40 protein-coding genes and 1 pseudogene are annotated in these 57,671 nt (G+C 60.4%); 23 read left to right on the plus strand and 18 right to left on the minus strand.

Features of this window, described 5'->3' with window-relative positions:
* Positions 1–79: pseudogene (locus ACIF4X_RS18875) on the minus strand (type VI secretion system tube protein Hcp); the annotation flags it as partial.
* A 477-nt stretch (positions 80–556) separates the two neighbouring features.
* Between ACIF4X_RS18875 and ACIF4X_RS18880 the strand changes: the two are divergent.
* Together ACIF4X_RS18880 and ACIF4X_RS18885 are read left to right on the plus strand one after the other, a co-directional pair.
* Positions 557–1,378: an aldo/keto reductase gene (locus tag ACIF4X_RS18880; protein WP_397483284.1), complete on the plus strand. Its 822-nt coding sequence runs from the start codon at positions 557–559 to the stop codon at positions 1,376–1,378.
* Between the two features lie 25 nt (positions 1,379–1,403).
* The gene (locus ACIF4X_RS18885; RefSeq protein ID WP_397483285.1) at positions 1,404–1,874 is read left to right on the plus strand and encodes a DUF1810 domain-containing protein; all 471 of its coding nucleotides are present in this window, start codon (positions 1,404–1,406) and stop codon (positions 1,872–1,874) included.
* On the opposite strand, the gene ACIF4X_RS18890 is transcribed toward ACIF4X_RS18885, so the two are convergent.
* Positions 1,839–4,199, minus strand: coding sequence for a DNA polymerase II (locus tag ACIF4X_RS18890; RefSeq protein ID WP_397483286.1), 2,361 nt, complete (start codon positions 4,197–4,199; stop codon positions 1,839–1,841). The two genes, ACIF4X_RS18885 and ACIF4X_RS18890, sit on opposite strands and share 36 nt — an antisense overlap.
* Positions 4,200–4,397: 198 nt before the next feature.
* On the opposite strand from ACIF4X_RS18890, the gene ACIF4X_RS18895 reads away from it, so the two are divergent.
* Positions 4,398–4,838, plus strand: coding sequence for a CBS domain-containing protein (locus ACIF4X_RS18895; RefSeq protein ID WP_008084932.1), 441 nt, complete (start codon positions 4,398–4,400; stop codon positions 4,836–4,838).
* A gap of 129 nt (positions 4,839–4,967) precedes the next feature.
* Here ACIF4X_RS18895 and ACIF4X_RS18900 read toward each other — a convergent pair whose 3' ends face one another.
* Entirely contained in the window at positions 4,968–5,591 is a 624-nt protein-coding gene (locus ACIF4X_RS18900; protein WP_397483287.1) for a glutathione S-transferase N-terminal domain-containing protein, read from the minus strand.
* Between the two features lie 1,183 nt (positions 5,592–6,774).
* Here ACIF4X_RS18900 and ACIF4X_RS18905 point away from each other — a divergent pair.
* The 12 genes from ACIF4X_RS18905 (at position 6,775) to ACIF4X_RS18960 (ending at position 20,014) form a co-directional block, all read left to right on the plus strand.
* The gene (locus ACIF4X_RS18905; RefSeq protein WP_397483288.1) at positions 6,775–7,593 is read left to right on the plus strand and encodes an energy transducer TonB; all 819 of its coding nucleotides are present in this window, start codon (positions 6,775–6,777) and stop codon (positions 7,591–7,593) included.
* 67 nt (positions 7,594–7,660) lie between these two features.
* The gene (locus ACIF4X_RS18910; protein WP_371857975.1) at positions 7,661–8,347 is read left to right on the plus strand and encodes a MotA/TolQ/ExbB proton channel family protein; all 687 of its coding nucleotides are present in this window, start codon (positions 7,661–7,663) and stop codon (positions 8,345–8,347) included.
* Positions 8,347–8,748 carry a biopolymer transporter ExbD gene (locus tag ACIF4X_RS18915; protein ID WP_007918272.1) on the plus strand — a complete coding sequence of 134 codons (402 nt, stop codon included), beginning with the start codon at positions 8,347–8,349 and terminating at the stop codon, positions 8,746–8,748. The genes ACIF4X_RS18910 and ACIF4X_RS18915 overlap by 1 nt, the downstream gene beginning before the upstream one ends.
* Before the next feature lie 208 nt (positions 8,749–8,956).
* The gene (locus ACIF4X_RS18920; RefSeq protein ID WP_397483289.1) at positions 8,957–11,668 is read left to right on the plus strand and encodes a TonB-dependent receptor; all 2,712 of its coding nucleotides are present in this window, start codon (positions 8,957–8,959) and stop codon (positions 11,666–11,668) included.
* A 150-nt stretch (positions 11,669–11,818) separates the two neighbouring features.
* The gene (locus ACIF4X_RS18925) at positions 11,819–13,684 is read left to right on the plus strand and encodes an extracellular solute-binding protein (RefSeq protein ID WP_397483290.1); all 1,866 of its coding nucleotides are present in this window, start codon (positions 11,819–11,821) and stop codon (positions 13,682–13,684) included.
* Between the two features lies 1 nt (position 13,685).
* Positions 13,686–14,750 (plus strand): microcin C ABC transporter permease YejB, encoded by a 1,065-nt coding sequence (locus ACIF4X_RS18930; protein ID WP_397483291.1) that lies wholly within the window; start codon positions 13,686–13,688, stop codon positions 14,748–14,750.
* The gene (locus ACIF4X_RS18935; RefSeq protein WP_397483292.1) at positions 14,750–15,772 is read left to right on the plus strand and encodes an ABC transporter permease; all 1,023 of its coding nucleotides are present in this window, start codon (positions 14,750–14,752) and stop codon (positions 15,770–15,772) included. The genes ACIF4X_RS18930 and ACIF4X_RS18935 overlap by 1 nt, the downstream gene beginning before the upstream one ends.
* Before the next feature lies 1 nt (position 15,773).
* Positions 15,774–17,459 carry an ABC transporter ATP-binding protein gene (locus ACIF4X_RS18940; RefSeq protein ID WP_397483293.1) on the plus strand — a complete coding sequence of 562 codons (1,686 nt, stop codon included), beginning with the start codon at positions 15,774–15,776 and terminating at the stop codon, positions 17,457–17,459.
* A 114-nt stretch (positions 17,460–17,573) separates the two neighbouring features.
* On the plus strand, positions 17,574–18,095 hold the full coding sequence (locus tag ACIF4X_RS18945) for a DUF3455 domain-containing protein (protein WP_397483294.1): 522 nt from the start codon (positions 17,574–17,576) through the stop codon (positions 18,093–18,095).
* Positions 18,096–18,257: 162 nt separating this feature from the next.
* Complete coding sequence (locus tag ACIF4X_RS18950; protein WP_397483295.1) at positions 18,258–18,791, plus strand: sigma-70 family RNA polymerase sigma factor; 534 nt, start codon at positions 18,258–18,260, stop codon at positions 18,789–18,791.
* A complete protein-coding gene (locus tag ACIF4X_RS18955; RefSeq protein WP_397483296.1) occupies positions 18,788–19,480 on the plus strand; it encodes an anti-sigma factor domain-containing protein in 693 nt (230 codons plus the stop codon). The genes ACIF4X_RS18950 and ACIF4X_RS18955 overlap by 4 nt, the downstream gene beginning before the upstream one ends.
* A 132-nt stretch (positions 19,481–19,612) precedes the next feature.
* Positions 19,613–20,014 (plus strand): hypothetical protein, encoded by a 402-nt coding sequence (locus ACIF4X_RS18960; RefSeq protein WP_397483297.1) that lies wholly within the window; start codon positions 19,613–19,615, stop codon positions 20,012–20,014.
* Between the two features lie 70 nt (positions 20,015–20,084).
* Here the strand turns inward: ACIF4X_RS18960 and ACIF4X_RS18965 are convergent, their stop codons facing one another.
* On the minus strand, positions 20,085–21,176 hold the full coding sequence (locus ACIF4X_RS18965) for a DUF1615 domain-containing protein (protein ID WP_397483298.1): 1,092 nt from the start codon (positions 21,174–21,176) through the stop codon (positions 20,085–20,087).
* 274 nt (positions 21,177–21,450) lie between these two features.
* Here ACIF4X_RS18965 and ACIF4X_RS18970 point away from each other — a divergent pair, with 274 nt between their 5' ends.
* From ACIF4X_RS18970 to ACIF4X_RS18980, 3 genes are all read left to right on the plus strand, one after another.
* Positions 21,451–23,655, plus strand: a complete 2,205-nt coding sequence (locus tag ACIF4X_RS18970) for a TonB-dependent receptor (RefSeq protein ID WP_397483299.1) — start codon at positions 21,451–21,453, stop codon at positions 23,653–23,655.
* Between the two features lie 284 nt (positions 23,656–23,939).
* Entirely contained in the window at positions 23,940–25,466 is a 1,527-nt protein-coding gene (locus tag ACIF4X_RS18975) for an FAD-dependent oxidoreductase (RefSeq protein WP_397483300.1), read from the plus strand.
* Between the two features lie 122 nt (positions 25,467–25,588).
* Positions 25,589–26,032 (plus strand): hypothetical protein, encoded by a 444-nt coding sequence (locus tag ACIF4X_RS18980; RefSeq protein WP_397483301.1) that lies wholly within the window; start codon positions 25,589–25,591, stop codon positions 26,030–26,032.
* Between the two features lie 96 nt (positions 26,033–26,128).
* Here the strand turns inward: ACIF4X_RS18980 and hemB are convergent, their stop codons facing one another.
* From hemB to ACIF4X_RS18995, 3 genes are all read right to left on the minus strand, one after another.
* A complete protein-coding gene (hemB, locus tag ACIF4X_RS18985; RefSeq protein ID WP_397483302.1) occupies positions 26,129–27,103 on the minus strand; it encodes a porphobilinogen synthase in 975 nt (324 codons plus the stop codon).
* A gap of 255 nt (positions 27,104–27,358) precedes the next feature.
* Positions 27,359–28,057, minus strand: a complete 699-nt coding sequence (locus ACIF4X_RS18990; RefSeq protein WP_397483303.1) for a glutathione binding-like protein — start codon at positions 28,055–28,057, stop codon at positions 27,359–27,361.
* Between the two features lie 84 nt (positions 28,058–28,141).
* Positions 28,142–29,551, minus strand: a complete 1,410-nt coding sequence (locus ACIF4X_RS18995; protein ID WP_397483304.1) for a hypothetical protein — start codon at positions 29,549–29,551, stop codon at positions 28,142–28,144.
* A 405-nt stretch (positions 29,552–29,956) separates the two neighbouring features.
* Between ACIF4X_RS18995 and ACIF4X_RS19000 the strand changes: the two genes are divergently transcribed.
* Entirely contained in the window at positions 29,957–30,631 is a 675-nt protein-coding gene (locus ACIF4X_RS19000) for a histidine phosphatase family protein (protein WP_099756731.1), read from the plus strand.
* A 132-nt stretch (positions 30,632–30,763) separates the two neighbouring features.
* Here ACIF4X_RS19000 and mnmH read toward each other — a convergent pair whose 3' ends face one another.
* From mnmH to ACIF4X_RS19035, 7 genes are all read right to left on the minus strand, one after another.
* Entirely contained in the window at positions 30,764–31,870 is a 1,107-nt protein-coding gene (gene mnmH, locus ACIF4X_RS19005) for a tRNA 2-selenouridine(34) synthase MnmH (RefSeq protein ID WP_397483305.1), read from the minus strand.
* Positions 31,870–32,904 carry a selenide, water dikinase SelD gene (gene selD / locus ACIF4X_RS19010; RefSeq protein ID WP_397483306.1) on the minus strand — a complete coding sequence of 345 codons (1,035 nt, stop codon included), beginning with the start codon at positions 32,902–32,904 and terminating at the stop codon, positions 31,870–31,872. The genes mnmH and selD overlap by 1 nt, the downstream gene beginning before the upstream one ends.
* Positions 32,905–33,126: 222 nt before the next feature.
* Positions 33,127–34,227, minus strand: coding sequence for a hypothetical protein (locus ACIF4X_RS19015; protein WP_397483307.1), 1,101 nt, complete (start codon positions 34,225–34,227; stop codon positions 33,127–33,129).
* On the minus strand, positions 34,217–37,807 hold the full coding sequence (locus ACIF4X_RS19020; RefSeq protein ID WP_397483308.1) for a toxin VasX: 3,591 nt from the start codon (positions 37,805–37,807) through the stop codon (positions 34,217–34,219). Before ACIF4X_RS19020 ends, ACIF4X_RS19015 begins: the two co-directional genes overlap by 11 nt.
* Entirely contained in the window at positions 37,804–38,670 is an 867-nt protein-coding gene (locus ACIF4X_RS19025; RefSeq protein WP_397483309.1) for a DUF4123 domain-containing protein, read from the minus strand. Before ACIF4X_RS19025 ends, ACIF4X_RS19020 begins: the two co-directional genes overlap by 4 nt.
* A complete protein-coding gene (locus ACIF4X_RS19030; RefSeq protein ID WP_397483310.1) occupies positions 38,667–40,670 on the minus strand; it encodes a type VI secretion system tip protein VgrG in 2,004 nt (667 codons plus the stop codon). The genes ACIF4X_RS19025 and ACIF4X_RS19030 overlap by 4 nt, the downstream gene beginning before the upstream one ends.
* 210 nt (positions 40,671–40,880) lie before the next feature.
* Positions 40,881–51,398 (minus strand): autotransporter-associated beta strand repeat-containing protein, encoded by a 10,518-nt coding sequence (locus ACIF4X_RS19035; protein WP_397483311.1) that lies wholly within the window; start codon positions 51,396–51,398, stop codon positions 40,881–40,883.
* A 510-nt stretch (positions 51,399–51,908) separates the two neighbouring features.
* On the opposite strand from ACIF4X_RS19035, the gene ACIF4X_RS19040 reads away from it, so the two are divergent.
* Both ACIF4X_RS19040 and ACIF4X_RS19045 read left to right on the plus strand, forming a co-directional pair.
* Positions 51,909–52,868, plus strand: a complete 960-nt coding sequence (locus ACIF4X_RS19040) for a nucleoside-specific channel-forming protein Tsx (protein ID WP_397483312.1) — start codon at positions 51,909–51,911, stop codon at positions 52,866–52,868.
* A gap of 15 nt (positions 52,869–52,883) precedes the next feature.
* Positions 52,884–53,906 (plus strand): purine-nucleoside phosphorylase, encoded by a 1,023-nt coding sequence (locus ACIF4X_RS19045; protein WP_397483313.1) that lies wholly within the window; start codon positions 52,884–52,886, stop codon positions 53,904–53,906.
* Between the two features lie 138 nt (positions 53,907–54,044).
* Here ACIF4X_RS19045 and ACIF4X_RS19050 read toward each other — a convergent pair whose 3' ends face one another.
* From ACIF4X_RS19050 to ACIF4X_RS19060, 3 genes are all read right to left on the minus strand, one after another.
* The gene (locus tag ACIF4X_RS19050) at positions 54,045–55,001 is read right to left on the minus strand and encodes a zinc-binding alcohol dehydrogenase family protein (RefSeq protein WP_397483314.1); all 957 of its coding nucleotides are present in this window, start codon (positions 54,999–55,001) and stop codon (positions 54,045–54,047) included.
* Between the two features lie 30 nt (positions 55,002–55,031).
* A complete protein-coding gene (locus ACIF4X_RS19055; RefSeq protein ID WP_007969534.1) occupies positions 55,032–55,205 on the minus strand; it encodes a DUF1427 family protein in 174 nt (57 codons plus the stop codon).
* A gap of 234 nt (positions 55,206–55,439) precedes the next feature.
* Entirely contained in the window at positions 55,440–56,213 is a 774-nt protein-coding gene (locus tag ACIF4X_RS19060) for an AraC family transcriptional regulator (RefSeq protein WP_397483315.1), read from the minus strand.
* Between the two features lie 136 nt (positions 56,214–56,349).
* Here ACIF4X_RS19060 and ACIF4X_RS19065 point away from each other — a divergent pair, with 136 nt between their 5' ends.
* Together ACIF4X_RS19065 and ACIF4X_RS19070 are read left to right on the plus strand one after the other, a co-directional pair.
* Entirely contained in the window at positions 56,350–56,577 is a 228-nt protein-coding gene (locus ACIF4X_RS19065) for a DUF6555 family protein (protein WP_007919026.1), read from the plus strand.
* A gap of 38 nt (positions 56,578–56,615) precedes the next feature.
* A complete protein-coding gene (locus ACIF4X_RS19070) occupies positions 56,616–56,888 on the plus strand; it encodes a hypothetical protein (RefSeq protein ID WP_397483316.1) in 273 nt (90 codons plus the stop codon).
* Positions 56,889–56,913: 25 nt separating this feature from the next.
* On the opposite strand, the gene ACIF4X_RS19075 is transcribed toward ACIF4X_RS19070, so the two are convergent.
* Entirely contained in the window at positions 56,914–57,078 is a 165-nt protein-coding gene (locus ACIF4X_RS19075) for a metallothionein (RefSeq protein ID WP_007919030.1), read from the minus strand.
* Between the last annotated feature and the right edge of the window lie 593 nt (positions 57,079–57,671).

Genomic DNA, 57,671 nt, shown 5'->3' on the forward strand with positions numbered 1-57,671 from the left:
CGGAGTCAGCGGTGAAAGCGCCTGCAGTGATCAGGCCTTGTTTTTCGCCGGTAACCGACATGTACGCTGGTGTTGCCATGGGGTGCTCTCCTTGCTTGAAAGACATACCTCACAGGCACCATTGCCTGAAAGGATGGCTATGCGCCATCAAACTTCATGCCAGCTTTTATGCAACCCATACAGATCAAGGCCTTGAGCGCATCAGCTCGTTCTTTCCTGTCGCTAAGCCAATGAAAAACAAGGGAAAGTGCGCAATTTCTTGCGCAGTGGTGTGCAAGAAGTTGCGCACTTGGCTGGAGGCCACGAGCTACGCGGCCTGCAGAGACCTACCCGGGTAAAAACAGGCAAGGCACTGCGCAACTTCTTGCGCACTTGCCCGTGGATGGATAAAGAAGAGCGCTAGATCAAAAGATCGCAGCCTTCGGCAGCTCCTACATGGGAAACCGCTACCCATAAGGAAAGCGCCGCCGAAGGCCGCGATCTCTTTGCTTTTTGAACCCCTGAGCTATCCTGCTGCCCACTAAAAGGTACCGACACATTCAGCAAGGAGGTTTGCATGCGTACCCTCGAACTGGCCGGCGTTCAGGTTCCGATCATTGGCCAAGGCACCTGGCGCATGGGCGAAGACCGCTCGGCGCACAAGCGTGAAGTGGCGGCGTTGCGCACGGGGATCGAGCTGGGCATGAGCCTGATCGACACGGCGGAAATGTACGCCGAGGGCGGCGCCGAATCGGTCGTTGGCGAAGCCATTGCCGGCCTGCGCGATCAGGTATTTCTGGTGAGCAAGGTCTACCCGCACAACGCCAGCCGCAAAGGTATCCCGCAAGCCTGCGAACGCAGTTTGCGGCGGCTCGATACCGATTACATCGACCTCTACCTGTTGCATTGGCGCGGTCAGTATCCGCTGGAAGAAACCGTCGAGGCGTTCGAACGCCTGCGCGAGGACGGCAAGATCGGCCGTTGGGGCGTGTCGAATTTCGATGTCGACGACCTCGAAGAACTCTCAAGCTCGGCCTGTGCGACCAATCAGGTGCTGTACAACCTGGAAGAGCGCGGCATCGAGTTCGATCTGCTGCCGTGGTGCCAACAGCAGCGAATGCCACTGATCGCCTACTGTCCGATTGGCCAGGGCGGCGCGATGCTGGCTGAACCGCTGCTGAATGAAATTGCCGCTCGTCATGGTGTAACCCCCGCGCAGGTTTCGCTGGCGTGGATTCTGCGTCAGGATGGCGTGATTGCGATTCCCAAGGCTGTACGGCCGGAACACGTGCAACTCAATGCACAAGCCGCGCAACTGCAACTGGAAGCCGGGGATCTGGCGGCGCTGGACCAGGCGTTTCAAGCGCCACAACGCAAGCAGCGGCTGGCCATGGTTTGAGCCAGCGGCTGGCGAGGGCTTCGCGATGAGAAGCACTGATCAGTACGACCCGTTCAACCTGCAACGTTTTGTCCTGGCCCAGGATCCAGTGTTCGAGCGCGTGCAACGCGAACTCGATGAGGGCCGCAAACGCAGCCACTGGATGTGGTTTGTCTTTCCGCAGTTTGCCGGGCTTGGCGGCAGTGAAATGTCCCGGCGCTTCGCCATCGGCTCAGCCGAGGAAGCCCGGGCTTATCTGGCCCATGAGTTGCTCGGCGCACGGCTGCGCACCTGCACGCAGCTTGTGCTTAATGTGCCACAGCGCTCGATCGCGGAGATTTTCGGCCATCCCGATGACCTGAAATTTCATTCCTCGATGACGCTGTTCGCTCAATTTGCCGCTGAAGACAGCGTGTTCAATCAGGCGCTGGAGCGCTACTTCCACGGCATTCTTGATGAGTGGACGCTGCAACTGCTCGACTCAAAACAGGCCCAGTTGCCCCCCGATCAGGGTTGAGAAGTCGTCGTCGACAAACGGCAGAATCGCATCCGCGACGGGTTGCAGTTGCCGGGTGATGTAGTGGTCGTAGTCGATGGCCGCACGGCGCACTTCCAGCGGTTCCGGGCCGGCCAGGGTGATGACATAGCTGATCCAACCACCGTTCTGGTATTGCCGTGGCCGCCCGTGTTGCGCGTTGTAGTCGTCGGCCAACCGCGCCGCGCGCACGTGCGGCGGGACATTGCGTTCGTAGTCGTCAAGGGTGCGGCGCAGGCGTTTGCGGTAGATCAGGCGATCATCGAATTCACCGGCGAGGGTTTTGCGCACGTAGTCGCGCACGTAATCCTGATAGGGCTTGCGCTGGAAGATCCGCTCGTAGAGTTCCTGCTGGAATTGCCGGGCCAGCAGCGACCAGTCGGTACGCACGGTTTCCAGACCTTTGTAGACCATTTCATCGCTGCCGTCGGCACGGGTGACGAGGCCGGCATAACGTTTTTTGCTGCCCTCCTCCGCGCCGCGAATGGTCGGCATCAGAAAGCGTTTGTAGTGAATTTCGAATTGCAGTTCGAGGGCGCTTTCCAGGCCGTATTCATCTCGCACATGCGCGCGCCACCAGTCGTTGACGTGCTTGACCAGCGCTTGACCGATGGCCGCCGCCTCTTCCTGTCCGTGCGGGCGACGCAGCCAGACGAACGTCGAGTCGGTGTCGCCATAGATCACCGCGTGGCCCTGCTCTTCGATCAGCTTGCGCGTGCGCAGCATGATCTCGTGGCCGCGCAGTGTGATCGATGAGGCCAGCCGCGTATCGAAGAAGCGGCAGCCGCTGGAGCCGAGCACGCCGTAGAAGGCGTTCATGATGATCTTCAGTGCCTGCGACAGCGGCGCGTTGTGCTCGCGCTTGGCGGTCTCGCGGCCCTCGGCAACGCGCGAGACAATCGACGGCAGGCAATGCCGGGTGCGCGAGAAACGCGCGCCACGGAAGCCCGGCACCGAGTCGGCGTCGTCCGGGTGTTGCAACCCTTCGATCAGGCCGACCGGGTCGATCAGAAAGGTACGAATGATTGATGGATAAAGGCTCTTGTAATCGAGCACCAGCACCGACTCATACAGGCCCGGTTGCGAGTCCATGACGAAACCGCCGGGGCTGGCCTGCGGCGGATTGGTGCCCAGGTTCGGCGCGACGAAACCCTGGCGATGCATCAACGGCATATACAAGTGCGTGAACGCCGCCACCGAGCCGCCGCTGCGATCCGCCGGCAAACCGGTGACGCTGGCGCGTTCGAGCAAAAAGGTCAGAAGCTCGGTCTTGGCGAAGATCCGCGTGACCAGTTCGCAGTCCTTGAGGTTGTACTTGGCCAGCGCCGGTTTGTCCTCGGCGAACATGCGGTTGATTTCATCCATGCGCTGGTACGGGTTGTCGATGGCTTTGCCTTCGCCGAGCAACGTCTGGGCGACGTTTTCCAGGCTGAACGAAGGGAAACTCCAGGTCGCCGAACGCAGGGACTCGATACCGTCGATGATCAGCCGCCCCGCCGCTGAGGCGAAGTAGTGATTGCGGCTGCCGTGTTCGCGCCATTGCATCTCTTCGCCGCCACGACCGATCTTCAGCGGCACACCAAGGCGCCGCGCGTGTTCGTGGAGGATGCGCAAATCGAACTGCACGACGTTCCAGCCGATGATCGCGTCGGGGTCGTGGCGGGCGAACCAGTCGTTGAGTTTCTTCAGAATGATCGTGCGCGAGTCGCAGTATTCGAGGTCGAAATCGACAATGCTGTCATCGCCGTTCGGCGCACCGAGCATGTACACCTGACGTTCGCCGCAACCTTCCAGGGCAATCGAATACAACTCGCCGGTTTCGGTGGTTTCGATGTCCAGCGAGACCAGCCTTAGCGTCGGCCGATATTTGGGGTCGGGTTTGAGCTGGGCGTTGAGCAATACGCCGTCGGCATCGGGCGTGCCGCTGAACCGCACCGGTGCGGTGATAAAACGCTCCATCAGGTAGCGTTCCGGCGGGCGTACGTCGGCTTCGAAGACGTCGACCCCGTTGCGGTTGAGCGCGGTTTCCAGGCGCATCAACTGACCATGTTGCTGGCAATACAGACCGAGCACCTGGCGATGTTCGAAATCCTGCAGGGCCAAGGGTCGCAGTTCGACATTCTTTTCGTCGTGCAACAGGCGTTCGGCCGCTGCGCGCTGCTCGGCGGGAATAAACGCCACCGACGGCTGATGCGGCAAACGCACACGGCGCGGCCCGGCGTCGGTCGCCAGCCAGAACTCGACTTCGGTGCCGGCCGGTGTATCGCGCCAATGCCGGGTCAGGACGAAGCCCTGCGGTAAATCCACCACTGCAACCTCAGGAATTGAATCAGAAGGGCATTCTACGCGGCATTGCGTGGGATGACCCTGACGATAAATCGGCGCCAACCACGGAAAAACCCGGCAAATGACGTTTTTTGCGTGCTATCTGCCGCTTTGCCACCTTGCCCTGCGCGCTTGCGTCTACGATGCTTGGATAACAACGACAACACCTGAGTAACCGCCATGAAGACCGTCGCCCAACTGCTCAAGCTCAAAGATCAGAAAAATCAGGAAGTGCACCAGATCAAACCTGATCACATGGTGCTCGAAGCGCTGATGAAGATGGCCGAAAAAAACGTCGGCGCCTTGCTCGTGGTCGAAGACGACAAAGTGGTCGGCATCATCAGCGAACGCGACTACGCGCGCAAACTGGTGCTGCATGGCCGCTCATCCGTGGGCACGCCGGTGCGCGACATCATGGTGGCGAACGTGATCACCGTCGATACCCATCAAACCGTCGACACCTGTCTGGGCATCATGTCGGACAAACGCCTGCGCCACTTGCCGGTCGTGGAGAACGGCAAGTTGATTGGCTTGCTGTCGATCGGTGACCTGGTCAAGGAAGCGATTGCCGAACAGGCGGAGCTGATCAAGCAGCTGGAGCAGTACATTCGCGGGGAATAACTCTCCTTTACCGAGATCGTTCCCACGCTCTGCGTGGGAATGCCTCTTGTGACGCTCTGCGTCACGCTTTGGGACGCGGAGCGTCCCGGGCTGCATTACCACGCGGAGCGTGGGAACGATCATCGTCGGTCAGGACGGCCAATGCCGGGCGAAGACCGGCGCCAGCACCGGGTGCCGATCAATCCGCTGCAACCACGCATAAAACCCCGGTCGCGCCTGACGCAAATGCTCGCGGCTGCCCGCCCAGCGCGTCACCACCGCCGCCAACACATCCAGCGCCCCCGGTGTTTCGTCATCCAGATACAACTCGGCGGAAAACTGATCGGCAAACACCTCCCAACTCCAGTGCAATCGCTCACGCGCGCCGGCCACCAGATTCTGCCGCGAGGCTTCGTCGGGTATCAGCAGCCAGCGCTCCGGATAATCGATGACGCCGATCGCTGCGTAGCAATTGCTGACGATGTAGACCAGACCGCGAATCGCCTGATCGCGATCCTCCGCTTTGGCTGGCAGCAGGCCGGACTTGGGAAACGTCAGGCCCAGATGAATCAGGATCGCCGCACTCTCGGTGATGGCGCTGCCATCGGGCAGTTGCAAAGTGGGTATCTGCTTCAGTGGATTGAGCTGCGCCAGCGCCTCGGCGGCTTCGGTGCTGGCTTCGATATCAATGAAGCGGTAAGCGATCTGGCACAGTTCCAGCGCCGCTTCGATGGCGGCTGCGCCTGAGTTTCTGTGCCCGTAGAGCTGGTACATATCCAATCCCCCCCGAAAAGGCCATTGCCACAGGGTAGATGGCTGTAGCGTGGGCGTAGAAATAATCTGCCTGTGTATCGGTTTTGGCACGGTTTTCCCATGCACTCGCGACTTGCGAATTCAAACCTCGCAAAACAGCGCTGGCGGTGCCCATCCCGCACCAAGAGCAATCATCGAACGCTATCCGCGTTCTTGTAAGGTGCGATACCGAACCAAAAGTTCGCGTATCCGAGCTGGCAACAAGGAGTTCACCGCGTGAATCTTCAAACGCTCTGCCGCATCACAGCCTCTTTGCATTTATCCGTTCGCTGCCGAGTTCATTCGAACAGTCCCGGCGACCAACGCCTTTACTTTATTACCTGACTCCACAACCACGCCTGTGATCGGCAATGATTTATTCGCCGACCATGGAGTGCTATTTATTTTTTAAATACAACTCACAAAGTTATTGCACAACCAATGCATCAAATGAACGCAAGCAGGATTGTCGAACAATAACTTTCAGCGATTTTACAAGCGCACCAAAACAGCTCCAGCGACTTGGACTAAACAGCACAGCAAACATTGAGTTCATTTAAACAAGAACAAGGAACATGCCCGTGACCCGCTAAAACATTGACCTGCACCAAATCGGTCCGCCGCGCACCAGCAAGTACCTGGGCCGCAAGTCACGACGCCGCTCTATCCCGCCATTCAGCGGGATACCGCGTACAGCCTGACTCGCCTCTGAAAAAGCTCCGCCAACAGGAGTAACGGGAGTCTGTGCGCCGGATAAAAACCACGGTACTGGCGAAACTTATATAAATGCGACATGAGTAACACTCATGAAATAACCACTCTACATTTCGGCAACATCTGGCACAGCCGTTGCAAAACAGAACTCGAGCAATCAATTGTAGGAGCTGCCGAAGGCTGCGATCTTTTGATCTTGATCTTGATCTTTAAAGGCAGAATCAAAAGATCGCAGCCTTCGGCAGCTCCTACATAGAACAACACCAGGGAACGGCTGATGAACAGACGAAGTCGATGGCGCTAAGCCAGTAAGTTTGCACAAGCCTTGTTAACCGGATAGTTCAACTATCGGCTTCTGCACACCTTGAAGAAAGTTGCACCCACCCACTCGAACATCCCCTGGATGTTCGGACGGCACCTTATTGCCCTTCATCAACCCGAGGGAGCTTTAATGAACGATGCGGTAAAGCACAGAACCCTGCCGGGGCCGTTGCGGGAAGCGCCAGTCCCGCCGCTACCGGGCAGGCCGGCGTTTAAAGCCAATACCTCGCAACCCGGTGGTTTGAATAAACAGCAGATGGTGTTGCTCGTGGCTGTGTCGGCGCTGATACATGGCGGCGCCTGGTGGTTTCTCCAGCAGTCCAGAACCGAGCCATTGCCAACGCCGCCGCAGATTCCGGAAATGACCGTCGAGCTGACCAGCCCGACGCCACCTGCTCCGCCGACCCCGGAACCGCCACCTCCTCCGCCACCGCCGCCGGAACCTGAACAACCGGTAGAAGACGAGGACGCGGTCAAGCCGCCACCGAAACCGGTGGAGAAGCCCAAGCCGATCGAAAAACCGAAACCGGTCGAGAAGCCGAAACCGGTGAAAAAGGTCGAGCCGCCGAAAGCCCCACCCGCCCCGGCACAACCGGCCGCTCCTGCTGCACCGGCGACACCTAGCGCACCGCCGGCCCCTGCCGCTGCGCCGGGTCCGGTCAAGGAATCGGCAGCGATCTCCGGCCTCGCCAGCCTCGGCAACCCGCCACCGGAATACCCCTCGCTGGCCCTGCGACGCAACTGGGAAGGCAGCGTGGTGCTGCGCATTCAGGTGCTCGCCAACGGTCGCGCCGGCTCGGTGACGGTGACCAAATCCAGCGGCAAGCCGCAACTGGATGACGCCGCCGTTGCCGCCGTGAAGAACTGGAAGTTTATTCCGGCCAAACGCGGTGACACGCCGATCGACGGCTTCGCCACGCAGACCATCGATTTCAAATTGCCGCAATAACCGAACGCTCAATCAACGCACAACCGAATAACGCAAGCGAGGTATCACCATGAACGATTTGTCTTCGATGATTGTCCCCGGCGTGCTCTGGGGTCTGGTGCTGTTTTCCGTGGTCAGCTGGGCGATCCTGCTGGTCAAGTCGGCGCAGTACCTGCGGCAGAAAGCGCAGAACAAACAATTCACCAAGGCTTTCTGGGGCGCACCGGATCTGCTTACCGCCGCCGAACACGCCAGCCAGTACCCGGGCTCACTGGCGCGCATCGCCAGCAGCGGTTTCGAGGCGCTGCTGGTGGAAGATTCGCCGCGCACTACGCAACAACTGGCGCACACCATCAACCGCTCGGATCGTCTGGAACGCAACCTGCGCCAGCAGATCCAGAAGGAACGCCGCTCACTGGAAAACGGCCAGGCGATCCTCGCCAGTATCGGCAGCACCGCGCCGTTCATTGGTTTGTTCGGCACCGTGTGGGGAATCATGGAAGCGCTGAAAAGCATCGGCGAAACCGGTTCCGCCAGCCTTGAAGCGGTCGCGGGGCCCATCGGTCACGCGCTGATCGCCACCGGCGTCGGCATCGCTGTCGCGGTGCCGGCGGTGCTGATTTACAACTTCTTCCTGCGCCGACTGAAACTGGCCTCGGCAGACATGGATGACTTCGCCCACGACTTCGACGCCCTCGCCTCGCGCAGCGCGTTTTCCATCAGCCGTCAGGCCATCGCCAGCAAAACCACGGCCGCCGTGCGGGAGGCCAGCTGATGTCGTTCTCCACTCAAGACAGCGATGAAGTACTCAGCGAAATGAACGTCACGCCACTGGTCGACGTGATGCTCGTGCTGCTGGTGGTGTTCATCGTTACCGCACCGCTGATGACCAACGCGATCAAGGTCAACCTGCCAAAAACCGACGCCGTCGCCCCCGCCGAAAAGAAAGACCCGGTGGTGGTCAGCGTCGATCAGGACGGCAAGTTCTATCTGGCGAAAACCGAGCTGGCCCCGGAATCGCTGGAAGCCAGCCTTAAAGAGGTCAAGGCCAAGGACGCCGAAGTCCGCGTGCAGCTGCAGGCCGACTCCGCCGTCAATTACGGCCAGGTCGCCAAAGCCATGGCGTCGATCGAACGCTCGGGCATTACCAAGATTTCGGTGATGACCACCCACTGAGTGCGGTGGCGGCCGCGTCTTGAGAGACGCGCCCGCCACCGCCCGCTGAATCCTGTCGCAAATCAGCCGACCGAAAAAACGCCACGCGTCTTCGGAGGGGATCGGCTTGCTTGAAGAAAGTGGTTTTCCGCACGCGGTATCACCGATAGCGGAGCAATGAGGGGCTCACAAGGCCAATTCGATAACGTCTAAAAAGTCGGAAATAACCATGCTGATGAACACTCCACGCTTCACGCTCAAACCCTTGGTGGCAACGATTTCTCGCCACCGTTTTGTTCCGTTGTATCTGGTGGCCATGGGGATGGGCGCCGGCACCGTGCAAGCGGCCGAGGACGACAACGCTGCCGTCCCGGCGGCTGCGGCGGTGGTTGCGCCGACCACGCAACTGCAACGGGTGGAAGTGACGGGCTCGGCGATTCGCCGGGTCGATGCGGAAACGGCGGTGCCGATCACCATTCTCAAGGCCGATGAGCTGCGCAAACAGGGCGTGACCACCACCGCCGAACTGGTGCAGCGCATCACCGGCAGCCAGTCGATCAACAACAGCGCAGGCTCCGTGGGCGCGGCGACTGGCGGCGCCTCGTTCGCCGACATGCGCGGCATCGGCGCGAACAAGACGCTGGTGCTGCTCAACGGTCGACGCCTGGCCAACAACGCCTTGTCCGGCACCAACTCGGCTGGCGGCGCGGTGGATCTGAACATGATCCCGTTTGCCGCCATCGAGCGCGTCGAAGTGCTGCGCGACGGCGCCTCGGCCCTGTACGGCACCGACGCCATCGGCGGCGTGATCAACTTCATCACCAAGAAATCCCTGACCGACGGCCAGTTGACCCTCGGCGGCGAAACCCCCACCCACAGCGGTGGCGGCGCGACCAAAGACATGAGCGCGAGTTGGGGCTACGGCGATCTGCAAGAGGACCGCTTCAACGTGCTCGGCGTGTTCAATTACAACAAGCAGCAGAACCTCGACGCCAACGACCGCTCCTTCGCCACCGATTTCGCCCCCGGTCGCGGTCTCGATCAGACATCCGGCACTGCGTTCCCCGGCAACTACAGCCAGAACGGCAACGCCACCAACCCGTTGGCCAACAGCAATTGCAACGGCCCCAACCTGATCGCCCGCGACGGCTTGTGCCGCTTCAGCACCCGTGAATTCATCGACCTGGTGCCACAGACCGAGAAGACCTCGTTCTTCGGCAAAACCACCGGCAAGCTCGGCGACGATCACAACGTCAATCTCGAATACTTCTGGTCGCGCAACAACAACGCCACGGCGGTTGGTCCTGCGCCACTGACCGGTCTGAGCCTGGACGGTTCATCGCCCTACTACCCCGGCAACGGCATCACCCCGGCGCCCACCGGTTTCGCCCTCGACCCGACCCAACCGGTGGACGTCAACTGGCGTGAAACCGCGGCCGGCCCGCGCGAATCGAAAGACCAGAACACCAGCCAACGCTTTTTGCTCAGCTTCGATGGTCTGGTCGGCGGTTGGGATTACAACGTCGGCGCCTCGTACAACCAGAACAAAATCGTTTCCAGTGTCACCAGCGGTTATGTCAGCGATCAGGCGATGATCAATGGTCTGGCCAGCGGTCTGCTCAACCCGTTCGGCCCGCAGTCCGCCGCCGGTCAGCAGTACATCGATAACGCGGCGTATCACGGCGCCTATTCCACTGCTGTGGGCCGTGTCGCCGGTTTCGACGGACGCATCAGCCGCGAGATCGGCGACTGGTTCGGTGCCGGCCCTTCCGGCCTGGCGCTGGGCGGCGAGTACCGCAAAGAGAAATTCCACCAGGATTTCGAATCGTTCGCCGGCGACATTCAGAGCCTCGGCATCGACCCGGCCGGCAGCGTCGAGGGCGACCGCAGCGTGAAAGCGGCGTACGCGGAAATCAACGTGCCGGTGCTCGACAGCCTCGAACTGTCCGCCGCCGTGCGCCACGACAAATACAGCGACTTCGGCAGCACCACCAACCCGAAATACTCGTTCCGTTATCAGCCTTTGAAAGAGCTGGTGGTGCGTGGCGCCTACAGTGAAGGTTTCCGTGCGCCGTCGCTGTACGAGCTGTATTCGCCGCGCAGCATCACCTACACCCAGGGCTACTACAACGACCCGGTGCTGTGTACCGGCGGTGTGGTGCAACCGGGCGGCAACGGTGGCCGCGATTGCGGTCAGCAGTTCCTCAACCAGATCGGCGGCAACGAAGATCTGGCCCCGGAAAAGGCACGCAACGTAACCCTGGGCTTCGTCTATCAGCCGATCAACAACCTCTCGGTGGGTCTGGATTTCTGGTGGATTCACATCTCCAACCAGATCCAGCCGTTCCCGGAATCCACCGTGTTTGATCAGGCCGGCTCCTACCCGGATCGCTTCGTGCGCAACGCCGACGGCACGCTCAACTACATCGTCACCGGTAACGCCAACCTCGGCATTGTCGAAACCAACGGTGTCGATGTGTCGCTGGATTACCGCTTCCCGAACACGCCGTACGGTCAGTTCGGTCTGGGCCTGCAAGGCACTTACGTTGACGAGTACGACTTCCAGAGCACCATCAAAGGCCCATTCACCGACAAGGTCGGCGACTTCGAGGGAGACGGCGTGATCGCGCGCTGGAAGCACAACCTCACCGGCAGCTGGACCTTCGGCGCGGCGCGGGCGGCGCTGACCAACCGCTTCACCACCGGCTACAACGATTACGACCGCGACACCCACGCGCGCGTGGCGTCGTATTCGGTGTGGGACCTGTCGGCCGGTTACACCTTCAACAAGGTGCTGGATGTCGATGCCGGGATGAAGAACGTGTTCGACCGCAACCCGCCGTTCTCCAACCAGGCCTACAACTTCCAGAGCGGCTATGACCCGCGTTACACCGACCCGCTGGGCCGTACCTTGTTTGCGCGCATGACTTACCACTTCTAAAGAACGAGCACCGCAAAACCCTGTGGGAGCTGGCTTGCCAGCGATAGCGGTGTGTCAGTGAAGTAGATATCGACTGACACGAGGCCATCGCTGGCAAGCCAGCTCCCACATGGGGACCGGGTTTCTTCAGGGATTTTCAGGAGTGATCTCATGAGTTTTTTGCGCAACATGGCGGGCCTGCTGTTGGGCAGTGCGCTGCTGTGCATCGGCACCTCTGCACTGGCCGGCGGCAGTTATGCGCTGACGGTGTACGGCGAGGCGCCGAAGTATCCGGCGGGCTTCCAGCACTTCGATTTCGTCGATCCCAAGGCGCCCAAGGGCGGTTCGCTCAGCCGTGCGTCGATGGAAATCGGCCAGTACAACTACATCAGCCCGTATGCCGATCAGGGCATTTCCGTGGTGCAGGTCAACGACTGGGTGTACTCGCCGCTCGCATTCCGCTCGCTCGACGAGCCCTACACCGTTTACGCACTGGTCGCGCAGCAGATCGAGCGCGACCCCGATGGACTCTGGGTGCGCTTCACCCTCAATCCAAAAGCACGTTTCGCCGACGGTACGCCAATTACCGCCGAAGACGTGCGCTACACCTTCAACCTGCTGATGACCAAGGGCAGTCTGAGTTATCGCCAGCAATACGCCGACGTGCAGGACGTGCTGATCGAAAGCCCACGGCAGGTGCGTTTCACCTTCAAGAACAACCTCAACCGCACCCTGGCGCTGGACCTGGCGACGATGCGCATCGTCCCCGAACATTGGTGGCAAACCCGCGACTTCGCCAATGGCGGCGGCTTCGAGCCACCGTTGGGCAGCGGTCCGTACCGGGTGAGCAAGGTCGACGCCGGGCGCAGCATCAGTTTCCAGCGCGATCCGGACTGGTGGGGCAAGGACCTGCCGGTCAGTCGCGGCATGTACAACTTCGACACGCTCACGGTGAATTTCTACGGCGACACCGACGTCGCCCGCCAGTTGTTGCAGGCCGGTGCGTTCGACTACAACCGCGAATTTTCCTCGTCCGGTTACGTGGTCGGCTACGACAGCCCGGCACTGCGTGACGGTCGCTTGCAGCAGTCGATTCTGGCGCCGAAAAAGCCGACGGCGGCACAAGGCTTTGTGTTCAACCTGCAGAACCCGAACTTCCAGGATCGCCGCGTGCGTCAGGCGATCAGCCTGTTGTGGGATTTCGAGTGGACCAACAAACAGATGATGCGCGGCTTCTACGTGCGTCAGAACAGCTTCTGGCCGAAGAGCGAAATGGCCGCCACCGCGCTACCTGATGCCGAAGAATTGAAGATCCTCGAACCACTGCGCGGACAGATTCCCGACGAAGTTTTCACGACCGTGTATGAGGCACCGAAAACCGATGGCAGCGGCTACATCCGCGACAAGCAACTGCAAGCGCTGAAGCTGCTCGCCGAGGCTGGCTGGACGCCGCAACACAATCGTTTGGTCAATGCTGCTGGCGAGCCGCTGGAGTTCACTTTTCTCGACGGTCAGGGCGGCTTCGATCGCATGCTGCTGCCGTTCAAACGCACCCTCGCGCAGATCGGCATCACGCTGAATTTGCGGCGCATCGATTCGGCGCAATACGTCAACCGTCTCAACGCCCGGGACTACGACATGATCGTCACCAGTTTCCCGCGCAGCGGCGATCCGATCGTCTCTCCCGGCCGCGAGTTGTACAGCCTGTACGCCTCGCAAAGTGCCACGCAAGTCGGCAGTTCCAACTCGATGGTACTGGCCAATCCGGCGGTCGATCAACTGATCGACGGGCTGGTTCAGGCCAACACTCGCGAGGCCATGGTGCATTACGCGCGCGCCCTCGACCGGGTGCTGCAATGGGGTTACTACATGATTCCCAACTACTACTCCAAAGGCACGCCGACGGTGTATCAGAACCGCTTCGGCATGCCGCCCGTGCAACCGGCGTACGACGAAGGCCTCAACACCTGGTGGGAGGTATCGGCCAAGGCGTTGACCACCCAGCAGATGCACACTCAGCTTGCGGGGGGCCAGTGACATGCTGCGCTATCTGAGTCGACGTTTGCTGCTGATCATCCCCACGCTGTTGTGCATTCTGGTGGTGAATTTTCTGATTGTGCAGGCCGCGCCCGGTGGCCCGGTGGAACAAGCCATTGCCCGTCTGCAAGGCTTCGGCGGGCACGGCATGGGCAGCGGTGGCGAGGTCGCCGCGATTGGCGGCGCCGGGCGCAGCAGCCGTGGTCTCGACCCGGCGCTGATCGAGGAGATCAAACACCATTATGGTTTCGACAAACCCATGCACGAACGCCTATGGCTGATGCTGAAAAACTACGCGCAGCTGGATCTGGGCAGCAGTTTCTTTCGCGGCGCCAAGGTCACCGATCTGATCGTGCAGAAGCTGCCGGTATCGCTGTCGCTGGGCTTGTGGGCAACATTGATCACCTACCTGATTTCGATACCGCTGGGCATCCGCAAAGCGATCAAGAACGGCAGCGCCTTCGATGTCTGGAGCAGCACGGCGATCATCATCGGCTATGCAATGCCGGCGTTCCTGTTCGCGATTCTGCTGATCGTGGTGTTCGCCGGCGGCAGCTACGTCAACTGGTTTCCGGTGCAAGGGCTGGTCTCGGACAACTTCGATAGCCTGAGCACGCTGGGCAAGGTCGGCGACTACCTCTGGCACTTGGTGTTGCCGGTGACGGCGCTGGTGATCGGCGGCTTCGCCACGCTGACGATTTTGACCAAGAACAGTTTCCTCAACGAGATCAGCCGCCAGTACGTGATCACCGCGCGGGCCAAGGGTCTGACCGAGAGGCGCGTGCTCTACGGCCATGTGTTTCGCAACGCCATGCTGTTGGTGGTGGCCGGTGTGCCGTCAGCGCTGATCGAGGTGTTTTTCGCCGGCTCCCTGCTGATCGAAACCATCTTCAACCTCGACGGCCTCGGGCGCATGAGCTACGAGGCGGCGGTGTCGCGCGACTACCCGGTGGTGTTCGGCGCGCTGTTTCTGTTCACCCTGTTCGGCCTGTTGATCAAGCTGATTGGCGACCTCTGCTACACCCTGCTCGACCCGCGCATCGACTTCTCGGCGAGGACTGCCTGATGTTCACTCTTTCTCCTCTCGGTCAGCGTCGCGTTGCGCAATTCAAAGCCAATCGGCGTGGGCGCTGGTCGCTGTGGCTGTTTATCGGCCTGTGCCTGATTTGTCTGGGCGGTGAGTTGATCGCCAACGACAAACCGCTGGTGATCCGTTATCACGACGCTTTCTACTTCCCGATTCTCAGCGATTACCAGGAAACCGATTTCGGCGGCGAGTTGCCGTTTCAGCCGGATTACGCCAGCAGTTACGTGCACAAGCTGATCGAGGATCAGGGCGGCTGGATGTTGTTTCCACCGATCCCGTTCAGCTATGACACGGTCAATTACGACCTCAGTGAACCGGCGCCGAGTCCGCCGTCGTCGAGCAATTGGCTGGGCACCGATGATCAGGCGCGCGACGTGTTGGCGCGGGTGATTTTCGGCACGCGGATTTCGATCCTTTTTGCGCTGATCCTCACCGGCATCAGTGCGCTGATCGGCATCGTTGCCGGGGCGTTGCAGGGTTATTACGGCGGTTGGGTCGACTTGCTCGGACAACGGGTGCTGGAGATCTGGTCGGGGTTGCCGGTGCTGTACCTGCTGATCATTTTGTCCGGCTTCGTCTCGCCGAGTTTCTGGTGGTTGCTGGGGATCATGGCGCTGTTTTCCTGGCTGGCACTGGTTGATGTGGTGCGCGCCGAATTTCTGCGGGGGCGCAATCTTGAATACGTGAAAGCCGCGCGAGCGTTGGGCCTGACCGACAACGAATTGATGTGTCGGCACATCCTGCCCAACGCGATGACGTCCACCCTCACCTACCTGCCGTTCATTCTGACGGGTGCTATCGCCACGCTGACTGCACTGGATTTTCTTGGCTTCGGCATGCCGGCGGGCACCGCGTCGCTGGGCGAATTGATCGGTCAGGCCAAACGCAATCTGCAAGCGCCATGGCTGGGGCTGACGGCGTTTTTCGCCTTGGCGCTGATTCTGTCGCTGTTGGTTTTCATCGGTGAAGCGTGCCGAGATGCCTTTGATCCGAGGAGCTGAGATGAACGACAACCTGATTGAAATTCGCGACCTGCGCGTGGCCTTCGCCGGGCAGGAAGTGGTGCACGGTTTAAACCTGGATATTCGCCGTGGCGAATGCCTGGCACTGGTCGGTGAATCCGGCTCAGGCAAGTCGGTGACCGCGCATTCGATCCTGCGTTTGTTGCCGGGCAAGAACGTCCGCAGCAGCGGCGCGATCCGCTACAAAGGCGTGGATTTATTGCACGCCAGCGAACAGCAGATGCGCGGTTTGCGCGGCAACCGCATTGCGATGATTTTTCAGGAGCCGATGACTTCGCTGAACCCGCTGCACACGGTGGAAAAGCAAGTCAGTGAAGTGCTGGAGATTCACAAAGGCCTGAAGGGCCGCGCTGCCCGTGAACGGACGTTGGAACTGCTGGAACTGGTCGGCATTCGCCAGCCTTTGCAGCGCTTGAAAGCCTATCCACACCAGCTCTCCGGCGGTCAGCGGCAACGGGTGATGATCGCCATGGCATTGGCCAACGAGCCGGAGTTGTTGATCGCCGATGAGCCGACCACGGCGCTGGATGTCACGGTGCAGCAGAAGATTCTCGAGTTGCTGATCGAGTTGCAGCAACGCCTTGGCATGTCGCTGTTGCTGATCAGCCATGACCTCAATCTGGTGCGGCGCATCGCGCAACGGGTGTGCGTGATGCGTCACGGTGAGATCGTCGAGCAGACAGATTGCGAAACGCTGTTTGGTGCGCCGCAGCATCCTTACAGCCGTTTGCTGATCGAGGCAGAACCCAGCGGTGCGCCGGTGCCCAGTGAATACGATCACAACCTGCTCGAAGTCGATGATTTGAAGGTGTGGTTTCCGTTGCCCAAAGCGTTGTTCAGCCGGCAGCAGGATTACATCAAAGCGGTGGACGGGGTCAGTTTGACCCTGCAACGGGGCAAGACCTTGGGGATTGTTGGCGAGTCGGGTTCGGGCAAATCAACGTTGGGCCAGGCGATCCTGCGACTGGTCGAATCCGAGGGCAATATCCGTTTCGGCAACAAGCAACTGAGCCTGCTCAATCAGCGTTTGATGCGGCCGTTGCGGCGGCAGATTCAGGTGGTCTTTCAGGACCCGTTCGGCAGCCTCAGCCCACGGATGTCGGTGCAGCAGATCATTGCCGAAGGCTTGCTGACCCATGGCATCGGCACCGAGGCCGAGCGTGAGGCGGCGGTGATCCGGGTACTGGAAGAAGTCGGCCTCGATCCGCAGAGCCGCCATCGTTATCCCCACGAGTTTTCCGGTGGGCAGCGCCAGCGCATCTCTATTGCCCGTGCGCTGGTGCTGGAACCGGCGCTGATTCTGCTGGATGAGCCGACCTCGGCACTGGATCGCACGGTGCAGAAGCAAGTGGTGGAGTTGCTGCGGCAATTGCAGATCAGGCATGGGCTGACGTATTTGTTCATCAGCCATGATCTGGCGGTGGTGCATGCGTTGGCGCATGACTTGATGGTGATCAAGGATGGCAAGGTGGTTGAGCAGGGTTCGTCACGTGAGATTTTCGCCGCGCCGCAACATCCCTACACCCAGGAACTCCTGAAAGCCTCCAGCCTCAAGCTCGCTGAAAAACCCTGTGGGAGCTGGCTTGCCAGCGATGGCGCCGGGTCAGTCGACATCCCCTTCTCTGACCCACCGCTATCGCTGGCAAGCCAGCTCCCACAGGTATAGAGGTGATCCAAAAAATATTTTTCAGCCACTGCATCCAAACGCCTCCGTCACGGGTAGTCCCTGTAACAGCCTCTTCGGCTGTCAGCGGTTTACCCTTTTCGGAGAAACATACTGATGAACATCACCCAGCTGATTGGCCTCACCGGTTTGCTCGCCGTCACCTCGACGACCTTTGCCCAAAGCAGCTACCCGGACGCGATCAAAGTGCCGGATGGCCACAAGATTGCGATGGAAACCACCGGCGTCGGCGAGATCACTTATGAATGTCGCGACAAGGCCAACGCGGCCGGGCAGACCGAGTGGACCTTCGTCGGCCCGAAAGCGGTGCTCAATGATCGCAGTGGCAAGCAGGTCGGCACCTACTTCGGCCCGCCAGCCACCTGGCAGGCCAAGGACGGTTCGAAAGTCACCGGCACGCAATTGGCCGTGGCGCCGTCGAGTCCGGGCAACCTGCCCTATCAATTGGTCAAGGCCAATCCGGCCGAGGGCAAAGGCGCGATGAGTGGCGTGAGTTACATCCAGCGTGTCGCACTCAAGGGCGGCGTGGCGCCGGGCAGTGAATGCACGACGGCGAACAAGGGCAAGCAGGAAGTGGTGAAGTACCAGGCCGATTACATTTTCTGGGCGGCGAACTGATTTCTGGCACCACTGATAAACCCTGTGGGAGCGAGCTTGCTCGCGAAGGCGGAGTGTCAGTCAACACAGCCTTCTCTGACCGGCCGCCTTCGCGAGCAAGCTCGCTCCCACAGTGGACAATGTGTTCTGGATGTTTGAGGAATGTAAGCTAGATTGCACGCCATGCCTTTAGCCGAATCCGCGTTTGATTACGAAGCCCGCCTCGCTGCCTGTGCCCGTGGCGAGCGCGCGGCCCTGCGCGATTTGTACGTGCAGGAAGGCCCGCGTCTGCTCGGCGTGGCCAAGCGGCTGGTGCGCGATACGGCGCTGGCGGAGGACATCGTTCATGAGGCGTTCATCAAGATCTGGAACGGTGCGGCGGGGTTTGACCCGGCGCGCGGTTCGGCGCGTGGCTGGATGTTCAGCGTGACCCGGCATCTGGCGCTCAACTTGCTGCGTGATCACGGCCGGGAAACGCCATTCGACGAAGTCCACGAGGTGGCTGTGGACGACAACGGGTATGACGCTCCCGCGCATTCCGCGCGCATCCACGGTTGTCTGGAACAACTGGAGCCGCAACGCCGCCGCTGCATCCTGCACGCTTACGTCGACGGTTACAGCCACGCGCAGATTGCCGCGCGCCTCGATACGCCGCTGGGCACCGTCAAGGCGTGGATCAAGCGCAGCCTCAATGCGTTGCGGGAGTGCATGGGATGACCAGCGAATCGGCGCAGGAACGTGATGAACTGGCTGGCGAATATGTGCTTGGGACGCTGCCTGCCGAGCAGCGCATCGAGGTGCAACGGCGCTTGCCGAATGAGCCCGATTTGCGTGCGGCGGTGGATGCTTGGGAACGGCGTCTGCTGGAGTTGACGGATATGGCTGAACCGCAACAACCGTCGGCGCAGTTATGGTCGAGGATCGAGCGCAGCCTCGTACGACTCACGCCGAAAGCGCCATCGACCTCATGGTGGGATCTGCTGCCGCTCTGGCGCGGTTTGAGCGCGGCCGGATTGGCCGCCACGTTGATCCTGGGTTCGATCCTGTTGACTCAGACCACGCCGAAACCGAGTTATCTGGTGGTGCTGGTCGCCCCGCAGGACAAGGCGCCGGGCTGGGTGATCCAGGCGAGCAATTCGCGGGAGATTCAGTTGATTCCGTTGGGCGTGGTTGAGGTGCCGGCGGACAAGGCACTGGAATTCTGGACCAAGGCTGATGGCTGGCAGGGGCCGGTGTCGCTGGGACTGGTCAAACCCGGGCAGGCCTTGTCGGTGCCGCTGGACAAGTTGCCGCCGCTGCAACCCAATCAGTTGTTCGAGCTGACACTTGAGGGCGCCAATGGCTCGCCGATCGGTAAACCGACCGGGCCGATTCAGGCGATCGGGCGGGCGGTGAAGGTGCTGTGAGGCTCTGATCTGCGGCTTCTGGCAACCATCATCGGCATCGATGTTCACCATCACGGCAATGAAGTTCTCATAAAAAATCTCCGGCGTAACATCAGCTCCATACCAACCAATAACACCCCGGAGCACACCCTCATGAAACGCCAAACCCTTCTCGGCATCGCTTTCTCGGTCTTCGCTATCAACGCTTTCGCCGCAACCCCGGCCCACACCATGATCGCTGAAGGCGGCTCGGACAAACTGATCGAAAGCCGTGTGGCTGAAGGTGGTTCGGATCGTCTGCTCGAACGCCGCGTTGCCGAAGGTGGCTCGGATCGTCTGCTCGAACGCCGCGTGGCTGAAGGTGGTTCGGATCGTCTGCTGGAACGCCGCGTTGCCGAAGGTGGCTCGGATCGTCTGGTGGAACGCCGCGTTGCCGAAGGTGGCTCGGATCGTCTGATGGAACGCCGTGTTGCCGAAGGTGGCTCGGATCGTCTGCTCGAACGCCGCGTTGCCGAAGGTGGTTCGGACCGTTTGATCGAACGCCGCGTTGCCTGAATGATGGCGGCAAGCGCAACACCCCAGAGAAACCCGGCTCCCTTGGCCGGGTTTTTTATGCCTGGGTGTTTTATCCGGCCTTGGCCATGCAGCGCTTGTAGCGCTCGTCCACGCGTTTGGCAAACCACGCCGTCGTGAGCTTGCGGGTTATCTTTGGACTCTGCAGCACGATCCCCGGCAACACTGCACGTGGCAGCTTTTTCCCCTCCGCTTGCTCCGCCAATTCGAATACCCGTTGATAGAGCTTGGTCTCTTCGAATTCCAGGGTTTTGCCCTTCTCCAGTTGATCGCGAATGGTCGGGTTGCGCATGCCCAGCGACTTGCCGAGGGTGCGTACCGCCAGTTCCGTGCCACCGGGCATGATCGAGTCGTAGCGGATCAGGTCGCCATCGAGTGCCAGTGGAATGCCCGAAGCACGGCTCACCGCATTCTGAAACGCGGCATTGCGACTGGCGTACCAACCAGCGTTGAAGTCGGCAAACCGATACAACGGCTCGCGATAACTCACCGGATAACCGAGCAAGTGCGCGATGCCGAAATACATGCCGCCACGGCGGCTGAACACTTCGTGACGGATCGTGCCGTCCACCGGATACGGATAATCCTTGGCATGCTGCTCGGCAAATTCAATGCTGACCTGCATCGGCCCGCCGGTGTGCACCGGGTTGAAGCCGCCGAACAGCGTGCGGCCCATCGGCACCCGACCGATGAAGTCGTCGAAAATGCCACTGAGTTCTTTCTCACTGCGTGCCGCATTCAGGCGTTCGCTGTAGGTTTTGCCGTTGGTTGAGCGCACTTGCAGCGCGCCGCTGACCAACAGGCTGGGGATGTGCACTTTGGCGGCACGGCGATCGATCTCGTCACGGGCGATTTTGCCCAGACCGGGTACGGTGGGGTCTGCTTGAAAGGTCGATTCCTGTTCAGCAACGGCCAGCACCGAGCAGAGGTTTTGCGTGGTCGGGCTGATGTTCTGCGCGGCAAATGCGGCGTAGATATCGCTGGCCCAACCTTGCCGATCTGCGGTCTTGGCCGGCATCAGCCGCACGATCTCGGCCTTCACTTCAGCGGGCGGACGTGGCACCGGTTCCTGGCTGCGCTGCCCCGCGCAACCGGCGAGCACCAGCAGTGCGGCGAGCGTGATCGGTAATCGTGGGTTGTGCATGTTGCTCCATCCAGTCCAGTAAGCCAGAACCACCATACACAATCCGTGTAGGAGCTGCCGCAGGCTGCGATCTTTTTACTTTAAAAAACAAGATCAAAAGATCGCAGCCTGCGGCAGCTCCTACACAGGAATGTGGGTTTTGAAGGGGTGATGACAAACTGATTGCAAAACGTTACTGAGAAAAACTATCATTTGCACCTGGAGTCGCATTTGCGCAAGGAGTTCCCGCGCCGCCCTTATCTTTCTCACCGGCCGTGCGCCTCCAGGTACATACATGCCCGCTCCAGCTCGACTCACCGCCCCGTTTCGCCCGACGCTTCTCGCCCTGCTGTGCTCCCTGACTGTCACCGCTTACGCCGCCGACGGCGACAACAAGGCGCTGGTGCTGGACGACGTCAACGTCAATGCCCAGGCCCCAACACCCAACGCCCTGCCCCCGGTTTACTCGGGTGGCCAGGTCGCACGCGGTGGTCAACTTGGCGTGCTGGGTAATCAGGACATGATGGACGTGCCGTTCAGCGCCGCGTCCTACACCGAACAATTGATTCAGGATCAGCAGGCCGAAAACGTCGCCGATGTGCTGCTCAACGATTCGTCGGTGCGTCAGGCCTCGGGTTTCTCCAACCAGGCGCAGGTCTTCATGATCCGCGGCCTGCCGCTGAACGGCGACGACATTTCCTATAACGGCCTGTACGGCGTGTTGCCACGGCAGATCATTTCCACTGACGCCCTGGAGCGCGTGGAAGTGTTCAAAGGCCCGAACGCCTTTATCAATGGCGTGACCCCGACCGGTTCCGGCATCGGCGGCGGCGTCAATCTGCAACCGAAACGTGCCGGTGACGTGCCGTTGCGTCGGTACACCACCGACATCAACAGCGAAGGCCGCATCGGTCATCACTTCGACATCGGCCAGCGCTTCGGTGAAGACAACCGCTTCGGCGCCCGGATCAACCTGTCCCAGCGCGAAGGTGACACCGGTATCGACCACGAGAACCAGCGCTCGAAACTGTTCGCCATCGGCCTCGATTATCGCGGCGACGCCCTGCGCCTCTCCGGCGACTTCGCCTACCAGAAAGAGCGCGTCAACGGTGGCCGCAACTCGGTCAACCTCGGCACCGCCACGCACATTCCGGACGCGCCATCGTCCGACACCAACTACGCGCCGAAGTGGGGCTACACCGACATCGAAGACACCTTCGGCATGCTCCGCGCCGAGTACGACCTGAACGACAACTGGACCGCCTACGCCGCCGCCGGCGCCAAGCACACCCGCGAAGTCGGGCGCTACAACTCGACCACGCTGGTCGGCAACAACGGCGCCTCGTTCACCACCGGCTCGTTCATTCCGCACGATGAAGACAACACCAGCGTGATGGCCGGCCTCAACGGTAAATTCAACACAGGCGCGGTCAGCCACAAGCTGAACTTTGGCCTGACCGGCATCTGGGCCGAACAGCGCAGCGCCTATGATTTCGACCTGACCAAGTACGCCAACAACATCTATCACCCGGTGCAGACACCGTCGCCGGTCGGTAACTTCTCCGGTGGCGACTTGAATGATCCCGGCATCGTCGGCAAGACCTTCAACCGCAGTGTGGCACTCTCCGACACCCTCGGTTTCTTCGATGATCGCCTGCTGGTCACCGCCGGCCTGCGTCGTCAGCAATTGGTGGTGCAAGGCTACAACTACGCCAGTTGGGGCAGTGGCGGTCGCAAGTCGAGCTACGACGAATCGATCACCACCCCGGTGTATGGCGTGGTGTTCAAGCCGTGGGAACACGTGTCGTTCTACGCCAACCACATCGAGGGTCTGGCCCAGGGCCCGACATCGCCGACCAGCACCGGCGGCTTCCGCGTGACCAACGGCAACGAAGTCTATGCACCCGCACGTTCCAAGCAGACCGAAGTCGGGGTGAAAGTCGACATGGGCACTTACGGCGCCAGCCTGGGTGTCTATCGCATCGAACAGCCAAGCGATGGTTACTGCGAAATCGACAGCGCCACCACCTGCACCTACGTACGTGAAGGCGAGCAGGTCAACAAAGGCGTGGAAATGAACGTGTTCGGCGAGCCGATCCAGGGCCTGCGTCTGATCAGCGGCCTGACCCTGATGGACACCGAACTGAAGAATACCCTCGACGGCGCCAACGACGGCAACCGTGCTATCGGCGTGCCGACCTTCCAGTTCAACGCTGGTGCGGATTGGGACGTGCCCGGCCTGCAAGGCGTAGCGCTGAATGCGCGGATGCTGCGCACCGGAGGTCAATACGCCGACGCGGCGAACAACCTCAGCCTGCCGACCTGGAACCGCTTCGATGCCGGCGCGCGTTATGCGTTCAAGGTCTCGGAGAAGGACGTGACCGTGCGTCTGGGCGTGGAAAATCTGGCGAACAAGAAGTATTGGGAATCGGCTCAGGGTGGTTATCTGACGCAGGGTGAGCCGCGGGTTGCCAAGTTGTCCGGGACTATTGATTTCTAAGGCTTAAAAGCCCCTCACCCTAGCCCTCTCCCAAAGGGAGAGGGGACTGACCGTGGTGTTCTTTCGAGTTACGCCGACGTGTGCCACCGAGTTGAACTCAGGCTTTGAAAGGCACCCAAATCGGCTCCCTCTCCCTCGGGAGAGGGCTGGGGTGAGGGGCCACTATTTACGTCACATAACAGCACCCCAGTCGAACACCATCAAAATATCCCCGTCTGGCCGATCCACTGGCCACCCTCGCCTGCTGATCCATACTTGCTGCACAGCAAACGGAGGACAGGCCCATGAACCGCAGCGACGTCCTGATCATCGGCGCCGGCCCGACCGGGCTGGTGCTAGCCCTGTGGCTGAGCAAATTCGGCGTACGCGTACGCATCATCGATAAAACCTCCGCGCCCGGCACCACTTCGCGAGCACTGGCGGTGCAGGCGCGCACCCTCGAGTTGTACCGGCAACTGGACCTCGCCGACACCGTGGTGCGCAACGGTCATCGAGTAGCGGCAGCGAATTTCTGGGTCAACGGCAAACCGGTCGCACAGTTGCCGCTGAACCGCATCGGCGAAGGCCTGACGCCCTACGCGTTCGTTGAAATATTCCCGCAGGACGAGCATGAACGGCTGCTGATCGAACGCCTTGAGGACTACGGCATCACGGTCGAACGCGACACCGCGCTGGAAAGCTTCGAAGAAACCGGCGACGGCCTCACCGCGCACTTGCGCCTGCCCGATGGCGAACAGGAAATCTGTCAGGCCTGTTATCTGGCCGGTTGTGATGGCGCCCGTTCAGTGGTGCGCAAAACCCTCGACACCGGTTTTCCCGGCGGCACTTATCAGCAGATTTTCTACGTCGCCGACGTCAAGGCCAGCGGCCCGGCAATGAACGGCGAGCTGCACCTGGACCTGGATGAAGCGGACTTTCTCGCCGTGTTCCCGCTGGCCGGCGAAGGCCGCGCAAGACTGATCGGCACCGTGCGTGACGAACGTGCGGATCGCGCCGAAAGCCTGGAGTTTTCCGATGTCAGCAGCCGCGCCATCGAACACCTGAAAGTGCACATCGAAGACGTGCACTGGTTCTCGACCTACCGCGTGCATCATCGCGTCGCTGAGCACTTTCGCAGTGGCCGCGCGTTTCTGCTGGGCGATGCCGCGCATGTGCACAGCCCGGCGGGTGGTCAGGGCATGAACACCGGGATTGGCGACGCGATCAATCTGGCGTGGAAACTCGCCGCCGTGCTCAGCGGCGCCGCCGAACCGGGCCTGCTCGACAGCTACGAAACCGAACGCATTGCCTTCGCCCGCCGGCTGGTGTCGACCACCGACAAGGTCTTCAGTTTCGTCACCGCCGAAGGGCGGATGGCTGATCTGCTGCGCATGCGCGTGGCGCCGTTTCTGATCCCGAAAATGGCCTCATTCGAAGCCAGTCGCGAATTCCTCTTTCGCACCGTGTCGCAAGTTACCCTCAACTATCGCGGCATGCCGCTAAGCCAGGGCGCGGCCGGCCACGTCCACGGCGGTGATCGCTTGCCGTGGGCGCATGATGGCGAGGGGGATAATTACGAACCGCTCAGGCAGCCGTGCTGGCAGGTGCATGTGTACGGCGACACCAGCGATGAAATGATTGCCTGGTGCCATGAACATCACCTGCCGCTGCATGTGTTCGACTGGCGTCCGGCGTTTGAAACGGCAGGATTGGGGCGTAACGGCTTTTATCTGTTGCGCCCGGATACCTATGTGGCGATTGCCGAGAACAGCGCGGATCCGAAGGTGATTGAACGCTACTTCCGCGACCACGGCATCCGGCCTTTTCAGTGACCTTCACATTTCCTTGACCAGCCATTCGTCGGAAAGACCTGAACACCTGTCAACTCTGACAGTAGACGCTTTGCGCTGCGCCACCTCTAATCATTGCTCACCGTTTGTAAGGAGCAATGAAGATGGAACTGTCCACCGCAGATCAAGTGCAAGACATAGAGGTCACTGGAACATTAAACGCACTGTTCGAAGTCCCCGACCACCAACCTTTAAATACTGCTTTGATCGAGTTGCGTTCAACCCAGTGGGTAAAATATGAGTTCCGAGGGAGAACGGCGGCCAACGACAGGTCTTTTATATTTCAAATTTTCAGCGATCTCGAAGATGGAACATATGAAATACCTTCGACCTACAACCAGTACGCCGCAGTGTATCTAGCAAGCCATGCGGGTTGGACGTACGCATCGCCCAATCAATCGATCTTGTATCTAACGATTTCTGAGAATAAAACTCTTTTCAGTGGAAAAATCAAAGCTGATTTCGATCCCATCGAACACAAAACCGATTCTTCAACGCTGCATGTCACCGCGTCGTTAGACGTCAAACTCAGCAAAGCGCTTCCCTGATAAAAATCGAGTTATGCAGACGATCGCAACCTGACGCATCTGCCTCCAAGGAGCACCCACTCCATACAGGCAATGCTGCAAGTTGCGATCCTTTTCTCAGATCCCGGCCAATGCCAGATCCATCGCAAAGTAAGTGAAGATCAGATCCGCACCCGCACGCTTGATCGCGCCCAGGCTTTCGCGCACCACACGATCTTCATCGATCGCCCCGGCCTGCGCGCCGAACTTGATCATCGCGTACTCGCCACTGACCTGATACGCCGCCAGCGGCAGGTTCGAGGCTTCACGGATATCGCGGATGATGTCGAGGTACGCGCCGGCCGGTTTGACCATCAGCGCATCGGCGCCTTCCTGCTCGTCGAGCAGCGATTCGCGCAGGGCTTCGCGGCGGTTCATCGGGTTCATCTGATAGCTTTTGCGGTCGCCCTTCAGCGCGCTGCCACCGGCCTCGCGGAACGGGCCATAAAGCGCCGAAGCGAATTTGGTCGAGTACGCCATGATCGGAATCTGCGTGAATCCGGCCGCATCCAGCGCCTGGCGAATCGCCCGCACTTGTCCATCCATCGCTGCCGATGGCGCAATGACGTCAGCACCGGCGCGGGCAGCCGCCACGGCTTGTTTGCCGAGGTTGATCAGGGTCTGGTCGTTGTCGACTTCATGGTTGTGCATCACGCCGCAGTGGCCATGATCGGTGTATTCGCAAAAGCAGGTGTCGGACATCACGATCATGTCCGGCACGGCATCTTTGGCAATGCGCGACATGCGCGAAACCAGACCGTCTTCGCGCCAGGTATCGCTGCCGTTGCTGTCCAGATGGTGGGACACGCCGAAGGTCATCACCGACTTGACGCCGGCACGGGCATAACGCTCGATTTCGCTGGCCAGTTTGCGCTCGGGAATACGCATCACCCCGGGCATGCTTTTGATCGGCACGAAGTCGTCGATTTCTTCTTCAACAAAAATCGGCAGTACCAGATCGTTCAGGCTGAACTCGGTTTCCTGGAACAGGCTGCGCAGGCTCGCATTGCGGCGCAGACGGCGGGGACGTGCTTCGGGGAACTGACTGGACATGGGGGCCTTTCCTGAAAACGGCAGATGAGACGAAAGTCGTAGGGGGCGAAGCTTATGCCTTGCGGGGGTTGGGGTACAAACCTGGATCAATCAAGAGTGCATTACCGGGGGTGCAATAATCTTTCGAAACACTGTGGATCCCTGTGGGAGCTGGCTTGCCAGCGATGGCGGTGGTTCAGTCAACCTTGATGTCGACTGTGCCGGCCTCTTCGCTGGCAAGCCAGCTCCCAAAGGGTCATGTGTAAAGCCCGAAATTCAGGAAGGGATGGTCAAGCCCCGGATAACGGCCGGACGCGCGAGAAACCGCTCCAGCACACGGGTGACATTCGGGAAGTTCTGAATGCCGACCAGATCACCGGCCTCATAAAACCCGATCAGGTTGCGCACCCACGGGAACGTGGCGATATCGGCAATGGTGTAGCGCTCGCCCATGATCCAGTCACGGCCCTCAAGCCGGCCGTCGAGCACTTTGAGCAGACGTTTGCTTTCGTCGACATAACGATCACGCGGACGCTTGTCCTCGTAGTCCTTGCCGGCGAATTTGTTGAAGAAACCAAGTTGGCCGAACATCGGGCCGATGCCGCCCATCTGGAACATCAACCACTGGAGGGTTTCGTAGCGCTGCGCGCCTTCCTGCGCGAGCAACTGACCGCTCTTGTCGGCCAGATAAATCAGAATCGCCCCGGATTCGAACAGCGGCAGCGGCTGATCCTCGGGACCGTGGGGATCGAGGATCGCCGGGATCTTGTTGTTCGGGTTCAGCGAGAGGAATTCTGCGGACAACTGATCGTTGCTGTCGAATGCGACCTTGTGCGGCTCGTACGGCAGGCCGATTTCTTCGAGCATGATCGAGACTTTGACGCCGTTTGGCGTCGGCAAGGAATAGAGCTGAATCCAGTCAGGGTACTGCGCCGGCCATTTCTGGGTGATCGGGAACGCGGACAGATCGGTCATGGGAAGCATCCAGTCACAATTTAAAGCCAGATCATAATTCAGAGCCGCCGCAGGCTGTGATCTTTCGGCCGATGCCCGCTCGCATCAGTCATCGATAAGGCTATCAAGACGCATGTATTCAATTTTGCTGCGATACCACGTTTGCAGGCTTTTGGCCGCAAAAAAAATGCTGTCGGCATTGTTCGCGGCCATGTGCGCGCGCAATTGCGAATTGGCATTGAACAGCCCAACCGCCTCATCAAGCTCTACATCGTCGACGATTCCCAGGTAACCGCTGACACCGAACAGGAAGCTGTCGTGATAGTCACTGGTGGCTTTCATGTAATCGACCGTCAACCCACCGCGCATGATCGCGTCGGAAACGCTACGCTCCGAGACGTCGTAAACAATCCGCGGATCCGAAACCAGCAAAGTCTGCAGATTATCGTGCAGATAGAAAAAATCGGCAGCATTCGGCCCGATGGCCTTGAATCGATCGACTCTGTTGGTGTGCAACATTTCATGACCCAACGACACACTCAACATACCGCGCTTCATGAACTTGCGATTGATGAAGAACCGACCATGAAAATCCCTTTTGTACATCCATGCCGAACTCTGGTTGTCGACATCGACGCCGATGAATTTATCTGCGCCCCAAACACCTTGATACTCCCTGGAAAGCGCCAGGCCGCGTGAGACTGAATCAGCGAATTGCGCGGCAATGATCCGGTGGTCAGCGCCGAAAAAGCTTTCGTAAACCGTATCGGCGTCTGGCAGCTTCATGCCAATGACGTCGTTGGCGTTAGAGAACACGGTTTCGACCACTCGCAACTCCGAGCGAATGAGTTCGACCTGTCTGGGCGAAAACTGGGTCAACCCACGCGCAACCAGAGTGACATCCATTAACGTATCGCGCTCGATCGAGTCGTCGTTACCATCATGAGCCCGGTTTTTTTGCGGCGAATCATTACTGAAACCGCGAATCAGCTCATCAATATCGATATCAATGACATCGCCCTTGTCAGGGGACGACTGAGCGCTCTCGAGCTTCCATATCCGGTTTTGCGGATCATAGGCCAGCGCCGGTCCCGAAGCGGTCAACTCAGACGTCAACGTCGCCCGATACTCGCCGGTTGTCGCGGTTTGCCGAACCAGAACGATCTCGCCCGGGGCGATCTCTGCGTACAGGCGGTCCTTGAAGGCCCTCAAGCCCTGTGTGTTGGCCGCAGGCAAGCTGGCGGGCGCTCTCAAGCGATAGTTTTCAAGTGACTGGACCACGGAACGAACCGGCAAAACCTCGGCAGACTTCAATGGAGAAAGCCTGACATGGGCAAGCGATAGTTCCGGTTGAGTGGCAGTACGCTCCTGCACTTGATTGTCATCAAGGAGAGAAGTCTTGCTCGCTGGCCCGTCACCGGGGAGCACGCCGCGGCCTCTTTTACGACCCGAGCTTGCGTCTACCGGTCCGAGGTCGGGCGACGAGGAGGTGGCGGTTTTACGAACGATGACCATGAAAATCCCTATTCAAGAAAGTTGCCAAACGAAAATCCGGGCAGACGTCGCGATAAACGCTATTGCACATGCGCCATTGCAATCGATTACAAATCGCCAGGTGCGGTACATATGTATTGCACCTGCGTGGTCGTTTTATGCGTTCTTGTGGATAGGGATCAAAAGGTCGTCTACAGCCGCATCGAACCGTAACATCCTGTCGCTAACCTGTGCCCAAGCCGTAGAAGTTTGCCGCTAAAGTGCCACGCACTCGGATGGATCGAACCAAATCGGCCTCAGGGGACTCTGAGCTATGCCTTTATTGCAAAGGAAGCCGTTCACGACAGGGAAAACACCCGGTGCTGGGAGCCCGCGGTGTAAAGGTTTGTCAGCCTTAACCGAATTTGCTGAAGAACCTTTTATTTCATGACGATCCTTATGCGATTCGCCAAACGTTTCAAACATCGCGCGTATGTGGCCCTGCCTTCCCTGCTGGCCGTCAGTGCGCTGTTTCTGTCGCTGGAGTCCAGCGAAAGCCGCGCACAACCGGTGGATGGCACCCAGACGCTGGTGTTCCTGCGTCACGCAGAGAAACCCGAAGGCGGCCTCGGCCAACTCAACTGTCAGGGCTTGAACCGCGCCATCGACCTGTCGACGCTGCTGCCGGAAAAATTCGGCAAAGCCGATTACGTGTTCGCCGCCAACCCGACGCGCAATGTCGAGGAAGGTGAGCTGGATAACTCTTACAGCTACATTCGCCCACTGATGACCATCAGCCCGGCGGCGATCAAGCTCGGCCTGCCGGTGAACATCGAGTTTTCGGCCAACGACACCAGCGATCTGGCCCGTGAGCTGCTGGAAGACAAGTACCACAACTCGACGATCTACACCGCCTGGTCCCACGGCTATCTGCCGGAGTTGATCAACAAGGTGGCGGGTAAAGCAGTCGGCGAGAAGCAGAACATCACGGATGACTGGGCGGGCAACGATTTTGACTCGCTGTATGTGCTGACTTTGACCTGGCACAACGGCAAGGCCAGTTTGCAGAGCCACAGCTACAAGCAGGGGCTGGATCATGGCAAGGAAACCTGCCCGACCTGAGTCTTGTGTTGCCTTTACGGGCCCCATCGCTGGCAAGCCAGCTCCCACAGAGTTATGCGGTGTACACAAATATTATGTATATCCATGATACCTGTGGGAGCTGGCTTGCCAGCGATGAGGCCGGCGGCAACACTATGAGTCTTTCTGATTCAACCGATCACGCAAGAACTCCAGCACCGCCCCCCGCTCCCCGGCAAACTCGATCCGCCCGCCCTTCTTCTCGCGCTGAAACACATACATCGGGTCGTAATAATCGCGCAGCAATACGCCAATCCACTCACGGAACAACTCGACCGAACCGCTGCGCGCCTGTTCGGACAACGCCGCTTCCATCTGCAAAAACAGGCGTTGATAGCGCTCGCCACCCAGTCGACGCTGAATATTGTTGAGGCTGGAAATCAATCGCTCGGCGTACAGAGCAAAACCGTGCTCGCCATGCACCGCGACGAACTCGGCGTGCAGGTCGATGACGTAATCCTGCAAGATTCGCTCAACCCGATTGTCGAGGCTGTCCTCCAGCCAGACCAGCGGCGACGCTTGCATGCCGCGGTACAGCGGCAACGGCAAGGCACAACTGCCGACCACCCGACTCTCGTCTTCCAACACAAACTGGCTGATTCCGCCGGCGCGTTTTTTCAGCACATCGACGGCCAGGCGGTTTTCGAAATCAATGTTGCTCGGTTGCCCGGTGGCACGCTTGCCAAAACTCGAACCCCGATGATTGGCATGCCCTTCCAGATCCAGACCATTGCTCAACTGCACCAACACTTCAGTTTTACCGGTGCCGGTCATGCCGCCGAGCAAGACCAGATCGCATTCGGCCACAGCCTGATCGACCGTCTCCAGAAGGAACGTGCGCATGGCCTTGTAGCCACCACCGACACGCGGGTAATCGATGCCGCCCTCGTCCTTGATCCATTGCTGGACAATCTGTGAACGCAGGCCGCCACGAAAGCAATACAGATAGCCATCGGGATTGTTACAGGCAAACTCGACCCAGCCTTGAATGCGCTGTTCCCTGACCTCGGCAGACACCAGCCGCTCACCCAAGGCAATCGCAGCTTGCTGCCCGTGTTGTTTGTAACAGGTGCCGACCTGTTCACGCTCGCGGTCGTTCATCAGCGGCAGATTGACCACGCAAGGGAACGCGCCGTGGCAGAATTCGACCGGCGCGCGGGCGTCCATCAGCGGCCGATCGTTGAGGAAAATGTCTCGGTAGTCAGTGCAGTCGCGGAGCATCAATTCACCTCGACTGCGTTCGTCTGTCGCTCAACCAGTTCGCCGATTGGTGCAAGGCTCAGGCCCAGTTCGGCGGCGACGGCGAGGAACTCTTCATTGCCTTCAGGCGTCACCGCGATCAACAGACCACCGCTGGTTTGCGGGTCACAGAGCACGCGTTTGTGCAGCTCCTGCACGCGGCCCACCTTGCTCGCATAGCTGTCGAAGTTGCGCAGCGTACCGCCGGGCACGCAGCCCTGATCGAGGTAATACTCGACACTGTCCAGGCGCGGCACGCGGTCATAAGCGATGCGCGCGGTGAGCCTGCTGCCGTCCGCCATTTCCACCAGATGCCCGAGCAGACCAAAACCGGTGACGTCGGTCATCGCCGTGACGCCGGCGAGTTTGCCGAAACGGCTGCCGGGTTTGTTCAAGGTGCACATCCAGTCGCGGGCCACGCCGACATCGGCGGCGCGCAATTTACCCTTCTTCTCGGCGGTGGTGAGGATGCCGATGCCCAACGGTTTGGTCAGGTACAGCAGGCAACCAGCGGTCGCGGTGTCGTTGCGTTTCATGTGGCGTTTTTCCACCAGCCCGGTGACCGCTAGGCCGAAGATCGGCTCCGGCGCATCAATCGAATGCCCGCCGGCCAGCGGAATGCCCGCGGCGTCGCACACGGCACGGCCACCGCGAATCACTTCGCGCGCCACTTCCGGCGCCAGCACATTCACTGGCCAGCCGAGAATGGCGATGGCCATCAACGGATCACCGCCCATCGCATAGATGTCGCTGATCGCGTTGGTCGCGGCGATGCGGCCGAAGTCGAACGGGTCGTCGACGATCGGCATGAAAAAGTCCGTGGTCGAGACCACACCGCGCTCGGCATCGATCTCATACACCGCCGCGTCATCGCGCGAGGCGTTGCCGACCCACAGTTTCGGGTCGAGATTCTGCGCACCACTGCCGGCCAGAATCACTTCCAGCACCTGCGGGGAAATCTTGCAGCCGCAACCGGCGCCGTGGCTGTATTGGGTCAGACGAATCGGCTCGCTCATGGGGGAGTCTCAGGCTGTTGATGGGGGCGATTCTAGCAGAGCCACTGCAGCGGAATGTTTCACAAGCCAGGCGGACAGTTGCGTCGAGTGTGAAACCACCATCGCGAGCGTTTTGTGTACGCCCCCGATCAAATGTGGGAGCCAGCCTGCTGGCGATTGCGATGTTCGACTTCACCTGAGTGCGCACAATCAAAAAATCGCTGCCTGCGATTTTTTGCGCTGTTAACGCTCGCGCTGCACCTGAGCAAAAATTTCGGTGATCGGCCGATGCGGCTGGCGTTTTTGCATTTGCCGTACTTGTTCGCTCAGCCGCAGCAGCTCCTCGCTCGGTTTGGCCCATTGGTCTTGCGGTAGCGGCTCTGACCATTCACGCATGACATCTGGCAGCGCCTGTTTGCCGATTCTTTCGAGGCGGCGCACTTCCCATTCGACGAGGTGGTTGGGGATCGTCCACAGGGTCATGACGTGGTACAGGTACCAGAAAAACCCGGACAGCCGAGTGCGTGAGCCGTCGCGGACCTGCTGATGCATGCGCGCTCGGGCGTTGCGGAAGGTGTGCAGACCTTCGTGGGGAGGGTCGTCGGGGCCTTGCAGGTCTTGCAGGTCCTGGATGGATTTGAGGTCGTTGACTTCGTATTCCATGTAGCCGCGAATCGCCTCCCAGTGGCTGATCGCGAGTGGCAGGCCGGCGCATTGGAATTCGAGGCTGGTGAGGGTTTCGCCTTGGTAGAAGCCGATGCCCATGCCGTATTGGCGGTGGATGCCGTACTGGGTCGCGCCTTGGGCTTCGATGATCCAGGCGGAGAGGGATTCCCAGGGGACGAAGACGGGTTCGGTTTCGCCTGCGGGCATGAAGCAGACTTCGCGGCGTTGGCGGTTGAAGCGGGTTGGGATGAGGGTGGCGCGTTTTTTGTGGTTGTGGTGCCAGACGGCAAGGCCGATGGATAACATGACAAATGAAGTAAGTAATCCTAGTTTTGATGACGGAAAAAATAATTGCTCCGCAAACTCCCAAGAATACAGCCAGTCGTAACCCAGCACGAGACCAAAACAAAAACTGAATATAGGCAGCAAGACGGACCAAATAAAGTTCATGGTTAGTGGCCCCCCTAAAATCACCTGCCACGAAAATATTTGCGGTGATCCCAAACCAAAGTCCATGTACTCACCATTCAACTCCCCGATATGCGGGCCGTAGGGTGGCATTGGTATTGGTAATGGCAACGGCGCAAGATAAGTAATCTTTCCACTTGGAAACGGCTCCGTATCTCCTGCTTTTCGAGGCTGATCTATCTGCGAAGTAACTATTGGTTTATCCAACATGATCGGCTAGCTCCAGAAACTGAGTTTCAACGAGCAAAACCGGTGGATTCTCTTTGACCAACTGAGGAGTAACCACTGAAAAATGACCATTACCCCTCGGATCCAAATGGATCACGCGAGTTCGCGAAATCCACTCGCCTTTGTCGTTTAGGTTTTGAATGCAGACCGCCAGTTCCAAGGTTTCTTTCGCTGGAGTGAATTCAGAGTTGGGATCGACTGGATACTCAAGGCAGAGCACCAACTTCTCCGAGGTAGATTCGACGATACGCAGGCTTCTGACGATCTCTTCACTGATCACGTCTTTGCGTTCTCGTGGCGCTCCCCGGCTATGCACAGGCATGGAAATACGATGTGCGCCTATGCCCAGCCGATGTTTCGGCTTGCCGCCGAGGGGAGGCACCAGATCACTCAATGTCAGTCTGGGCAATACCAAATGGATATCGCTGGGTTTGGCTTTCAACAGCAGGTTTTTCAGCCAGAAATCGTACTGGTTAGGCCCAAGCTGCGCGTAAGGTGCGTGGATTAGAAAAGCCAGATAGCTTTGATAGTCATGCAATGAGTGATCGCCGCGCCTCTCTTCATCTCTGGTCCAGGGCGTAATTTTCAGCCATTTATCGTGAGCACTGAGGTTGTAGCGGTTGTATAGCCAAGTACCACTGAGTTCCAAAACGGTGAACAGCGCACCCGCCAGATTGAAGCGGAAAAACACTGTTGATAGACGTGTACCGGCGGCGGCCCAGGCGGCAGTTCGTGCGGCCTTGTTCGGAGCAGTCAATACAGTGAAAGTGGCGTGAACGGTATGACTCAGCCCGTAAGCGTTAACCGTTACCATGCCGCCTGCGCCTAATGTGGATAGAGCGGTGGCACCCTGCGCCGATTGATTTCCACTGCGAATCGCCTGCTGCCAATTTTTGTACTGGTTGTTAAGACTTATCGCTGACGACACCAATCCGAAACCATAGGTGAAAGCGCCCAGCCCAACATGCAACTTGCCCATATGCACATTTACATGCTGAATGGCATGGGGTTGAAGCGCAGCAATAAGCGCGGCAGTACGAGCTTTCAAAGCCGTATCAGCAAGACTTTGCGCCGCAGTGAATCCAGCAGATCCAGTCGTAGCTACCGCAGACAAAATCGGTCCGATAGTTCGTTTGTTTTTTGACTGCCTGAGCGTTTCCTTAAAAACTTCCACCAAATTCACCACCTGCACCAAAACCACCACCAACCCCATCCCCTCCGTCCTCACCAAACTCCCCGCCGACACCCCACTCACGCCCATCCGAATATTCCCCAACAAACTCCTTAACTCCCCCTGCTGCGCCGGTGGAAACACTACCGTCACCCCCGCTCTTGCAGGCGTTGCGCCATACAACCGCGCCGAGCGATCCGGCAGTTCTTCGATCGGGCTCAACGCCGCTGCCAACCGTCCTTCGAACAGCGTCAATTGCGCCCGAACCCGCACGATTTCTTCCTGCAACTCCACCGCACGCGCCGTTTTATGGCCCTGGCGGTTTTTGTTGTGGGTGAGCTGGTTGCGTTCGCGGTTGAGGGTCTTCAGGTATTCGCGTTCTCTAAGCACCTCCTTGATCGCGCCTTGCAACGCGGTCTGTTCCGCCGGACTGGCGACGGTGAAGGTCACGCCGCTGGTTTTTGCCGCGTCGAACAAGCGTAATTTCAGGCCTTTGGGCAGGCGCTGGAACAGTTCTTCCAGATCGGGGATTTTCTCGCCTGAGAGGTCGAAACCTTCCAGTACGCGGTTCAGACCCAGGTTCAGTGCCGGGCTGTAGGTGTCCTGCACGGCTGCCGCGACGACGCGGGTGTGTTCGGGCAGTTCGTCGAGGGCCGGCAACTGCGGATGCTCGACTTTGCGCAGTTTGGCCAGCCAGTCCGGCAGGTTGTTGAACATCGCCATGCCGGCGTTGAACAGTGGTGAATACTGCCCGGCTTGCTGGGTTTGCAGGCGCAGCGGCAAGGTGTAGAACAACGTACGGGTCAGTTCTGGTTGCTGTTCGAGATAACCGAGCATCTGTTCGCTGGCCGCGTCGCTGCGGCACAGGTCCTTGAGGCAGGCATATTCGGCGCTGAGGGCCCGACCAATTTGTGCCGCCACTTGTGCGTCGTAGTACCACGCAGAGCGGTGGAATCGGCCAGCGACCAGCAGTTGCGTGCGGTCGGCGGTGATGCGTTCGAGCAGGCGGTTCCAGCGGCCGAGGTTGTCGCGATGACGGTTGAGGACTTCGTCCATGGCCGGGCGGTCGATCAGGTCGTTGACCCCGCGTTTACCACTGAGGAACGGGCCATCGAGCACGTCGCGCATGCGCAGATCCTGATCCTTACCGAGCTCGACCAGTGTCGAAAGGTGCCGTTCGACAAAGTCTCGCGGGGCGACTTGGGCAAAATACTCGCGCGTATAAAAACGTCGATCCGCTTCGGCGGTAGCGCGATCATAAGCCGTGGCGTCCGGCGCTAAACCATCGAATCGATTTAACGCCAACGCATCATCGAGGGCCTTCTCGCGAAGTTGCAAAAGCTCTGGCGTTGACTCCGCAGAAGCAGGCTCAACCTTGCCGCCCTTGTTCAAATACTCAAGCAACGCCTTGCGCGTATTTTCCCGATCCGGCTCCGGCAGTTGCTCCAGCTCGGCATAAAAAGCCTTGGCCCGCGGATCGTCACTGACCTTGGCCAAAATATCGAAATCTGCGCTGCCGAGCTGACTCAAAGACTCGATGTAACTGGCCAGCAGATAATCACGTTCATTGTTGCCGCTGTCGCTCCACTCTTCGACCCAGCCAACGACCGTGTCCTGATATTCGGCCAGATCACGCATCACGCCCAAATCATCATTGACCAGCAGAAACAGCGTGTCGTCCTGATAAGGCCCGCGCACCCGACCGAGAAATTCGCCGATGTGTGCCTCGCGAAAGCGTCGCGGTTGTTCCCACAGATACGGTTCGCGCTCGTGCTCCGGCGCGTCGCTGACCTGCACCGCCGGCATCCGCGTCACATCGGCTTCGGCAATGGGTTCAGCGCCAGTCGCCACTTCCGCCAGCCACTGCTTTGCCTGCGCCACGGTGAGCAAATGTTCGCCACCGGTCTGACAATGAACCGGCCCCAGATCGACTGCCTGCATGAAGTGCTCGCGCTCTTCCGTGCTGTCCAACACCTGCCGGCATTTGGCAGCCGTCAACTGCACCTCGGCAAAGGTCACGTACAGCGTGCTCTTGCGCGAATAGATCAACGCCGGACGCTCTTCGATGGCCGCGCGCTGATCCTCAGTAACGGTTTTACCTTGGTGCAGCAGCGCGGTGACGATCCCGTCGAGTACGCGATATTCGTACAACTCGCCACCGAGGCTGTCGATGATGTACAGCCAGCCATCGCGCAACCGGCGAATGCCCATTGGCCGCGTGGTCAAGGCATAGGGCAGCGTCAATTCGGCAACCGGGTCGTGAGCTCTTTCTACCAGGCCATAAGCCAAAGGCACCAGTTGCATGTGGGTTTGCCGTAGCGGGCAACTGTCGAGGGAGCCGAAGGGTTTCTTGGAGGCAGCGGCAGCATCAAGAATCGCAGGATGGGTCATGGTTTCACCCTTTGGCTCGCCCAGCGTTCTGCGAGATCAGCGGCAAGCGTGACGCGCTCGCCCGGTGATTGCAGGGAGGGCGTGTGGAGCAAGTGGTGGATTTGCGGATGTTGGGCGGTGTCGTGGCTGTCGAGCAGCGCAAGCAGGTTGGCGTAATTGAGCATCTCGGATTGACTGCTCAGGCCAAGGGCACTGGCTTGGGTTTCCATAACATCCAGCAATGGCCAGCGCTGGCCCAACGTTTCCCCGATATGGAATTCGCGAAAGTGCTTCAACAGATGTGCATCCAGATCCAGCAACCTGCGCCGCCGGTCAACCTGATCCAGTGCCGCGCTCAGCTCAGGATCAACGCGATACGGCACGGCAAGCGCCGGACACCCGGCCAGCCGAGGTCGATGACTGTGCCAAAGATCATTGACGCAGTCCGCCGTCACCACGCAGGTCAAGGGCCCGAACAAACGCTGATCGGCATGGCTGAACAACGCATGCGCCACCGCTGCATCGGCCATGCGCAAAAACGCCGATTGCCCGGCGGGTAACTCGACGACCAGCAGTTTGCGCAAGTGCTCGGCAACACTGTGCATCGGCGCGGCGCTGAACAGCAGCACGCCCCACTCCGCTTGCGCATGTTGCAGATGGAACCCGGCCAGCGGATCGTCCGCGTGCGCAATCGCGACCAATAGGGGCGATATTTCGCGCAGCGCTGAAAAGGGTGGCTGGTCGTAGAGGGCAACGGCGCTGACCGCAGGGTTTTGCTGTTTCAGCCGCGCGGGCAAGTCGGTGATCGTCGCGCCATCGAGCAACAGAAAGGCCTGTTGCTCGGTCCACGGCAAATCTTCGGGAAAAGCGCTCGAAAGGCTCATGCTCGGGCAGCCTCGCAGGCCAGACAGCGAGACTCGCGGGTAGAGATCAACGCATGTTGCTGCCCAACCGGCTCAAACGCCGCTTGCAACAAGGGCACCGCCCCCGGCACCAACGGTTCCGCCGCCATTCCCAGTGCAGGCACACCACCCTGAACAATCGGCACGCTGCTGAAAATCCCCTCCGGCCCCAACGTCAACCATTGCCCGCCGGCCTTGATCGTCACATGGGTGCCGCCATCGATGACCACTTGCTGACCGGCACCGAGATGGATTTCCTGGCCGGCGCTGAGCCGCTGGCTGGCGACGCGGATATGACGGTCGCCGAGTACCCACAGGTGATCGTCCTGCTTGAGCTCGGTCAGGCGATTGCCGTGGGTCATATGGTGTTCGTGGCTGCGCAGCTCCTGGCTGCTGACTCCGCCAACGACCAAGGTGTGTTGATTGTCGACTTGCACGCGCTGGTCATTGAGCACGAGTTGTGCAAAATCACGCTGGGCGCGAATGGCGATCTCTTCGGCGCCTTTACGGTCTTCGATGCGCAGCTCGTTGTAGCCACCGCCGCCGGGGCTGCTCTGGCTGCGCAAGATGCTGCGCGTCTGCTCGGCAGGCAGGTCCAGCGGCACTGGTGTCACCGCGTTAGGCAAGCACGCCAGCACGAACGGCTTGTCTGGATCGCCCTCGGTGAACCCGACCAGCACCTCCATACCGACGCGTGGAATCTGCACGCTGCCGTATCGGTCATGGGCCCAGCCGGTAGTGACGCGCAGCCAGCAACTGGATTGCTCATCGAGTTGCCCTTCGCGGTCCCACAGCAGTTGGACCTTCACCCGGCCATACGCATCGCAGTAGATTTCCTCGCCTGGCGGCCCCGTCACCACGGCATGCTGATTGCCGTGGATGCGCGATTTTGGATGTGCGAGTGCGGGGCGAAAATTGACCTCCCAAGGCGTCGCGACGAAGTGGTTTCGGTAGCCCTGAGTCAAGCCATCCGCAGGGCTATCGACACTCGCCGACTCCTCCAGCACCTGCGGTTGTCGACCTAGATGTTCGACGCTGGTCAGCAACCATAAACCGTTGTAATCGTCGCGCGGGTGTTCACGCATGTCGACGAAACTGCCACTGCGCAGCAGGGTCTGGTCGCTGCGCCCGTGGCTCAGCCGGTAATCGGCACGATGGCGTTCAAGGGCTCGCTGGCTCAGGTGTTTGCCGCGATCACGGTGGGTGAACTGCCCGGGAAAGGCGTAATCCTCAAGCGCTGGCACCCGCGCCTCTTTGGCGTTGGCATCCAATTGCACATTGGGTTTTTCAAAGTGGTAATCACGGCGACTGACCTGCGTGGTACGCGTTTCCAGGCGCACGTTGAAACGGTCGATCACTGCCGCGTCGGCGACCATGCCGCTGTCCTGTGCATAGGCCGTGGGCTGGGCTGGCGGGAGGAAAACGCTCTGATCGTCACCGAACACCAGCAAGTGCCCATCGCGGCGGTGCTGGAAATGAAAGTGAATGCCTTCTTCCTCGCACAAGCGCTGAATAAAGTGCAGGTCAGTCTCCGCGAACTGCACGCAATAGACCCGAGGCGGGTACTCGGCACTGAGCTGGAAACGCCAGGCATCCGCTTGCATGCCGTGGTCTCGCAACACTTTGGCGATGATTTGCGGCACGCTCTGTTGCTGGAAAATTCGCTGATTATGTCGATGCGCGAGGTAGGCCAGATGCGGCACCAGAACGATCTGGTAGCGGGTCAGGCGTTTGCCCGAGTCACCCTGGGCAATTCGATAAACCTGCCCATGCAGGCCGGCGCCGTCTGCACTGAAGCAGAGGAAGGCGGGACGGTGCAGCAAGGATTCGAGATCAAGGTCGGGGCGCTCGCTGACCACCTCCAGTTCGACCTCATAGGTTCGATTGAGCGCCTCCTTCGCGCTGAATTCGTATACCTGAAGATCATGGGAAAAACCTTCGATATCGAGTCTGAATATCACGGACTTGCCAGCAGTCAGCATCCACATTTCCCTGTGTCTGTTTAAGACACAGGACTGTGGGGGGCAACGTCTGAATCGGTGAAGTCAGATGGTTCGATGTTTGACGTAAGGTTTTTCCGATTGTGGAGCAACGGTCGACCTCAGGCCATATTTCCTACAGACATGATCGCTACTTTTGCCCATGCAAAAAAAACCGCCCTTACGGGCGGCTAAAAGTGCTTCGACCCTAAATCAGAAGCCAAGGCTGAAGCTGATGGTCATCGCATGGTCGTTGCTGTCGTTCGACAGTTGCCCCGAGTAGCCGACGCCAAGTTTGCCGGTCGGGCTGATCTGGAAATCGACCCCCGCTTCAACGATGGCGCTGTCCTTGGCGATCGGCACACCTTGAGTGCTGAACGAGGCGCCGCCATCGATGAACGTCAGATCAGCGTCTGGTTTGGTGTCGCCGAAGGCATGACGCCAGCCGATGGCCGCACGCGGAGTGAATTGCCCGCCGTTGGCCAGGGTGATGACTTTGCCCGCGCGGACGCCGAGGGTCGAGAAGGTGATGTCTTGATCGGCATCGGCCTCCAGGCGCCCTACTCCGCCTTTCTCCTTGGCCTTGTCGGTGTCGTAGTTGACGTAGGCCAGACCGGCAAACGGCTCGAGGGCAATGCCTCCGGCGTCAATGGCGTAGCCGACTTCACCGAACACCTGCGCGCTGCGCGCGTCGTAATTGGCCTTCAGGCGATCGTTGTAGCTGCCGACGCTGACGTTGCGTTTGGTCTCGATGTCGTGCCAGCTGTAAGCCGCGCCGAGGCGCACTGCAAGGGCGTCGAACTGCGAGTTGAGGTACGCCGCCAGGTGGTAGCTTTCGACGGTGGCGTCCGAGCGACGGTCATGGGCATCAAGGTCGCTGCGGGTGTAACCGGCGGCCATGCCCACGCGCCATTGGTCATCGAGTTGCTTGTCGGTACCGAGCATGAAGCCGCTGAGGTTACGGTCGAGTTTCGCCGCGTTGCTGTCGCCATCCGACTCACCCCACGCGCCGAGTGCCCGTGCCCAGCCGACCATTTCGCCGTGGCAACCATTGCTGCTCAATTGGTTGTCACTTGGCGCCAGGGCACGACGTGGATCATCCGCCGCGCTGCACGACGGTTGGCGCATGCGATCGTTGACCGCGTCACGCACATAACGTGAATCCTCGAGGATTGCACTGGCCGTGCTGGCGTGGATCTCACCCGACAGGCTGTCGAAGGCATTGCGCGCGCCGGCAACACTGAGGTTGACGATTTCGTTCTGCAGCGCCGCTCCCGCCGGACCGTTGTTCGACAGCGCGGTGGCGGTCCGGGACTGATTGCCGGTGGCGGCGACATCGGCAAAAGAGTTGCCGTTGCGACTGACCACCAGATTCACTGCGTTGGCGTCATACACCAGGGCGCTGTTGAGGAACGCGTATTGCGGCAAGTCTGCAGCGCTGAAGGTGCCATTCACGCCACCGCCCGCAGTAATCAGCGAGTACGTGGTATTGCCGGTGAACGGTGCCAGCGAGTTGACTTGCACGCCACCGCTCAAGGTCGCTGTGCCACCGACTGCCAGCGGTGTCGCGGTTGGCGAACTGACGGTCAGCGCCAGCACACCATCCGAGGCGTTGGTCAGGTTACCGGCCACGCTCAGGGTTCCGGCGTCGGCGCCGGAAGCCACCACACCATGGTTGATCACCGAACCGACGCTGCCATTACCGCTCAGCCCTGCACCGTTGGCCACGGTCACTTGCCCGCCCAACGAAGCCCGCGATGCACGGCTGCCGACTTGCAGCACGCCTTGGTCGACCGCGACCGTGCCGCTGAACGGATTATCACCGGTCAACAGCAAGGTGCCGGTACCGCGTTTGAGCATCGCGCCCAGTCCGCTCAGCGATCCGTTGAACTGACCGTTGAAATTCTGCACGAAGAGCAGCGAAGCATTGTTGAGAATGTTGCCTTGCAGGCTGGTGGTGTTACCGATCAACGTACCGCCACTGACGGTGGTGCCACCGCTGTAGGTGTTGGCACCGCTCAATACCAGCGTGCCGGAATCAAGCTTCTCGATACCCCCCGTGCCCACCAGCGGCGTGGAAATTTCCGCACTCGCGCCGGCATTGACCCGCACCGGTGCAAGGCTGCCGTCGGCGCCGTTGACCGGCGTCAGCGTACCGCCAGCCCCCGGAACCAGGCTGTAGCCGCCGGAGAGAAATTGCAGACCGGTGAAGTTCTGATTGCCCTGCACGGTCACCGTACCCGCCTGACCACCGAACACCGCGAACTGACCATTTGATGCCAGGGCCTGAGTACCGCTCGGATCGGTCCAGTTGGTGCCGGGGCCCCACACGCCGCTGCCGCCACCGATGCTGCCGTCCGGGTTGGTGGTGCCACCGTTCCAGAACTGCACCTCACCCGGCGTGCCTTGCACCAGCAGGTTGATCTGGTTGGCGATAGCCGTTTGCAGCGTCAGATTGGCCGCCGACACCGGCAGGCTGCCGTACACCAGACCGTTGTCGGTCAGACTGCCGCCGTAGCTGAACAGTTGATAGACGCCGGTGCCGAAGCCGCCGGCGTTGCTGATGTTCAACGTACCGTCGAGGGTCAGGTTACCGGCGACATTGACCACCGTGGTCGAACTGGCTGCCGAGCCGAGACTGAAGTCCAGATTGGTTCCCGAGGACAGTGCCAGCGAACCGACTGACAACGGCGTCGCCGTGCCGCCACCGGCCAGCGTCGCACCGCTGGCCAGTTGTACGGCGCCGCCGAATTGGCCGCCACCGCCGATGCTAGCGCCGCTGGCGACGTTGACGTTGGCGCTGTTGAGCACGCCGTTGACGATCAGGTTGCCGGCCTGCACCGAGGTGTTGCCGGTGAAGGTGTTGTTGCCGGTCAGCAGCAATTGACCGCTGCCGGTTTTGTTCAGCGTGCCAGCGCCGGTCAGGTTCCCGGTGTAACTGCCATCGGCGTTCTGTTCGAAAGTCAGCGTCGCGTTGTTGACGATCGCACCTTGCAGGCTGCTGGTGTCACCGCGCGTCGTGCCGCCGCTCAGTGTGGTGCCGCCGCTATAGGTGTTGGCGCCACTGAGGACGAGATCGCCGCTACCGTTTTTCACCAGGCTGCCGCTACCGGTCACAGCACCGATCAACGTGGTGTTCTGATTGCCGGCCAGGGTCAGTTGCGCGCCAAGGTTGACGGCGTTGGCCAGTTGCAGCGCCGAAGTGCTGTCGAGCGTGCCGTCACCGGTCACGTTAAGCGCACCGCCGCTGATCGCACTGTTGTTGCCGAGGATCAGCGTACCGCCGGCGAGTTGAGTGCCGCCGCTGTAGGTGTTGCTGCCGTTGAGGGTCAGGCTCGACGCGCCGGCCTTGATCAGGCTGCCGCTGCCGCTGACCACGCCGCCGAGGGTCAAGGCGTTGGAGCCGGCAACGGTCAGACCACCGTTGACGACCACGTCGTTGCCCAGCGTAACGGCGCTATTGCTGTCGAGCGCAGTGCCATCTGCCGCCGTCAACACACCAGTGCCGAGCGCCGCGTTGTTGCCGACCACGATCTTGCCGCCATTGAGCGCCGTGCCACCGGTGTAGCCGTTGGCCGCGTTGAGCACCAGCGTACCGGTGTCGTATTTGCCCAGCGTGCCGCTGCCGTTAAGCGCGACGCCGATGGTTGCCGTGGCGTTCGGGTCAACCCGCACCGTGGCATTGCCCAGCGAACCGTTGACCAGGTTCAGCGAACCCGCCGTGCCGTTCACCAAGCTGTAGCCATCAGTGACGAACTGCATACCGGTGATGGTTTGTGCGCCGTTGACGGTGACCGTGCCGGCCGCGCCCTGGAACACCGCGAAGTTGTTGGTCCAGGCCTGATTAGTGGTGCCGTTGACATCGGTCCAGTTGGTGGTGCCGGTGCCCCAGGTGCCGCTGCCGCCTTCGACCGAACCGTTGGCCACCAGCTGATTGCCGTCCCAGAACTGCACGGTGACGCCCGGTGCGGTGACCAGCAGGTTGATCTGATTGGCCAGTGCGGTTTGCAGGGTCAGATCGCCCGGCGTCACGCTGCCTGGTACGGTGCCGATCAACATGCCGTTGTCGGTCAGGCCACCGGTGTAGTTGATCAGGCGATACACGCCGCTGCCGAAACCACCGATGTCGCTGACATTCAGGGTGCCGTCGAGGGTCAGGTTGCCGCCGACATTGACCAGCGCATTGCCGCCGCCGGATACCGGAGTGCCGAGGCCGACATCGAAGTTGGAGTTGCCGTTGAACGTCAGCGAATCCACCGACAAGGTGCTGCCGGTAACGCCCGCCAGATGACCGCCATCCGCCACCGTCACGGCACCGGTCAACGTACAGCTGCCACCGAGGGTGCCGCCGTTGTTGACCAGCACATTGCCACTGGCCAGCGAACCGTTGACCTGCAGCGTACCGGCATTGACGTTGGTGTCGCCGGTCAGGTCGCTGATCCCACTGAGCGTCAGGGTGCCCGTACCGAGTTTGCTCAGCCCGCCGTCACCGCTGAGGATGCCGGCGAAGGTGCTGCTGACGTTGTTGCCACCGAGGCTCAACGTGTTGCCAGTACCGACCAGCGCAGTACCGCTGCCGGTAAGGCTGGCGAGGCTGCCGGAAGCGCCGAGATTGAGCGCCGCGCCACCCGCGAGATTGACCGTGGCGTTGTTGCCCAGCGCCCCGCCACTCAGCGTGGTCAGGCTGCCGGACGCCACATCGAAGGTGCCGCTGAAGGTGTTGCTGCCGCTCAGCGTCACGTCGGACAGGCCGTTCTTGGTCAACGTGCCGGCGCCGGCAATGATGCCGCCGAGGGTCAGATTGTTGTTGCCGGCCAGAGCCAGATTCGCATTGACGTTGAGGTTGTTGGCCAGCACCAGTGGCGCGGAATTGTCGAGGGTCGAAGCGCCGGCCACGGTCAGCGCGCCGCTGCCCAGCGACGCGCCATTGCCGAGAGTCAGCGTACCGGCATTCAATGTGCTACCGCCGGAGTAAGTATTGATGCCGTTAAGTGTCAGGTTCGACGCGCCGTTCTTGATCAACCCACCCGCGCCGCTGACCACACCGGCGAGGGTCAGGTCGTTGCTGCCGGTGTTGCTCAGATTGGCGTTGAGCACCAAGTTGTTGCCCAGGCTCAGCGCGCTGTTGCTGTCCAGCGCCGAGGCGCCGGCGACGGTGAGATTGCCCAGACCCAGCGCCGAGTTGCTGCCGGCGGTCAGCGTGCCGGCGTTCAGGGTGGTCCCGCCGAGGAAGTTGTTATTGCCACTGAGGGTCAGGTTGGCTGCGCCGTTTTTGCTCAGGCTGCCGGCGCCGTTGACCGTACCGGCCAGAGTCAGATCCGCCGTGCCGCCAATGCCGAGATTGCCGGCCAGATTCACCGCGTTGTTCAGCGAAACCGCCGTGCTCGCATCCAGCGTGGTGCCGCCCGCCGCGTTCAACGTGCCGGAACCCAGCGCCGAGTTCGACGCCAGAACCAAGCCGCCGGCGTTCAGCGCTACCGGGCAGAGGAAGGCATTGTTGCCGCCGAGCGTGAGGTTGGCCGCGCCGTTTTTGATCAGGCCACCGGTACCGCCAATCACGCCGTTGAGGGTCAGCGCATTGCTGCCGACCACGGTGAGGTTGCCGTTGAGCGTCGCCGCGTTAGCCAGTGTCACCGCCGCGTTGCTGTCGAGTTGCGTGCCGGCATTTGCGGTCAACGTGCCGGTGCCGAGCGCGGTGTTGCTGCCGAGGATAATCTTGCCGCCATCCAGTTGCGTACCGCCGGTATAGGTGTTGGCACCGCCGAGCACCAAGGTGCCTGCGTCGAGTTTATTGAGAATGCCACTGCCATTGATATTGGCGTTGATGGTCGCCGTCACGCCCGGATCTACCCGCAACGCAGCGGTGCCGCCGGTGCCGTTGACTGCCGTCAGTTGCCCCGCCGCGCCGTTGACCACGTTGTAGCCATCGGTGAGGAACTGCATGCCGGTAAATGCTTGCGTGCCGTTCACGGTCACGGTGCCGGCGGTGCCCTGGAACACCGCGAAGTCACCGGCCCACGGCTGATTGACCAGACCATTGGCATCGGTCCAGTTGGTACCGACCGCGTTCCAGGTGCCGCTGCCGCCATCGACCACGCCATTGGCGATGGTCTGGCTGCCGTCCCAGTAACGGATGTTGACGTTCGGCGCCGACACTTGAATGTTGATCTGATTGGCCACGCCGGTCTGTACCACCAGGTCGCCGAGGCCGTAGCCGACCGGCACGCTGGCGACATCCAGACCGAGATTGGTCAGGGCACCGGTGTAGTTGAACAGGCGATACACGCCAACGCCGAAACCACCGGCATCGGTGACGTTGAGATTGCCGTCAAGGGTGAGGTTGCCGCCGACGTTCATCAGCGAGGTGGTCGACGGCGTGCCCAGCGCCACATCGACGTTGCTGCCGGCAGCGAGAGTCAACGCACTGGCGGACAGTTGATTGCCCGACGACAACGCTAGATGGCCGCCACTATTGACGTTGACGCTACCGATTGCCGAACCGGTGCCGGTGAGGGTACCGCCGGTGTTGACGTTGACCTGTGCGCTCGCCAGTGAACCGCTGAGATCGACGGTGCCGCCATTGATCGCGGTGTTACCGGTAATGCCGTTGATCCCGGTGAGGTTCAAGGTACCAGTGCCGACTTTGATCAGGCCGCCGCTACCGCTGAGATCGCCGTCAAAGGTGCTGGTGACGTTGCCGCCGCCGACGGTCAGGGTGTTGCTGCCAGTCAGTTGCACACTGCCGCTGCCGGTCAGCGCGCCGAGGCTGGCGTCGCTGCCCAGATTCAGCCCGGCGCCGGCGCTGATGTTGACGCCGGAGGTATTACCCAAGGCGTTGGTGTTGAGGGTGGTGACGCTGCCCGAAATGATGTTCAGCGCGCCGGTAAAGGTGTTGTTGCCGGCCAGCGTCAGATCCGACAGGCCGTTTTTGGTCAGGCTGCCGGCGCCGTCGATGATGCCGTTCAAGCTCAAATCGTTGTTGCCGGCGACGGTCAGTCCAGCGTTCAGCGTGATCGCGTTGCCGATGCCGAACGAGGCGCTGTTATCCAGTGTCGCCGCGCCGCCAACGATCAATGCCCCGCTGCCCAGACCGTTGCCATTGCCCAGGGTCAGCGTACCGGCGTTGAGCGTGGTGCCGCCGCTGAACGTGTTGTTGCCGTTAAGGGTCAGGTTGGCCGCGCCGTTCTTGATCAGTTGGCCAGTGCCACTGGTGACGCCGCCGAGAATCAGGTTCTGCGTGCCGCCCACGGTCAGCGCCGCATTCAGGGCGACGGCGTTGTTGAGGCTGACCAGCGGCGAGTTGCTGTCCACTGTCGCCGCGCCGGCAACGGTCAATGCGCCGGAACCCAGCGCCGAACTGTTACCGACGGTCAGTGTGCCTGCATTCAGCGTGGTGCCGCCGAGGTAATTGTTGGCCGCGTTGAGAATCAGATTGGCCGCACCGTTTTTCACCAGACTGCCGGCGCCGCTGACCAGGCCGGTCAGGGTCATGTTCGCCGTGCCGCCGATGTTCAAGGCTCCGGCGAGTGCCACGGCATTGTTCAGGCTGACAGCCGTGCTGGCGTCCAGCGTGGTGTTGGCCGCCGCGTTCAACGTGCCGGAACCCAGTGCAGTGTTGCTGCCGACGGTCAGTTTGCCGGTGTTCAACACGGTGTTGCCAAAGTAAGTGTTGGCGCCGTTGAGGGTCAGGTCGGCAGCGCCGTTCTTGGTCAGTCCACCGATACCGGCAACCACGCCGCCGAGGGTCAGCGCATTGCTGCCACCCAAAGTCAGAGTGCCGCCGAGATTGACGTTGTTGGCCAGCGTTGCGGCGGTGCTGGCATCCAGGGTAGTGCCGTTCGAAGCGTTCAGTGTGCCGGTACCGAGGGCCGTGCTGGAACCGACAATCAGCGAACCGGCGTTCAGCGCGGTGGTGCCGCTGTAAGCGTTATTGCCGTTAAGGGTCAGGCTGGATGCGCCGGTCTTGATCAAACCATTGCTGCCACTGATCACCCCGCCAAGGGTCAGCGCGTTGGCGCCGCCAGCGGTGAGGTTGGCGTTGAGGATCACGTTGTTGTTCAGGGTCACGGCCGAACTGCCGTTGAGCGTGCCCGCACCTTCCACCGACAAGGCGCCAGTGCCCAGTGCTGCGCCGTTGCCGACCGTCAGGCTGCCGGCATTCAGCGTGGTGCCGCCGCTGTAGGTGTTGCTGCCGTTGAGCGTGAGATTGGCGGCGCCGTTTTTCACCAGTTGGCTAGCGCCGCTGATCACCCCGCCGAGGGTCAGCGCGTTGCTGCCGCCAATGCCCAGGCTGTTGTTGAGAATAACCGCGTTGTTGAGGGTCACCGCCGCATTGCTGTCGAGGGTTGCCACACCGCCGACGGTGATGTTGCCGCTACCAAGCGCGGCGTTGGCGCCCGCCGTAATCGTGCCCGAGTTCAACGCGACGGCACCGAGGAAGGTGTTGGCGCCGTTGAGAATCAGATTGGCCGCGCCGTTTTTGGTCAATCCGCCACTGCCGCTGACGATACCGCCGAGGGTCAGATTGGCGCTGCCACCGACGTTGAGGTTACCGCCCAGCGAGACCGCGTTGGTCAGCGCCACTGCGGTGCTGGCGTCGAGCGTAGTGCCCGCCGCCGTGGTCAATGCGCCAGTGCCCAGCGCGGTGTTGGAACCGACAATCAACGTCCCGGCATTCAGCGCGGTGCCGCCGGAGAAGGTGTTATTGCCGCTGAGGCTCAGGTTGGCGGTGCCGTTCTTGATCAGGTTGCCGGCGCCGCTGACGACGCCGCTCAGGCCCAATGCCTGCGTGCCGCCAATGGTCAGCCCCCCGGTCACTGCGACAGCGTTGGCCAAGGTCACCGCTGCCGTCGCATCCAGCGTGGTTCCGGCGGCAGTATTCAGTGAGCCGGTGCCCAGCGCGGTGTTGCTGCCCACCAGCAGACTGCCGGCATTGAGCAGCGTGTTGCCGCTGTTGCTGTTGTTGCCGGTCAACGTCAGGCTGGCACTGCCGGACTTGGTGATGCCGCCGGTTCCGCTCAACACGCCGCCGAGCGTCAGCGCGTTGCTGCCGAGCACGTTGAGCGCGCCGGTCATGCCGATGTTATTGGCCAGCGTCACGTTGGTGGTGCTGTCCAGACTGGTGCCGGCGGCGGTATTCAGCGCACCACTGCCCAGCGAGTTGTTGTTGGTCACCAGCAGGCTGCCGGCGCTCAGGGTGGTAGTGCCGGTGAAACCGCTGTTGGCGCCGCTGACGGTCAGGCTGCCGCTGCCGGTTTTGGTCAAGCCACTGCTGCCGCTGATCAAGCCGCCGAGGGTCAGCGCGCCGGTGCCGCCGGCGGTCAAGGTGCCGCCGAGGCTGATGGCGTTGGCGAGGCTGATCGTGCCCGGCGCACTCAGGGTCGTCGCGCCAGTGACGTTGAGGGTGCCGGTGCTGAATGCCTGATTATTGCTCACCTGCACCGTGCCGCCATTGAGCGTGGTGTTGCCCAGATAGGTGTTGGCAGCGCTGAGGTTCAACTGGCTGGCGCCTAGTTTGGTCAGGCCACCGCTACCGGAAATCACCCCACTCAGGGTGGTCGCGTTGGTGCCTTGCACGGTGACGCCGCCGGCCCCGAGGGAGATCAGATTGGCGATGTTCAACCCGGCATTGCTGGCCTGCAGAATCCCGCCGTTGGAGGTGAGCACACCGCTGCCGAAGGTGGCGTTGTTGTTGAAGTTCGCGATACCGCCGTTGAGCGTGGTCGCGCCGCTGACCAGTGGCCCCTGCAAGGTCCAGGTGCCGCTGTTGAGGGTCAGGTTGTTGAAGTTGACGTAGGTGGCGCTCGATGCCGTGCCAGTCCCTGTGATACCGACGCCGGCCGGGTTTTGCAGGATCAGGCTGTTGGTGCCGCCCGCGCCGCCATCGACGGTACCGGTCGGGGCGAACGTCAGGTTGATATTGATCAACCCACCAAGGCCGACGCTGATCTGCACGCCATCACCAACCTGCACCGAAGAACCGGTCACCGCCGTAAAGGTGTTGGTGCTCGCCGCGCCCATCGACACACCGCCGGTAATCGCACCGGCGTTGGTGAAGGTGTTGCCCGCCGCCGACGTCTCGAACGCGATCCGGCCGTTGATGACGCCGGTACTGCTGTTGGTCATGTTGACCTGCGAGCCACCGTAGACGCCGATCACCGGGGTATCCGCGAGGGTAATGCCGCCGATCGACAGGCCGGTCGAGGTAATCGTGCCGTTGTTGGTGATGCTGGTGGTGCCGGCCGCGGCGTTGTTCACGCCAATCGCCAGGCCGTCGATGCTGGTCAGGTTAAGCCCGAGCAGCATGCCCGTACCACGGATGATGCTGCTGGCGTTGTTGAGTACGCTGACCGTGCTCGTAGCGCCATTGCCGATGAACGCGCCGCCGCTCAACACCGAGACCAGGCCGAGGACTGCCGGATCCATGATGCCGGAGTTGTTCAGGGTGATGTTGACCCCCGTCAGGTCCATGACATGCCCGCCAAGGGTCGCGTTCATCTGCGCGCCGCTGTTGACGTTGACCGTCAGATTATTAGAGGCACTGGCGAAGTCGTTGGGAACCAGTGGCAGCGGTGGCACCCCCGTACACGTCACGATTGAACCGGCCGTGGAGCACGTAGCCAACGCCGGTGCGCTGACGCCGCCGAACAACAGCCCGGCGACGCTCAGGTGCACAGCAAGGGAGAGTGGGGAAAAACGCGAAACGAGGGCGACACCAAACCTTGCTTCCACGGGCTACTCCTTGTCGTGGCCAATTTCTTCCTTGAAGGCGTGCAAAGCCTGCTTATTCCACACGCGAATCAAGACTGCGACGGTCATCACAAAACCGTTGATTGGGGACAAAGCTAGTAGACGCCCCGCCATGGGGCACTGATTAAATGGTGTTAATACTTTAATACTAGAGGGGTCTGGAATAAGCCTTTCAGCCCGTATTCATTGGCGCTGAAGAGATGCAAAACGGTGGGAGCGAGCTTGCTCGCGAATGCGTTGTGTCAGCTTACGGATACTTTTCTGATACCCCGCCTTCGCGAGCAAGCTCGCTCCCACAAGGAACTGTAGGGTCTGCAAACCCGCGCCTGACCGATCCATCAGGAAATACTGAAAAAGGACAGATTTTTCAGCCCATTGAAGGTTTTGGTACGCCTTGTGCAAACGTTTGCGTAACGTCAATACCAACGTATTCGTAACAAAACCGTACAAGCCCACGGAACACGGGCCTCGATCTGCAAAAAAGGACTTTGAATGCACGCCGCCTCGCCCTTTCGCGCACCTTTTGCGCGCACGCTCGCTGTTTCCCTGCTACTGACCGGCGTTACCGGACTTCTCAGCCACAGCGCTTTGGCGCAACCGGCGCCCGCCGAAGAATCCGCCCAGGGCGAAGCGCTCAGCCCCGAAGCCAGCCCGCCGAAAAAAGGCGCCTACCTGTCGGACTGGTACAACCAGGACCTGATGCTGATCGGCAGCAAGGACATCAGTTTCGGCCCGCAACCGGCCGACGACATCTATCTGGAATACGAGTACTTCGGCCGTAAAGGTCCGTTCGAACTGTACGGTTATGTCGACATTCCGAAGATCTTCAACATCGGCAACAGCCACGACAAAGGCGTGTGGGACCACGGCTCGCCAGTGTTCATGGAACACGAACCGCGTATCTCCATCGACTACCTCGCCGGCCGCAGCCTGGCCATCGGCCCGTTCAAGGAATGGTATGTAGCGTTTGACTGGATCTATGATCATGGCAGCCGCAAAGAGAACCGCGCCAATACCCTTTACAGCGGTTTCGGCACCGACATCGACACCCACTCGCGGGTCAATCTGTCGGCCAACCTGTACGGTCGCTATCAGTGGGAAAACTACGGTGCGAGCAATGAATATTCGTGGGACGGCTACCGCGCTCAGCTCAAATACATCGTGCCGATCGACAAATTCAGCAACGGCGCCTCGCTGACTTACATCGGTTTTACCAACTTCGATTTCGGCTCGGACATCCACAAGGACAACCCCGCTCGCACCGCCAACGCGACGGTGGCAACCAATGTCCTGCTCTACTCGTTTACCCATTTGCGCTTCACGCTGGTGGGGCGTTATTTCCACAACGGCGGCAACTGGGAAGACGGCAGCGAGCTGAATTTTGGCGACGGCAATTTCCGTGCGCGTTCCAACGGCTGGGGTTACTACGCCGGCGTCGGTTATCAGTTCTGAATCAAGGAGTTTTCCATGCAAGCAATGATGCGTTTGACCCTCGCCGGTGCAGCCCTGCTCTCCTCTACCGCGTGGGCAGCCGAGGCGCCGATTCAACCGAAAGTCGTGTTGATCACCATGTTCGCCCCTGAGGCGCAACACTGGATCGATCGCCTGCAGTTGAAACAGGAAATTCGTGTACCGGGCCTGTCTGCGGAGTATCCGAGCATCCGCTGCAACGCGCAGCAGGTGTGCCTGTTGACCACCGGCATGGGCCAGACCAATGCGGCCGCCTCGACCCTGGCGCTGGCCTTGTCGCCGAAATTCGACCTGCGCAAAAGCTACTTTTTGATCGCCGGGATCGCTGGCATCAGCCCGAAACACGGGACCATCGGCACCGCCGCTTGGGCGCATTATCTGGTGGAATTCGGCACGCAATGGGAGATCGATTCGCGCGATGCGCCGTCGACCTGGCCGACTGGCTATCTGGGCATCAACACCCAAGGCCCGAACGAAAAACCGCCGCTGGATTACAAGACTGAAGTCTTCGAGCTCAACCCGAAGCTGCAGGACAAGGCATTCGCCCTGAGCCATAAAGTCGAGCTGAGCGAGAGCAAGGAATCGGCGGCGTGGCGCCTGAAATACCCGTCAGCCCCGGCCAATCAACCACCGGTGGTGACCCGCTGCGACACACTGGCCGGCAACACTTGGTTTTCCGGCACACGCCTGAGTGAGCGGGCTGAGGTCTGGACCCAGTTACTGACCGACAACAAGGGCCAATACTGCACGACGCAACAGGAAGACAACTCGACCTATGAGGCCTTGCTGCGTGCAAGCCGTGAAGGTCTGGTCGACGTGCAACGCCTGGCTGTGGTGCGTGCCGGCTCCGACTTCGACCGCCCGGAACCGGGCGGCAGTGAAGTGGACAACTTGCTCAAATACGCCGATCAGGGCGGCTTCGTGCCGGCGTTGGAGAACCTCTATCGCACGGGTAATCCGCTGGTGCAGGACATCCTGAAAAACTGGTCGACATGGGAAAACGGCGTCCCCGCCTCTTAAGAACAGCGAAAATCCCTGTGGGAGCTGGCTTGCCAGCGATGGCGGCGGAACAGGCAAAGAAGAAGTTGCCTGAACTGACGCTATCGCTGGCAAGCCAGCTCCCACAGATTGCTGGGTTTCAAGGAGATCCAAGGTGTATCAGGGGATAAGAATGACCTTGTCACCGCTGCCCTGATTCACATCCGAATAACGCTGAAGACCGTCAGCCAGCGGCGCCTCGACCAACCCCTGCGGCAACGGCAGCAGCCCTTCATCAAAGAATCGCCCGAACTGCTCCAGCATCGCCGCGCAGGCTTCTACGCCATACAACAACGAATTGATCCCGACCACCGAACCACCTTTGCGGTACAGCGCCAGTGCGGGCAACTGCACGTGCCCATCCACCGGAGCCGCGATGATCGCGATCCGTCCGAACGTGGCCAATGCCGCCACCGACGCCGGCAACCAGAAACCGGTGGTGTCGAAGATCACATCGGCACCACCGCGATACACCGCATTAACCTGCGCACCGAGGTCTTCGGGCTTATCCAGTTGAAGGGTCTGATAACCCTGCATCTGCAATTCCGCCACCTGCTCCGGGCGCCGCGCCGCTGCCAACAATTGCGCACCGCGCACTTTCGCCAGCGCCAATGCTGCAGTCGCTACCGCACCGCCACCGATCACCAGCAAACGGGTTTCGGCGCTCACTAAACTGCGCTCCAGCGCATCCCACGCCGTGGTGTAAGGCACGCCGAGGCTGGCGGCTTGGGTGAAACTCAGGTGCGAGGGCTTGTGCGCCACACCATTGGCCGGCAGTTTGACGAACTCGGCGTGGGAGCCATCGGCAAAAAAGCCCAGCTCACGGCCAGTGCCCCAGACTTCCTGACCGATCAACGCTTGCGGGCCTTCGACAACGATACCAGCGAAATCGCGGCCGGGAATCCGTGGCAGCGTGGTGTACGGAAAACGGCCGAGGACGTTTTTCACATCGCTGGGATTCAGGCCGGCAGCCTTGATCTGCACCAGCACTCCGTCAGCGCCGGGTACCGGAGTCAGCACCTCGACATAGCGCAGGGAAGACAGGTCGCCGGTTTTATCGAATTGCAGTGCTTTCATGGGGACATCCACCGAAGGAAAAGAGGAAATTCAGGACAACCAACCCGCGACCAGCTGTCGGCCCATCGGCCACAACTGTTCGCCGGCCAGCATGCCGAGCAAACCGACCAGCGCGATGGCCGGTGGCGCCGGAGAACGGAAGTCCAGCGCGCCGTACAACAGGCCGACGCCCAGACCAATGGCCAGCGAGATCAGGTAGTTCATGGGGAGAAACTCCGCCGTTTGAAGGGAATGGGCAGAGTTTAGGGAACCAGCGGGCATGGCATCGGCCAAGGACTTCTGAATTTCGGACAAGTACCGGATGCACACCACAAAACCCTGCGGGAGCTGGCTTGCCAGCGATGAGGCCTGTGCATCCGACATCCTCATCGGCTGACACACCGCTATCGCTGGCAAGCCAGCTCCCACAAGGTTCTGTGTAGGTTCAGGACAGCGTCGTTACAGAGTGAATTGTGAAGGAGCGACACCCAATTCGCGGCGAAACATGTCGCTGAAACTGCTGGGTGAGTAGCCGAGTTCGCGGGCAATCACACTCACCGCCACGCCCTGAATCAGTTCCGCCACCGCCGTCGCCAGTTGTACCTGCCGCCGCCACTCGGCGAAGCCCATACCGAGGCTGTCCTTGAACAACCGCGCCAGGGTGCGCACGCTGGCTCCGGCATTTTCCGCATGCTGTTCGAAAGGAATCTCCAGCGACGGCGCCGCCATCACCGCCTGACACAGATTCATCAAGCGCCGGTCGGACTCATCCGGCATCGGGATCTTCAACTGTGAACGCCTTGCGCGTTTCAGCTCAAGCAACGCCAACCCGACCAACGCCTCGTAATACGCAGGATCACCGCTGTCGCCCTGCTCCACCAGCCCGACAATCAGCTCGCGCAACAAACCGCCGACCTCGATCACCTGCACGGTCTGATCCAGCGTTGCCGCCAGCGCCGGGCGCAGGTAGATATTGCGCATCTGCAGATCCGACACCACCCGAATCCCGTGCGGTACACCCGGCGGCAACCACACCGCACGCTGCGGCGGCACCACCAGCGCCTCGTGCGGGGTTTCGACCCACATCACACCGCTCATCGCATACAGCAACTGCCCCCAGACATGCTCGTGCGGCTCGATGAACAAGCCGCGCGGGTACGTGCGTGCCACACGTTGCACGGGCACATCGGTATCGCTGAGATCAGGGGGTGCGGCAAGGGCCATGGCGAGCATTCATTGGGCTTGGCGGAAACGCCATGGTAACCAGTGCGCCACGGCGTCGCCAACGATAGATACCGTCGGACAATCCGAGTGAATTTTCCCGGCGCACCGCGATCCCTCTATTACCACAGGGAGGAATACGGGCTTTATGAACAACGCAAAACTCTATGTCATCGAATACACCCTTCACGGCACGCCCAAGTCGTTCATTATCCGCTCGGACAAAATGGACAACACCGAGGCGTGGCACTGGGCGAGTTGCGACGCTGGCGTCGGTCGCATTCCGCGCTTTGGCCGCGAAAAGGTGCAGAAGACCAGCAAACCGATGGCGGAAAAATTCGGCGTGGAAAACGTCGTGTGGCGACCGACCAGCTAAGCTCAGCCTGGGATCGGCATCATTCGGGGGAATGCACCATGAGCAACATCATCAGCCCGGCGCACCTGGACTACGGCCTCGATACCCTGTTCGGGCGGATCACCAAAAGCGTCGAATGCGGCGTTGGGCTGGAGGCGGTCGAAGATGATCCGTTTCGCTTTGCTCTGCGCGTGCCGGCACCGCTGCCGGAAGACCTTGATCAAGCGAAAACCGTCGTGGTCAGGGTGGAAGGCCGGCGGCTGCAAGGCACGGTGCGGCTTACTGAGCGGCTGGATGATGAGAGCCTGAAACTGGAAGTGGAGCCTGATTAGGCTCCACTTTTTTATGCGTCGTTCGTCATCCGTGGGCGCATTTACAGCCCTTGGTTGAGCACTCTTCGCCACTCTTGTGGTGGTGGGCGCAGGCTTCACAGCAATAGTGTTTGCCGTGAACTGCGTAGGCATGCTCGCCTTCCTTGATGGTGCATTTGCAGTTGGGGCAATCGCATTTTCTATCGGGCATGGGACAGACTCCTTGGGTGGTGGTTGTCTGGGGCTTGAAGGGCAAGCCGTGATAATCAGTGTAGGAGGTGCTGGCGATTTGGGGTTTTGGGGGCATATCCGTTGCTGCGGGTGTTGCCGCTGGCGGTTTCGCTCTTACAGCGAGTCACCTTTTCCAAACGCCGAAAAGGTAACCCAAAAGGCTTTGCCCCGGCGTACGGCACTTCGCTGAGGCTCAGTGTTCCCTCGCTACGGTGTCCATCCGGGGGCATCGCCTACGGTTTGCTTCGCTGCACCTCCTCTCGATGTGTTCGACTTCGTCGAACGGCGCTGCGCGCCTACCCCCGGATGAACACCTTCGCTCGGCCTGCCGAAGGGGCAAAAGATCAAAAGCCAAAGCCAAAGCAAGATCAAAAGCCCCTCACCCTAGCCCTCTCCCGGAGGGAGAGGGGACTGACCGAGTGGTTTGGGAGATGTACGCCGACGTGCGATTCCGCGTTGAACTCAGGCTTTGAAAAGCACACAAATTAGCTCCCTCTCCCTCGGGAGAGGGCTGGGGTGAGGGGCGAATCCAACACAAAACCAAAGCCGAACCCCGCTCCTCACCACTCAATA

The sequence above is a fragment of the Pseudomonas sp. NPDC085632 genome (assembly GCF_044541255.1).
Classification (GTDB): Bacteria; Pseudomonadota; Gammaproteobacteria; order Pseudomonadales; family Pseudomonadaceae; genus Aquipseudomonas.

Coding starts and splice junctions, on each gene's coding strand:
- ACIF4X_RS18925 (WP_397483290.1), top strand. CDS start 11,819: ATGAGTTTTTTGCGCAACATGGCGGGCCTGCTGTTGGGCAGTGCGCTG.
- selD (WP_397483306.1), bottom strand. CDS start 32,904: ATGAGCGAGCCGATTCGTCTGACCCAATACAGCCACGGCGCCGGTTGC.
- ACIF4X_RS18940 (WP_397483293.1), top strand. CDS start 15,774: ATGAACGACAACCTGATTGAAATTCGCGACCTGCGCGTGGCCTTCGCC.
- ACIF4X_RS18880 (WP_397483284.1), top strand. CDS start 557: ATGCGTACCCTCGAACTGGCCGGCGTTCAGGTTCCGATCATTGGCCAA.
- mnmH (WP_397483305.1), bottom strand. CDS start 31,870: ATGCTCCGCGACTGCACTGACTACCGAGACATTTTCCTCAACGATCGG.
- ACIF4X_RS19075 (WP_007919030.1), bottom strand. CDS start 57,078: ATGCCCGATAGAAAATGCGATTGCCCCAACTGCAAATGCACCATCAAG.
- ACIF4X_RS18900 (WP_397483287.1), bottom strand. CDS start 5,591: ATGTACCAGCTCTACGGGCACAGAAACTCAGGCGCAGCCGCCATCGAA.
- ACIF4X_RS18915 (WP_007918272.1), top strand. CDS start 8,347: ATGTCGTTCTCCACTCAAGACAGCGATGAAGTACTCAGCGAAATGAAC.
- ACIF4X_RS19045 (WP_397483313.1), top strand. CDS start 52,884: ATGCAAGCAATGATGCGTTTGACCCTCGCCGGTGCAGCCCTGCTCTCC.
- ACIF4X_RS18970 (WP_397483299.1), top strand. CDS start 21,451: ATGCCCGCTCCAGCTCGACTCACCGCCCCGTTTCGCCCGACGCTTCTC.
- ACIF4X_RS19030 (WP_397483310.1), bottom strand. CDS start 40,670: ATGCTGACTGCTGGCAAGTCCGTGATATTCAGACTCGATATCGAAGGT.
- ACIF4X_RS19000 (WP_099756731.1), top strand. CDS start 29,957: ATGACGATCCTTATGCGATTCGCCAAACGTTTCAAACATCGCGCGTAT.
- ACIF4X_RS19070 (WP_397483316.1), top strand. CDS start 56,616: ATGAGCAACATCATCAGCCCGGCGCACCTGGACTACGGCCTCGATACC.
- ACIF4X_RS18965 (WP_397483298.1), bottom strand. CDS start 21,176: ATGCACAACCCACGATTACCGATCACGCTCGCCGCACTGCTGGTGCTC.
- ACIF4X_RS18895 (WP_008084932.1), top strand. CDS start 4,398: ATGAAGACCGTCGCCCAACTGCTCAAGCTCAAAGATCAGAAAAATCAG.
- ACIF4X_RS19020 (WP_397483308.1), bottom strand. CDS start 37,807: ATGACCCATCCTGCGATTCTTGATGCTGCCGCTGCCTCCAAGAAACCC.
- ACIF4X_RS18885 (WP_397483285.1), top strand. CDS start 1,404: ATGAGAAGCACTGATCAGTACGACCCGTTCAACCTGCAACGTTTTGTC.
- ACIF4X_RS19050 (WP_397483314.1), bottom strand. CDS start 55,001: ATGAAAGCACTGCAATTCGATAAAACCGGCGACCTGTCTTCCCTGCGC.
- ACIF4X_RS18975 (WP_397483300.1), top strand. CDS start 23,940: ATGAACCGCAGCGACGTCCTGATCATCGGCGCCGGCCCGACCGGGCTG.
- ACIF4X_RS18990 (WP_397483303.1), bottom strand. CDS start 28,057: ATGACCGATCTGTCCGCGTTCCCGATCACCCAGAAATGGCCGGCGCAG.
- ACIF4X_RS18905 (WP_397483288.1), top strand. CDS start 6,775: ATGAACGATGCGGTAAAGCACAGAACCCTGCCGGGGCCGTTGCGGGAA.
- ACIF4X_RS18995 (WP_397483304.1), bottom strand. CDS start 29,551: ATGGTCATCGTTCGTAAAACCGCCACCTCCTCGTCGCCCGACCTCGGA.
- ACIF4X_RS19040 (WP_397483312.1), top strand. CDS start 51,909: ATGCACGCCGCCTCGCCCTTTCGCGCACCTTTTGCGCGCACGCTCGCT.
- ACIF4X_RS18930 (WP_397483291.1), top strand. CDS start 13,686: ATGCTGCGCTATCTGAGTCGACGTTTGCTGCTGATCATCCCCACGCTG.
- ACIF4X_RS18955 (WP_397483296.1), top strand. CDS start 18,788: ATGACCAGCGAATCGGCGCAGGAACGTGATGAACTGGCTGGCGAATAT.
- ACIF4X_RS19060 (WP_397483315.1), bottom strand. CDS start 56,213: ATGCTCGCCATGGCCCTTGCCGCACCCCCTGATCTCAGCGATACCGAT.
- ACIF4X_RS18910 (WP_371857975.1), top strand. CDS start 7,661: ATGATTGTCCCCGGCGTGCTCTGGGGTCTGGTGCTGTTTTCCGTGGTC.
- ACIF4X_RS18950 (WP_397483295.1), top strand. CDS start 18,258: ATGCCTTTAGCCGAATCCGCGTTTGATTACGAAGCCCGCCTCGCTGCC.
- ACIF4X_RS19065 (WP_007919026.1), top strand. CDS start 56,350: ATGAACAACGCAAAACTCTATGTCATCGAATACACCCTTCACGGCACG.
- hemB (WP_397483302.1), bottom strand. CDS start 27,103: ATGTCCAGTCAGTTCCCCGAAGCACGTCCCCGCCGTCTGCGCCGCAAT.
- ACIF4X_RS18920 (WP_397483289.1), top strand. CDS start 8,957: ATGCTGATGAACACTCCACGCTTCACGCTCAAACCCTTGGTGGCAACG.
- ACIF4X_RS19055 (WP_007969534.1), bottom strand. CDS start 55,205: ATGAACTACCTGATCTCGCTGGCCATTGGTCTGGGCGTCGGCCTGTTG.
- ACIF4X_RS19015 (WP_397483307.1), bottom strand. CDS start 34,227: ATGTTGGATAAACCAATAGTTACTTCGCAGATAGATCAGCCTCGAAAA.
- ACIF4X_RS18960 (WP_397483297.1), top strand. CDS start 19,613: ATGAAACGCCAAACCCTTCTCGGCATCGCTTTCTCGGTCTTCGCTATC.
- ACIF4X_RS18945 (WP_397483294.1), top strand. CDS start 17,574: ATGAACATCACCCAGCTGATTGGCCTCACCGGTTTGCTCGCCGTCACC.
- ACIF4X_RS18935 (WP_397483292.1), top strand. CDS start 14,750: ATGTTCACTCTTTCTCCTCTCGGTCAGCGTCGCGTTGCGCAATTCAAA.
- ACIF4X_RS19025 (WP_397483309.1), bottom strand. CDS start 38,670: ATGAGCCTTTCGAGCGCTTTTCCCGAAGATTTGCCGTGGACCGAGCAA.
- ACIF4X_RS18980 (WP_397483301.1), top strand. CDS start 25,589: ATGGAACTGTCCACCGCAGATCAAGTGCAAGACATAGAGGTCACTGGA.